Here is a 56,708-nt window from a genome sequence, read left to right as displayed (position 1 = left end):
GGCGGCTTGCCGCCAGTGGGCGCAGGCGCATGCCGGCCCGCCGGCGCCGATGCCTGTCGCGGCGCCGCCGGCTGCCGCCGCGCCCGTCCCGCTCGCCACGGTGCCGCCACTCCCGGCACCACCACCAGTCAACCCACCGCCCGCAACGTCAACGAAGGTCGATCGCGTGACGCAAGACAATACCGCTCCTCCCGCTTCCAGCCCGCCTCCCGCGGCTGGCGCCTCGCTGCCCGCGCGCGGCGCACCCCGCGTCAATCCATGGTGGTTGCTGCTGTTCCTGCTGATCCTGGCCATCGGCGGCGGTTTCTGGTGGCTGCAGCAGCGCGTGGACCACCTGACCCAGGAACTGGCGCGGCGCCAGCAGAGCAACGATGCGCTGGTGCAGGAAACCCGGGTGCTCTCGCGCAACGCGCAGGACACCGTCAAGGAACTGCAGGCCAAGGTTGGCGCGCTGGACGGCCAGGTGGGCGAGGCCCGCGACAAGCAATCCGCGCTGGAGCAGGTCTACCAGGACCTGATGCGCAACCGCGACGACTGGGAGATTGCCGAGATCCAGCAACTGCTCACCAACGCCGGCCAGCAACTCCAGCTGACGGGCAATGTGCAGGTAGCACTGGCCGCGCTGCAAAGCGCCGACACGCGCCTTGCACGGACCGACAAGCCGCAGTACAACCTGCTGCGCCGTGCCATCGCCCGCGACGTGGCGCGCATGAAGGCCGTGCCGGATACGGACCTGACCGGTGCCGCCATCAAGCTCGATGAAGCCATCAACCAGATCGATACGCTGCCCTTGCTGTCGAGCGAGCGCATGCTCGAGCGCAGTGAAGCGGATGCGCGCAAGACGGACGGGAAGGTGGAGGCTGTCGACAAGCCCGCCAAGCCCACCGGCGCCAAGGCTGGCAAGAATGCCGCCAAGGACGAGGCCGCGCCGGCCGGCAACGCGATCGGCAACTGGTTTGGCCGCCTGTGGGGCAATGTGCGCGACGAGCTGATGCAGGTCATCCGCATCCGCCGCGTGGATGATGCCCAGGCACTGCTGCTGACCGGCGACCAGGGCTGGTTCCTGCGCGAGAACGTCAAGCTGCGGCTGCTCAATGCGCGCCTGGCGCTGCTGTCGCGCAACGAGCCGGTGTTCCGCAATGACCTGGCGGCCGCGCAAGCCATGATCGGACGCTATTGCGACACCAAGTCGCGCCGCGTGCAGGCCGTGCTGACCCTGCTCAAGCAGGCCCAGGCCGGCGCCGTGACGGTGCAGTTGCCCACCATGGCGGAAAGCCTCGGCGCGCTGCAAGCGCTCAAGAAGGAGTAGCGCATGCGGCTTCTTTTCTGGGTAGCTATCCTGTTCGGCGGCGCGGTCGGGCTCGCGCTGTTCACGCAATTCAACCAGAGCAACCTGGTTCTGTTCTACCCGCCTTACCGGGTTGAGCTGTCGCTGAACCTGGCGCTGGCCCTGCTGTTGCTGGCGTTCTTCGTGGTCTGGACCATCCTCAGCACTGCGCGCCATCTGTCCGAGATGCCGGCGCGTGCCGCGGCCTACCGCGAGCGCAGCCGCATGAACCGCGCGCAGGCGGCCTTGCGCGAGTCCATCGAGAACCTGTTCGCCGGCCGCTTTGCCCGTGCCGAGCGTACCGCGCGCGAGGCCCAGGCCTGGCCTGAGCAGGCCCAGACGGCAGCGCTGATCGGCGCCCGCGCGGCGCACCGCATGCAGGAAACCGAGCGGCGCGACGCCTGGATGGCGCAGGTGACCGACCCCGAGCGCGAGCAGGCCCGGCTGGTGTCGATGGCCGAGTTGCTGGTCGACGCGCGCGATGCCGAAGGCGCGCTGGAAACCATCGCGCAGCTGCAGGCCCAGGGCGCGCGCCAGATCCATGTGCAGCGCATCGCGCTGCGTGCCCACCAGCACCTGAAGAACTGGACCGAAGTCCTGCGCCTGGCGCGCTCGCTGGAAAAGCGCAACGCCCTGCATCCTGTGCTGGCGTTGCGCCTCAAGCAACTGGCCTGCGAGGCCCTGCTGGAGGAGCGCCGCCACGACGTGCAGGGCCTGCAGGATTTCTGGCGTTCGTTGTCCACCGACGAGCGCCGCGCGGCCCGCATCGCCGAGCCCGCAGCGCGCTATTTCGCGGCGCTGGGCCGTCAGGATGAAGCGCGCAAGATCGTGGAGGACGCGCTCAAGGTCAACTGGGATAGCCGGCTGGTCTTGCGCTATGCCGAATGCGCGGAGCCAGGACGTGCGCTGCCGCAGATTCAGCAGGCGGAGAAATGGCTGACGCAGCATCCTGTGGACGCGGATCTCTACTTCACGCTAGGCGTGCTGTGCCTGGGCGAGAAACTATGGGGCAAGGCGCAGTCCAGCTTTGAGCGGGCGTTGAAATATGCGGATGCTGACCTGCAGCGCAGGTTGCGGGTTCGGGCGCATCTGGCGTTGGCTAAGATGTTTGAGGAGACCGAGCGGCCTGAGGAGGCGCAGCGGCATTATCGGGAGAGTGCGATTTTGGCGGCTTGAGGGGTTGGGTTGGGGTTGATGTCAACTGCAAAATCGGCTTAAGTTCCAAGGGCTTAGCGTCAAAGTCAAAGGCAGTTTCACCACCCCTGTGGGGCGGCGACCTACTTTCTTGTCTTGCCAAGAAAGTAGGCAAAGAAGGCACGCCGGATGGGGCGACTACCCCTCGGGCTTCGACGAAAAGAGCGGCCGGGACCCAAACTCGCATCGCCTTAGGGCGATACTCAGACATGGGTCCCTCTTTTCCGCTCTTTTCGCCGAATCCCGAGGCGCCCCATACGGCCTCTGAACACCTCCACGGCTCGCTTCGCATCGCGCGCGGGTTTTTCCCGCCCTCCGGGCGGGAAAAACCCGGCTGCAATGATTCGTTGCTTACGGCTCTTTGGCTCTCAGTCGCCGTGGGGCTGTGCAGAGTCGATTCCTGCCTTCTCCTTCGCTACTGAATACCGCGCCAGGGTTTCCTTACGGGCCACGTCGTGTTGCACGATCGGCCGCGGGTAGTTTTCCCCTAGCTTGACTCCGGCTGCGAGCAACACATCCTCCGAGGCTGTCCAGGGTGCATGTATGTACTTGTCCGGCAGGCGCGCGAGTTGCGGCAGGTATTTCCTGATAAATCGTCCCTGCGGGTCGAATTTCTCAGACTGGGTGGTGGGGTTGAAGATGCGGAAGTAGGGCTGGGCATCGCAGCCGGTGGAGGCGGCCCACTGCCAGCCGCCGTTGTTGGCGGAGAAGTCAAAGTCGCTGAGCTGGTCGGCGAAGTACTGTTCGCCGCGCCGCCAGTCCACGCCGAGGTCCTTCACCAGGAAGCTCGCTACCACCATGCGCAGCCGGTTGTGCATGTAGCCGCTTTGCCGGATCTGCAGCATGGCGGCGTCCACCAGCGGGTAGCCGGTCCTGGCGTTGCACCAGGCCTGGAAGTAGCGCTCGCCGGTGTCGCCATTGACCCAGCGGATGGCATCGTAGGCGGGGTGGAAGGCATGCCCCGCGGCGACCCGGGGGTGGTGGTGCAGGATCATGAAGTAGAAATCGCGCCAGATCAGCTCCGACAGCCAGGTGGCGGCGCCGTCGCTCTCGGCGCCGCCGCGCAACGTGGCGGCGTGGGCGGTGCGGGCGAGCGTGCGGATCGACAGCGTGCCAAAGCGCAGGTGCACCGACAGGTAGCTCGGGCCGCGCAGGGCGGGGAAGTCGCGCCGGCGCGCGTAGTCGCCCATGCGCTCGCAGAACTCGTCGAACAGCGCATGGGCGCCGACGCTGCCGGTGGGCATGGCGATCTCGGCCAGGTTGGTGGGGGCGAAGCCCAGTGCCTCCAGCGTGGGCAGCGGCCGCACGTAAGTCTTCGGCGGAGCGGCCAGTGACTTCAGATATGGCTCGACCGGGTAGGGCTTGAGGTCGAACGGAAGCAAGGCCTTGAGCCAGGCGTTCTTGTAAGGCGTGAAAACCGAGAAGGGCTTGCCCTGGCCGGTCAGGATCTCATCCCGCTCAAAGATCACCTGGTCCTTGAAGCTGAAGCAGGCGCAGGACTGGCTGGCCAGCGCTTGCCTGACTTCGGCATCGCGGGCCAGCGAGGCGGGCTCATAGTCGTGGTTGGCGAACACGGCGGTGACGCCGAGCTCGGCGGCCAGCTCGGGAATGGCTGTGCGCGCGTGGCCGTGCAGCACGATCAGGCCGCCGCCGGCCGCGCGCAGCGCTTCGTCCAGCGGGGCCAGCGAGGCCAGGATGAACGCCACCCGGCGGTCGGCCGCCAGGCCGCGCGCCAGCAGCGGATCCAGTATCTCGCGGTCGAAGACGAAGACGCACCATACCTGGCGGCAGTGCTTGAGGGCATAATGCAGCGCCGTGTGATCGTCGGCGCGCAGGTCGCGCCGGAACCAGACCAGGCCGCGCTCGAACAGCCGGTCGATCCGATAGGGTTGGCGGGCGTCGGCGGGGGATGGGGGCAAGATCGGGCGCTCCGGAAGTTGGGCTGGCGAAGCCTGTTACCCTACCATAGCGTCGGGCATGCGCTGCGCGCTCAGGCTGGCCCGGCATGCCGGCCAGCGTTGTCCGCAGCGCCGAACAGCCGGCCCGTATTTCAGTAATCCAGTAATCCAGATATCAAGAAGCAAGCCATGGCCATGACACTCGACCGCATCCTCCAATCCCAAGGCTTCGGCACCCGCCGCTATTGCGGCGACCTGATCGGGGCCGGCCTGGTGGAGGTCGACGGCACCCTGTGCGAGGATCCGGGCGCCAAGTTCGAGGTCGATGGCCTGCGCCTGACCGTGGACGGCGAGGAATGGATCGGCCACACCAAGGCCTACATCTTGCTGAACAAGCCGGTGGGCTACGAATGCTCGCAGCGCCCGCGCCACCATCCCAGCGTGTACAACCTGCTGCCGGTGCCGCTGCGCCAGCGCGAGGTGCAGGCGGTCGGGCGGCTGGACCAGGACACCACCGGCCTGCTGCTGCTCTCGGACGATGGCCAGTTCATCCACGCCCAGACCTCGCCCAAGAAGAAGGTGCCCAAGGTCTACGAAGTGACGACCGCCGAGCCGGTCACCCAAGAGCAGGTCGATGCGCTGGTGGCGGGCGTGCAGCTGGAGGACGAGCCGGCCCCGATCGCGGCGGCTGCCTGCGAAGCTACCGGCGAGCGCAGCCTGCGCCTTAGCCTGACCGAGGGCAAGTACCACCAGGTCAAGCGTATGGTGGCCGCGGCTGGCAACCATGTGGAAGCCCTGCACCGCAGCGCCATCGGCGGGCTGGTGCTGGAGCCCACCCTGGCGCTGGGAGACTGGCGCTGGCTGACGCCGGAAGACCTGGCCGCCCTGACGCGCAAGGAATAGGCAGGCGGCAGCAAGCGAGCAACGACGCTGGCACAGAGGCCAGCAAGCAAGCGCACCGGATAAGCATCGGAATGTTGCGTTGCGGCATTCCGCGAATCTTTTCCGGACGGATGGCAACGATTTGATAAAATGCAGGAATGGCGACGCTGGAAGCCCCAATCAACCTCACCAATCAGTTCCTGATTGCCATGCCCGGCATGGCAGACCCGACTTTTTCGGGTTCCGTCGTCTACTTGTGCGAGCACAACGACCGCGGCGCGCTGGGCCTGGTGATCAATCGGCCTATCGATATCGATATGGCCACCCTGTTCGACAAGATCGACCTCAAGCTGGAGATCCAGCCGGTGGCGCAGCAGCCTGTCTATTTCGGCGGGCCGGTGCAGACCGAGCGCGGCTTCGTGCTGCATGATCCGGTTGGCATCTATGTCTCGTCGCTGGCCGTACCCGGCGGACTCGAGATGACCACCTCCAAGGACGTGCTGGAGGCCGTGGCCAACGGCAGCGGCCCGCAACGCTTCCTGCTCACGCTCGGCTATGCCGGTTGGGGCGCGGGGCAGCTGGAGGAAGAACTCAGCCGCAATGGCTGGCTGACTGTCCAGGCCGATCCCGAAATCATCTTCAGCGTGCCCCCCGAGGAACGCTTCGCCGCCGCCATACGCCTGTTGGGCATCGACTTCACCATGCTCTCGGGCGAGGCTGGGCATGCCTGAGGACGGAGCGACGCCAGCGCCGCGCCAGTTGCCCTCCGACGGCACCGTCCTGGCCTTCGATTATGGCGAAAAGAAGATCGGCGTTGCGCTTGGCAACTTTGTCACGCGCGAGGCCCGTGCGCTCGTCATCATCCCCAATATCACCGTGGAAGGCCGCTTCGAGGCGGTAACCGCGCTGATCGACGAGTGGGCGCCGGTGCAACTGGTGGTGGGCATGCCCACCAATCCGGACGGCAGCCAGCAGCCTTCGATGCGGCTCGCACGCCGCTTCGGCAACCAGTTGAACGGCCGCTTCGGCCTGCCGGTGGCCTGGGTGGACGAAAGCTACACGTCGATCGCCGCCGAGATGGCCGGCGCCCGCAAGGGCGCGCTCGATGCCGAGGCCGCCAGCATCATCCTGCAACAGTACTTCGACCAGCATCCGCTATGACCCAGACTTCCTCTCTCGACGCCGAGGCGCTCTACCGTACGCTGCGTGACCAGGTGCAGGCCGCGCTGCCTGAGGCTGAACGCGCGCAATGGTCGGTCGCCGGGATCTATTCCGGCGGCGCCTGGATTGCCGAACGGCTGGCCGCCGACCTGCAACTGGCGGCCCACGGGGTCATCAACGTTGCCTTCCACCGCGACGACTATGCCAAGAAGGGCCTGCATAGCCAGGCCCAGCCGACCACGCTGCCCTTTGACGTGCAAGACCGCAAGATCCTGTTGATCGACGACGTGCTGGCCACCGGGCGCACTATCCGCGCAGCCGTCAACGAGCTGTTCGACTACGGCCGCCCGGCCCGCGTCGCGCTGGCCGTGCTGGTCGATCGCGGCGGCCGCGAACTGCCGGCGGCTGCGGACTTTGCCGCCGCGCACGTCGCGTTGCCGCCCGGGACCACGCTGGTGCTGTCGCATGAGGGCACCGGCTCCGACATGCGCTTTGCCTTCGCCGACGAGGCCACCGGCAACTAAGCCTGCCCAGCCCACCGGCCGGCGCGCCCGCAACGGCACGCCGGCAAGCCAGACCCAGACCTGCCCAGACCAGTCAACGCCACCGCCCGGCCCTTTCTACCTGCCATGATCAAGACGTTCCGCAACCCGCAACTGACCAAGAACGGCGAGCTCAAGCATCTGCTTTCGATCGAGGGCTTGTCGCGCGAGATGGTCGCGCACATCCTCGACACCGCCAGCCAGTTCGTCTCGCTGTCCGACTCGGACCGCGAAGTGAAGAAGGTGCCGCTGTTGCGCGGCAAAAGCGTGTTTAACCTGTTCTTCGAGAACTCCACGCGCACCCGCACCACCTTCGAGATTGCCGCCAAGCGGCTCTCCGCGGACGTGCTCAACCTGAACATCAACGCTTCGTCCACCAGTAAGGGCGAGTCGCTGCTCGACACCATCAACAACCTGTCGGCGATGTCGGCCGACATGTTCGTGGTGCGCCACGCCAGTTCCGGCGCGCCCTACCTGATCGCCGAGCATGTCGCACCCCATGTGCATGTCATCAACGCCGGTGACGGACGCCATGCGCACCCCACGCAGGGGCTGCTCGACATGTACACGATCCGCCACTACAAAAAGGATTTCACCAATCTCACGGTCGCCATCGTGGGTGACATCCTGCACTCCCGCGTGGCGCGCTCCGACATCCACGCGCTGACCACACTGGGCGTGCCCGAAGTGCGCGCCATCGGCCCGCGCACGTTGCTGCCTTCGGGGCTGGAGCAGATGGGCGTGCGTGTCTTCCACAATATGGAAGAGGGGATGAGGGGCGTGGACGTGGTGATCATGCTGCGCCTGCAGAACGAGCGCATGAGCGGCGCGCTGCTGCCCTCGGCGCAGGAGTACTTCAAGGCCTATGGCCTCACGCCCGATCGCCTGGCGCTGGCCAAGCCCGATGCCATCGTGATGCACCCGGGCCCGATGAACCGTGGCGTGGAGATCGACTCCGCCGTGGCCGACGGGCCGCAGTCCGTGATCCTCAACCAGGTGACCTTCGGCATTGCGGTACGCATGGCCGTGATGGGCATCGTGGCCGGAAACCACGACTGATCTCATGATGGATAGCGCCCGACCGACAAGGTCCAGGCAAGCCAGAACAACCGAATACAAGCCAAGCGACACGATATGAAGATCCACATCAAGGGCGGCCGCCTGATCGACCCGGCCGCGAACGTCGATGCGCAGCAAGACCTCTACATTGCCGCCGGCAAGATCGTCGGCGTGGGCAGCGCGCCGGCGGACTTCCACGCCAACAAGACGATCGATGCCAGCGGGCTGATCGTCTGCCCCGGCCTGGTCGACCTGTCCGCGCGGCTGCGCGAGCCGGGCTATGAATACAAGGCCACGCTCGAATCCGAAGTGGCGGCGGCCACCGCCGGCGGCGTGACCAGCCTGGTTTGCCCTCCCGACACCGACCCCGTGCTCGACGAGCCCGGCCTGGTCGAGATGCTCAAGTACCGCGCCCGCACGCTCAACCAGACCCACGTGTATCCGCTAGGTGCGCTCACGCTGGGCCTCAAGGGCGAGACGCTGACCGAGATGTCGCAGCTCACCGAGGCCGGCTGCATCGGCTTCTCGCAGGCCGAAGCGCCGATCCGCAACACCCAGGTGCTGCTGCGCGCCCTGCAGTACGCGCAGACCTTCGGCTTCACGGTCTGGCTGCGCCCGGAAGACCCGTACCTCGGTGGCGGCGTGGCCGCCAGCGGTGCCGTGGCGTCGCGCCTGGGCCTGTCCGGTATGTCGGTGATTGCCGAGACCGTGCGCCTGCACACCATCTTCGAGCTGATGCGCGCCAGCGGCGCACGCGTGCACCTGTGCCGCCTGTCGTCGGCCGCGGGCATCGAGCTGGTGCGCCAGGCCAAGCGCGAAGGCCTCAAGGTGACCTGTGACGTCAATATCCATCATGTGTCGCTGACCGACATGGACATCGGCTACTTCAACTCGCAGATGCGCTTCTCGCCGCCGCTGCGCAGCGCGCGCGACCGCGACGCCATCGTGGCCGGGCTGGCCGACGGCACCATCGACGCACTGTGCTCGGACCACACCCCCGTGGACGACGACGAAAAGCTGCTGCCCTTCGCCGAAGCCTCGCCAGGCGCCACCGGGCTGGAACTGCTGCTGCCGCTGACGTTGCGCTGGGCCGAGGAGCACAAGGTGCCGCTGGGCAAGGCGCTAGCCCGCATCACGGCCGAGCCGGCCCGCGTGCTCGGCCTGGCTGCCGGCACGCTGGCCACAGGCAGCGCCGCCGATATCTGCATCTTCCATCCCGAGCAGGAATGGAAGGTCGAGCGCCGCGCGCTCAAGAGCCAGGGCAAGAATTCGCCGTGGCTCGGCTACGAGATGCGTGGGCGTGTGCGCACCACGCTGGTCGGCGGCCACGTCGTCTACGAACTGCACTGAAACTATGCCGGCCCGAGGGAAGTCGGACAAGATGGTACAAGCGAGTTCGCCAGTGGGGCCGGCATGATCTGGCTGCGCAAGATCGCCCTGATCCTCCACCTGCTGCGCGGCCTCCTGACCTGCGCGGTGCTGTTCCCCTGGCTCGGCGTAGAGTCGCGGCAATCGCATATCCGGCGCTGGTCGCGCCGGTTGCTGCGGATCTGTGGGGTGACGCTCGAGGTGCAAGGCCTGCAGCCGGGGCAGGCCATGCCGCATGGCGCGATGGTGGTGTCCAACCATATTTCATGGCTGGATATCTACGTCATCAATAGCTGGCAGCCCGTGCGCTTCGTCGCCAAATCCGAGATCCGCGACTGGCCGGTGATCGGCTGGCTGTGCGGGCAGACCGGCACCATCTTCATCGAACGCGCGCGCAAGCGCGACGCGCATCGCGTGCTGCACGCCATTACCGACGTGATGCTGCAGGGCGACCTGGTCTGCGTGTTCCCGGAAGGCACAACCACGGATGGCAGCAGCGTGCTGCCGTTCCACGCCAACCTGATGCAAGCGCCGATATCGGGCGGGCTGCCGGTGCAGCCGGTCGGGCTGGCTTACCTGGATGCCGCGACGGGCCAGCCGACGCTGGCGCCAGCCTATATTGGCGACCTGAGCCTGCTGGAAACGCTCGATGCGATCCTGCGGGCGCCGCCGATCACCGCCAGGCTATGCTTTGCGCCAGCCCTCACCGCCACCAGCGCCAGCCGGCGCGACCTGGCCGAGGCGGCTCGCGCGGTAGTGAGCCATCTGAGCCAGGGCGCGCAACAGCACGCAGTGGAACTCGCGGCGCGCGTGAACGAAGGGCGCGAGAGCGAGCAATCCTTCAACGAAGGCGACGTGAGCGCGGATTCTCCCGCGCCGGCAGCCTGATCGGCTCAGGCCAGCGGATCGCAGTACTGCGGGCACTCCACCTGAATCAGTGTGCGATCAGCCAGATCCGCCGCCAAGCGCGCGGCGGTGAGCTTGCCACCCCAGACACATCCAGTATCCAGCGCCATCAGGTTGGGGCGCATCACCAATCCGAGCGTGGACCAATGCCCGCACACCACCGTGGTGTCTTCGGTGCGCCGTCCGGGCACATCGAACCAGGGCATGAAGCCGGCCGGCGTGCTGCCGGGGCCTTCCTTGGTCTTGAGGTCCATCACGCCGTCGGCGTTGCAAAAGCGCAGGCGGGTCAGGGCGTTGATCACGACACGGTGACGCTCGATGCCCCGCAAGGCCGGGTCCCACCGGTCCGCCGCATTACCGAAGATGTCGGCCAGGAACGCCTTCCAGCCCGGGCCGCGCAGTTCACGCTCGACTTCCGCCGCCAGCGCCATTGTCTGCTCTGTGGTCCATTGCGGAAGCACGCCCGCGTGCACGAGCAGGAAGCCGTCTTCGTGGATGGCCAGGGGGCGATGCCTTAGCCAAGTGAGTAATTCATCGCAATCTGGCGCTTCGAGGATATCGGCCAAAGTGTCGCTGCGGCCGCTTTTACGCACGCCGGCGGCCACAGCCAGCAGGTGGATGTCGTGGTTGCCGAGCACGGCTTCGGCGCGTTCGCCAAGCTGGCGGACGGTTCGCAGCGTGCGTGCGGAGGCAGGGCCGCGGTTGACTAGGTCACCTACGAAGCGAAGTTCGGCTTTCGACTGTAGCCGCTCGGTCAGAGCAAGGAGCGACTCGTTGCAACCCTGAAGGTCTCCGATCGCGTAATTTTCTCGTGTCGCCTTTCTATCGGCCATTGTTGAGAAGGAAGCCGTTTGTCGTTGAGCTCATGTTCAATCGAGTTTAGTTGGGATGATGGGCAAGCACCGAGCTGCAGTGCCGGGATCAGCCAGGAACGTAGATCGCTTCGGATAGAATACTGCCCCTTGGGGTAGGTAAACGATTCTGCCGTTTCACTGGCGGCTAGGCGAGGCCCCTTCAGAATATGAGTCAAATATTAAACGAGGCGCGGCGTTGTCGCATATTCACGTTATGGATGAGTGGCATTTTGGGCCGCATAGGGGATTTGCCTACGGATTCCAGATGCGCGAGGGCACGGCTGTGCTGTACAAGGCAACGGATCTCTACCGCCCCGAGATGTTGCATTCGCTGGGATGATGCAACGATCGGCGTGACATTGGTGTGCCGTTGATCACGACCCCGTCGAAGGTCGGGGTGCCATTGGCGATGGCTGAGGTGTTTTGAATTTGTGACGGAGGCGGCGCAACTCGACGTCGGCCTCCCCTGGTCTTGGTCGCGACGTTGATGCTGCAAAAGCGGCATGCGATGCCGTAAAGAGGAGCGACGTTTGAAGAAAATTGCCATCCTTCAGTCCAATTACATCCCTTGGAAGGGATACTTCGACATGATTGCCGCAGTGGATGAGTTCATCCTCTATGACGATATGCAGTACACCCGGCGTGACTGGCGTAATCGTAATCAGATCAAAACGCCGCAGGGTGTGCAGTGGCTCACGGTCCCGGTTCAAGTCAAGGGAAAGTACGATCAAAAAATCAGGGAAACCGAGATCGACGGCAACGGCTGGACTCTGGCTCATTGGAAAACACTGGAGCAAAACTACCGCCGTGCCCCGCACTTTGATGAAATCAAAGAATGGCTCGAACCGCTTTATTTGGCTGGGTCCTATACACATCTGTCGCAACTGAATCGTCTATTCATCGAAGCAGTATGCAACTACTTGGGAATCAGGACAGTTATAAAAAATTCGTGGGACTACGTAGTCCGTGACGGAAAAACGGAACGCTTGGCTGATCTTTGCGTTCAGGCCGGAGGTACTGAGTATATTTCAGGTCCTGCGGCTAAGGGTTACATTGAAGAGAACGTATTCTGCGAAATGGGTGTCAAGCTATCCTGGTTTGATTATTCCGGATATCAAGAGTATCCACAGCTTTGGGGTGAGTTTACCCATGGGGTGACGATTCTCGACTTGTTGTTCAACTGCGGCAATGAGGCACACCGCTACATGAGGTATGTTCGTTCATGAAGCTTTCTATTGTTGCCACGCTTTATCAGTCGGCTCCGTACATTAGCGAGTTCTATCAACGGACAAGTGCCGCCGCCAGGCAGTTTGCGGGCGACGATTACGAAATTATCTTGGTAAATGACGGATCGCCAGATAACAGCCTAGATCTTGCCGTTGGATTGAGCAAATCGGATCCGCATATTGTGGTCATTGACTTGTCGCGGAACTTTGGCCATCACAAAGCCATGATGACGGGCCTTGCGAGCACCAGAGGCCAAAGTATATTCCTGATCGACAGCGATCTGGAGGAGGAGCCGGAGTGGCTCGACAGCTTCCAGAGGCAAATGGATGCCGAGATGAGCGACGTGGTTTATGGTGTCCAGGGCAAGCGCAAAGGCGGGTTCTTCGAGCGTATAACTGGCGCGTTGTTTTATCGTACGTTTCGATTTCTTACTGGAATAAACCAACCCAATAACATAGTCACCGCGAGACTCATGTCGCGGCGATACGTCGACGCGCTGCTCCTGCATCGGGAACGCGAGCTAAATATTGGTGGCCTGTGGATTGTGACAGGTTTCAATCAGTGCCAGCAACTTGTTCGGAAACACTCGACTAGCCCAACGACCTACTCGCTCTCACGCAAATTTGGCCATCTCGTCAATGCTGTAACGTCCTTCAGTAGCCTGCCGTTGGTATTTACCTTCTACTCGGGTCTATTCATCTCGATTTCTGCACTGGGCTATATTTTTTATCTTGCGGTCAGATACTTCTTTGTTGCTTCGCCGCCAGGTGGTTACACTTCTATAATAGCATCAATATGGCTTTTTTCCGGGCTGATTATATTTTTTCTGGGTGTCCAGGGCATATATATATCAAAGGTGTTTTCCGAAGTGAAGCAGCGGCCGTATTCGATAGTTCGGCAGATCTATAGAGGTTCTCAAGAGGAGGATTTCCTGAAATGACGGTGATGAAATCTGTCCCAGAGGCGGCTTACGGAATCCTTCTGCGGAATCAGTGTGACTCCGCACTTGATGAGGCCGTCGAGCAAGTTCGGAATCTTGGCTACGCGGTGCTGAATTCGGGTTATTCAGACGTCGAATTGCAAGCTATATCTGATCAATTTGACAGTGCTAGGGAGCGCTACGTTGATGCCTACGGTGAAGCTAAGCTCAGAAGCATCGACGAGTATCACTCCGTCCGTTCGCCACTCACGCACGGCGGAGGAGTATTTTTGAATCTCGCGATGAATGGGAATTTGCTTTCTGTCCTCAAAAAGCTGATTCCCGGGAAATTCATCCTTAATCAGCAGAATTGCGTGATTAATCCGCCGCAAGAGAATTATAATCAAGGGGCGTGGCATCGGGATCTGCCTTATCAGCATTTTGTTTCCACTCAGCCAATTGCTATTAATGCCCTGTTTTGTGTCGATGATTTCACATCGGAGAATGGTGCGACATTTGTGCTTCCCGCGTCGCACAAAGCTGAGGCGTTTCCTTCTGCGGCTTATATCCGGAAAAATGCTGTTCAGGTTGAAGCAGAAGCAGGATCATTCCTGTTGCTCGATTGCATGCTATTTCATGCGGGTGGGTTCAACAGATCGCAGTCGGTGAGGCGGGCAGTGAATCACGTCTACAATATTCCATATTTCAAACAGCAGATCAATATTCCAAATAATATGCAGGGTGCGGATCTTTCGCCGGAAGTGAAGGAAATATTGGGGTTCGATTATATGGAGCCTGCTTCCATTGCTGACTACCTTTCGACGCGAGAGGCGAAAAAATATTGACGCTCGTGCATCAATCCAATCAATAGGTGTAAGGTGGTATGGTTTTGGGACTCAGTGCGCACTCCGTTCGGATTTTTAGGGAAGAAATAATATGAAAGTGTTGCCACCTGGTACTTTACTTCAACTAATGTATCTGCGGGAACGCTTGCGCCGGATTCCTCCAGGGAGATTTATCGAAATAGGACCTGGTAGCGGCGAAATAACGCGCCTGTTGTTGGATCATGGTTGGTCCGGGTGCTCATACGAGCTTGAGGCGAGAACGGTAGTATCATTAAAGCTCCGCTTTGAAAAGGAGATTTCTGAGCGGCGTTTCATGGCGATCAATGAGGATTATCTCTCATCTCAAGTTTCCGAAGAGGTCGATCTAGTGATTTCATGTATGGTCATGGAGCATCTAGAGAACGACAAGCAATCTGCCTTCATGAGAAAGTCCTCAACTCACCTGAAGCCGGACGGGATCATGATCGCACTGGTTCCCGCCTCGCCGGCGCACTGGGGTATTGAGGATGATATCGCGGGACACTGCAGGCGCTATACCCGGGCAACGGTTCGGGACTTGGTCGTTGCCAATGACTGGCGACTGCTGCACATTGCTGGTTTGACGTTTCCCATTTCAAACTTGTTGTTGCCAGTCTCCAATTTCCTGGTGAGCAGGGGTGAAAGACAGAAGCTCGCACTGTCGTCCCTGGAACGCACCAAGGAGTCGGGGAGGCGTTCGGTGAAATACAAAACGCACTTCCCGGTGATACTTGGGCTATTGCTTAACAAGTACACACTCTTACCGTGGCATATCCTCCAAAAGCTATGTGCACAGTCAGACCGTGCGCTGGTGCTTTTCTTCGAAGCCCGGCCCTGCGCCGCCGCTGAGAATGCATGACCGGCATTGCCGGTAACTCTTCTGAAAATGTGGCCATGAAAAAGCGTTTGGTTATCTTCGGCATTGGTGATGCAGCCCAGTTGGCACACTACTATTTCACCACGGATTCGCAATATGAAGTAGTTGCCTTCACGATTGATGCCGCCTATCTGACAGACAGCACCCTCTGTGGTCTTCCGGTCATTGCTTTCGAGGAAATTCTCAAGCAATACGGACCGGAGGAGCATGATTTGTTTGTGGCACTTGGTTATTCCAAGCTCAATGCGGTACGTAGAGGGAAATACGTAGAAGCCAAGGCACTAGGTTATCGGTTAGCCAGTTTCATTAGTTCCAGGGCAACGGTACTTAATGCGGGGAAAATTGGGGAGAACTGTTTTATCTTTGAGGATAATACTATTCAGCCATTTGTAACCATTGGGAATAACGTCACTTTGTGGAGTGGAAATCACATTGGTCATCACTCAGTCATCAAGGACCACTGCTTTATCGCTTCCCATGTGGTGATTTCCGGAAGGGTTGAGGTTGGAGAGCAGTGTTTCATCGGGGTCAATGCGACCTTGCGTGATCACATCAGGATCGGGGAAAGATGCGTGATTGGTGCCGGTGCTTTGATGCTGAGCGACGCAGAGTCAGAAGGGGTCTACATGGGTATGGCTACAGAACGTTCGAGAGTGCCTAGCACCAAGCTTCGAAAGATCTAGGAGAGCAGAATGCAATGGCAAAAATTGGGACTGCTGTATTGCCCGGAGGGAGTTCACCCTAAATTGTTGACGCACGCAGCGAACCCGTTGCCCATCTTGCTGGACGGCGATGTTTATCGTGTGTTCTATAGTGGGCGGGACGAAAAGAACCGTTCGTCGGTCGGTTTTGTTGACGTGGATATCCTGAAGAGGGAGATCGTGTACGTTCACGACCGGCCTGTCTTTGAGCATGGCGAGGAGAATTCGTTCTACTCCCATGGTGTGAGCATTGGGAATTGGTACGAATCGAATGGAGAGCGATATATCCTCTTCATGGGATGGCAGTGTCCCCCTGATGCGCACTGGGTGGGGGAAATAGGGCGTCTTGCGCTTGGCAGCGATTGGTCCTTGAGTCTTGATGGCAATTTGCCCTATATGGCTCTCGACAATGTTGACCCGGTCAGTTTGTCTTATCCTTGGGTATTACGGGAGAATGATGGTTCCTATCGGATGTGGTACGGCTCGACCGTGACCTGGGATGCTGGTAATGGCGAGATGCTTCATGTAATAAATCAGGCAAGGTCATCAGACGCCCAGTGCTGGGAGAAGGAAGGCCTGGCAGTTCCATATGAATTGAATCTGGCGCAAGCATTCTCGCGTCCAACTGTGGTTGGCAGTGCCAGCGAGGGTTACCACATGTGGTTTTCATATCGCAGTGGAGACAAGACGACCTATCGTATCGGATACGCGACAAGTAAAGATGGCGGCCAGTGGTTGCTGCGTCTGGAGGATGTGGGAATAGGTGTCTCGGCATCCGGCTGGGACTCCGAGATGATCGAGTACCCATTTGTTTTTGCCCACAAAGGGCAATGGTTTATGCTTTACAATGGAAACGGCTATGGAAGAACTGGCTTCGGACTTGCCGTCCGCAACTAAACATAAAAGAAAAATAGGTCTAGCTTTTTTCCGGTATATCCTCGTCGGCCTGTTTAGTAATGCATGCGGATACGGTTTATATTTGGCTGTCACATGGCTGGGGGTCCGGCCGATGGTGGCTATGTCAACTCTCTATTCCGTTGGGGCTGCACTGGGATTCCTAGGTAATCGCCGGTGGGCCTTTGCTCATGATGGAAAGGCATTGCCAAGCCTGATTCGCTATTGGCTGACTCACTCCATTGGCTATGGCCTTAATTTCTCTATGCTTTATTTTTTTGCTGGTCGGCTGGGCTATCCACATCAGTTGGTTCAGGCAGCAGCGGTCTTCATTGTTGCGGGTTTCCTCTTCTTGATGTTCAATTATTTTGTTTTTCCACAATCAAAGGCAACTTCTCTATCATGATTGCCTGCCCTCAATGCAATGGACTCTATCCATCCGAACATCAGGGTTGTCCGGCGTGTGGTTTTATCCCCGAAACGGTGAATGGATTTCCTGCTTGGGCTGCCGAGTTAAGTAGGGCAGGGGGCGGCTTCAAGGCGGAGTATTTTGGTCAGCTGGTGCGCCTCGAGGAAGGGAATTTCTGGTTTCGGTCGCGAAATGAACTGATAATTTGGGCGCTAAGAAAATATTTTCCTGGTCTTGAGTCTTTTCTAGAAGTGGGTTGCGGGACGGGATTCGTGCTTTCCGGCGTTTCACGGGCATTCCCCGACGCCCGCGTCGTTGGAAGCGAGATTTTCTCGGACGGCCTTGCTTTCGCAGCGGCTCGCGTCAATAGGGCGCAGTTTTTGCAGATGGACGCACGCCGTATTCCATACGTCGACGAATTCGATCTGGTCGCAGCCTTCGACGTCATCGAGCACATTGATGAGGATGAGGTTGTCTTGGAGAATCTTTGCCGGGCGATCAGGCCGGGTGGCGGGCTGTTGATCACTGTGCCACAGCATCAGTGGCTGTGGAGCGCGGCTGATACGTACGCTTGTCATGTCCGCCGTTACTCGGCTCAGGATATTCTTGAAAAACTTGTTCGCGCCGGATTTGAAATCATTCGCACGACTTCATTTATGTCGCTTTTGTTACCTGCGATGCTATTTTCCCGGCAACGTGCAGGATCCCCTGAGGATTTTGATCCGCTTGCCGAGTTCGAGATCAGTTCGACGCTCAATTGGACCTTGAAGGCGATCTTGAGCCTGGAACGTCAGCTTATCCGGCTGGGTGTGAATTACCCGGTTGGTGGTTCGCGTTTGGTGATAGCAAGGAAGGGAGGCGCATCCGTATGAGGATGAGGAATGCCGGATTGTGAACGAGAACGGCAATTGCCGACCGAGGGTCGGATTTTTCCCCCTATGCTTATGTATTCCCATTATTTATGGGTTCACTGCCGGGCATTCAGTTAGTTAGTGCTGTTCCTTGTTGGTAACGAGAGGTGATCTGTGCCGATTTTGTAGTCGGGTTTCGAAAAGGTGCGGTTTCGCTGATCATTTGGGCTGCTGCTTTCATTTTTTTAGGCTGCGAGCGGCGATGAAGGGTCAATATAAAAAGCAACTTCAGTCTTGAGATCATTACCGCCGGACAATCTTTAAAATCAGYCATCCTAGCCAATATCGTGGCAGTAGAACCCACCAAAATTCTCCTGATATGAAAAACCAGACTCACATTCCGTTCAACCGGCCCTATATGACGGGGAAAGAGTTGTATTACATCGCTGAGGCCCATTTCAATGGCTCTCTTGCGGGAGATGGGCCATTTACTAAGAGATGTCATTCGTGGATCGAAGAGAGGACTGGGTGTGCAAGAGCACTGCTGTCCCACTCATGTACGGCGGCATTGGAGATGGCGGCGATGCTTATGAACGTGCGGCCCGGTGACGAGATCATTATGCCTTCCCACACCTTTGTGTCGACAGCAAATGCTTTCGTGCTGAGGGGCGGCGTGCCAGTCTTTGTCGATGTCCGTGAAGACACACTGAACCTGGATGAACGTTTGATCGAGGCTGCCATCACACCTCGAACGCGGGGGATTGCTCCCGTCCACTACGCCGGCGTGGCCTGTGAAATGGACGCGATTATGGCTGTCGCCAAGCGTCATGGTCTTATGGTGGTGGAAGATGCTGCGCAGGGTGTCATGGCTAGCTACAAGGGGCGGGCTCTAGGTAGCATTGGGGATCTCGGAACCTACAGCTTCCATGAAACGAAGAATGTTATTTCGGGTGAAGGTGGTGCATTGCTGATTAATGATCCACAGTTGTCCGTCCGGGCCGAGATCATTCGGGAAAAAGGCACCGACCGCAGCCGTTTCTTTCGGGGGGAAGTGGATAAATATACGTGGCAGGAGGTCGGCTCGTCTTTTCTTCCGAGCGAACTGACAGCCGCGTTTCTATGGGCGCAACTCGAGGAGGCCGAGTCATTGACTGCGCGCCGGTTGAGACTTTGGGATGCCTACCATGAGCAACTGGCCCAGCTTGAGGCCACTGGTTGTCTGCGGCGGCCGATTATCCCTGCGGAGTGTGCTCACAACGCACACATGTACTACGTCCTACTCGAGCCAGGAATTGACCGTCAAAAGGTGCTGGAGCGGCTGAAAGCACGCGGCATTAACGCTGTATTTCATTACGTGCCGCTGCACTCAGCTCCCGGTGGCATGCAGTATGGACGTCAGCATGGCTCGCTGAGTGTCACAGACAGCATCGCGAGCCGCTTGATCCGCTTGCCGCTGTGGATCGGGCTTACGCTGGAGCAACAGAGCTTTATCGTCTCCGTTATCTCGGAGGCACTCGACCAAGGCTGAACGGCGCGCGTGTCCCGAGCCAAGCCTTTGGTTGCCCGGTGCCGGAACGCCTCCCATTGTTCTGGCGTGTCACCCGGGTGCCATTTGTGGTTGCGAGGATCGATGCGCGCAACACTGCTGTGCGGTGAAACGTGTTCCGACTCGCGCCCAGCCGCTCCTTGAGCGCGGAGCTTCTCCTGCACGTAGCCCAGTTGTCACAGCAATTGCCTTGACGGCATGGCGCGGCGGGTCAATGCTGCCGCCAGCAATGAGCGAGCCTTCGGCGAGGTGAGAGGGTACAGATTCGCCGGCGGTGGCTGCCACGCCGTATGCCTGCCTTTGCACGGCAACTGTCTCAGGCAAGAGGGGTGCAGTATTGTGGGCAGTCCATCCGGATCAGCGAGCGCTGCGCCGAATTCGGCACCGGCCGCGCCACCGTGAGCTTGCCGCCCCAGACGCATCCCGTGTCCAGCGCCATGAGGTTGGGGTGTATCACCAGTCCAAGCGTGGACCGGTGCTAGCAAACCACGGTGGTGCCCTCGACCCACTGGCAGAGGACGGCGAACCAGGGCATTTAGTCCGTCGACGTGCTGCCGGGACTTTCCTTGCTCTTCAGGTCCATCACCCCGTCCGTGCTGTAAAGGCGCAGGCGGGTGATGGCGTTCAGCACGACGCAGTGGTGTTCGATGCCGTGCAAGGCCGGGTCCCATTTGTCCGCCGCGTTGCCAAGATGTCTGCCAGGAACGCGCTCCAGCCCCGGCCGGCAGTTCACGCTCGACTTCCGCTGCCAGCGCCATTGGCTGCTCCGCGGTCCATTGCGGCAGTACACCGGCGTGCGTGAGCAACAAGCCGTTTTCATGGATAGTCAGGGCCCGGTACCGCATTTAAGTGCTCAAAAGAGCATAAATATAGGCTTCCAGGACATTCTCTAGGGTTTCACCACGCCTACGGGCACCAGGTGGATGTCGTGGTTGCACAGCCCCCGCTTCGGCGCGCGCACCAAACTGGCGGACGGTTCGCGGCGTGTGTGCGGAAGCTGGACCCCGCTTCACCATGTCGCCGACGAGCATGATTGGCAGTCTGCGGGTAGGCGCCGCGAGATGAGATCGTCACGAGAGCCGGCGCAACCGTGGAGGCTGCCAATGGTAAAATGATGCTTATGGGGCACATAATGGCGCGTGTAAATGTCGTGACAGTGCGGTCAGTTTCCGATTTTGGAAGAGCGCTGACATTGCAATGCACGGTATTGGAACGTTACAACAGGCTACAAAAAGATGGGCGTTCAGGTTAAACGGGTGCCTCCTGTCGGATAGAATACCGCCACTTCTGCAGGCACTTAACATCGCCGTCCATTTTGGACCAGGCGGAGGCTTGGCACTGGCCAGGTTCTCAAAGATCTATTAGATAGGCAGGGAGCACTGGTCTTGTCCCACATACTTGTCACTGGTGGCGCCGGTTTCATTGGCGCCAATTTCGTTCTTGACTGGCTGCGCGAGGACGGATCGGACGCGGTCGTCAACGTCGACAAGCTGACTTATGCCGGCAACCTGGAATCTCTCGCCTCGTTGAAGGGGAGCAAACGTCATATATTTTCGCGTACCGACGTATGCGATCGTGTGGCGCTGGATCGTCTTTTTTCGGAATACAGGCCGCGCGCGGTGATCCACTTTGCGGCTGAAAGCCATGTCGATCGCTCGATTGAGGGGCCGGGCGGGTTTATTCAGACCAATGTCGTTGGCACCTTCACATTGCTCGAGGCCGCTCGCACCTACTGGAGCGGTCTGGAAGCCTCAGGGCGCGAAGCCTTCCGCTTCCTGCATATCTCCACAGACGAGGTATTCGGTTCCCTGCAGCCCAGTGACCCGGCATTCACCGAATGCACCGCCTATGCGCCCAACAGCCCGTATTCGGCAACCAAGGCAGCGGCAGACCATCTGGTCCGCGCTTACCATCATACCTACGGCCTGCCGGTCCTCACCACCAACTGCTCGAACAATTACGGCCCCTATCATTTTCCCGAGAAGCTGATCCCGCTCGTTTTGACAAAGGCGCTGGCCGGCGAGCCGCTGCCCGTGTATGGCGACGGTCTGAATGTGCGGGATTGGCTCTATGTTGGCGATCACTGTGCGGCCGTTCGGGCTGTGCTCGCCAAGGGCCGGGTGGGGGAAACCTATAACGTCGGCGGCAGTAACACCAGGACGAATCTTGACGTCGTGCACACGCTATGCGATCTGCTCGACGAGCTTCGCCCGAAGGCGACGGGCTCGTATCGGCAGCAGATTACCTTCGTCGCCGATCGTCCCGGCCATGACCGGCGCTATGCGGTCGATTCACGAAAGCTCCAGACGGAACTGGGCTGGACATGCAAGGAAACCTTCGAGACAGGACTGCGCAAGACAGTCCAGTGGTATCTCGATAACCAGGCGTGGGTTGCAAATGTGATGTCTGGTGAGTACCGAAAGGGGCGGGATGAGTGAAATGCCGGATCAGGCGCGTCGCATTCCCATCCTTCTTGTAACAGGAAGCAACGGCCAGGTCGGTTTCGAACTGCGGCGCTCTCTGAGCCCTCTTGGGCACGTCATTGCGACGGACCGGGCTGCATGCGATCTGTCGTGCCCCGATGAAATTCGTCGCGTCATGCGGGAATACTGCCCCGATGTGATCGTTAATGCTGCAGCCTATACCGGAATGGACAAGGCGGAAAGCGACATTGAAAGCGCTTACGCCGTAAATGCCGCTGCGGTGGGTGTCCTTGCCGAGGAGGCGCGGGCTTTCGGTAGCCTGCTGGTGCATTATTCGACTGACTGTGTTTTTGATGGTCGTCAGGCGACACCGTATGTGGAAACCGATGCGGTCAATCCCATATCCGTCTACGGTAAGAGCAAGCTGGCTGGCGAGCAAGCCATAGCCCATGTGAGCCCCGCGGCACTGATACTTCGGACGTCCTGGGTGGCGGGGGGGCATGGCAACAATTTTGCCAAAACGATGCTGCGGCTTGGCGACACGCAAGCGATGCTGCGCGTGGTTGCAGATCGCTTTGGCGCGCCCACCGGCGCCGCGCTAATCGCCGACGTGACGGCGCAGATTGTCGCGCGAGCGTGGCTCCATGGCGACCGCGGTGTTTTTTCACCTGGCATCTATCACCTCGCAGCCGCTGGTGAGACCAGTTGGCATGGCTACGCCAGTGAAGTTCTGCGTTACGCCGCGGCGCATGGCGTGGCGCTCAAGACGGACCCGGACCGGATCCAGGCGATCGCCGCAAGTGAATTCCCGTCGGTCGCGCCGCGCCCGGCCAGTGCGCGACTGGATACGACCAAGCTACGCCAGACGTTTGGTATCTACCTGCCGGACTGGCGGCAGGGGGTGCATCACTTGCTGGATCAGATAATTGCCTAAGCAGGCCATCATGCGCAATGAATTCTCCTCTGACCCCGATTCAAGCGTGCTGCCTGGCGTCGCGAGAAACCTTGGCGAGCAACGGCGGCGCATGCCGCTAGCGGCAAAGGAGGGTGACCAGCCATGCGTTTGAAGGCGACGCCGACCGCATTGCCGGAGGTCCTGGTCCTCGAGCCGGCAGTCTTCGAGGACGAGCGTGGATTTCTTTTTGAGAGCTTTAGTGCTCGGAATTTCGAACTCGCCACAGGCTTTAGCGGCACATTTGTTCAAGAAAACCACAGTCGGTCCGTTAAGGGGGTGCTTCGCGGGCTGCATTACCAGTTGAAAAGCCCACAGGGAAAACTGATTCGGGTTGTGTCGGGCGAAGTTTTTGATGTGGCGGTGGATTTGCGCCGACAATCGCCTCGTTTCGGCCAGTGGGCAGGTATCCGGCTGTCAGGCGAGAGCCATCGCCAACTCTGGATACCGCCGGGATTTGCCCACGGGTTTCTTGTGCTGTCGGAACAGGCGGAAGTGCTTTATAGGTTATCTGAGTATTGGAGCCAGCAGGACGAGCGTACCATTGCCTGGAACGACCCGCAGCTTGGTATTGCGTGGCCGCTCCAGGGCCAGTTGATCCAGTCGGACAAAGATCGGAACGGCGCTTCTCTTGTCGAGGCGGAAACCTTCCCTTAGTTCACGAACGGTCCGTGCGCTTCGTGCACTGGCTGGTTTCCTGCCAACCAAGTGACGGTCCAACGTGACAACTAAACAATAACTCAATGATGCTGCTTAAGAAAATTTCCGAGATGTCGCGCCAGAAGAAGATTCTTCTGATGTTGGTGCTCGACTTCTTCCTGCTGCCGCTTTCCCTCTGGTCGGCGGTCGGCTTGCGGACGGATCATTGGGCTGTCAGTTCACAGTACCCGATCAGTCTGTATTTCGTCACCTCCTTGGTGGCCATCCCGGTTTTTATCAAATTGGGCTTGTACCGCTCGGTAGTGCGTTACATGGAGGACCGGGCCATCCTGACCATTGTTATCGCGGTCACCATTTCGATCGGGATGTTCGGTTCGCTGATCTTCTTCCTGGGCCTGTCCAACGTCCCGCGTGGTGCGCTCCTGATCTACTGGCTGCTGGCCATCGTCTATATCGTGTGCAGCAGGTTCTTTGTGCGGGCAGCATTCAGGATGTTGCCGTCCTTTGGCCGCCACGGCCAGAAGGTCATCATCTATGGCGCGGGCGATGCCGGGCGGCAGCTCGCTGTTGCCCTGGGCGTGGGCTCGGACTACGAGCCAATGGCATTCGTGGATGACGACATAAAGAAGCGCGGGCTCAGCATCGCGGGCATCAAGGTTCACGGCGCCGATGAACTGCCCGAACTGGTAAGGCGCCTTGCGATCCACCAGGTGCTGATCGCAATTCCGTCCGCTTCGCGCAGCCGTCGCATCGAAATCGTGAATGCGCTAGAGCCGCTCGCGGTCGAGGTGCGGGCCGTGCCCGGCATGGCGGAAATGGTTTCCGGCGAGGTGCGCCTGGATGACGTGCGCGAGGTGGAGATCGACGAACTGCTGGGGCGTGACGTGGTTGCCCCGAACATGAAGCTGTTGATGGAGAACATTGCTGGCAAGAGCGTCATGGTCACTGGTGCCGGTGGTTCCATCGGCTCCGAGCTGTGCCGGCAAATCATCAAGAACAAGCCCGCGCGTCTTGTCTTGTATGAGCAGTCCGAATTTGCCTTGTACGCCCTTGAGTACGAACTGCAGCAGACTGTCGCAGAGAAAGAGCTCCAGATAGAACTGGTGCCGGTACTTGGCTCGGTGCAGAACGGCGAGCGGGTCTTCGGCATCATGTCGCGCTACGGGGTGCAGACCATCTACCATGCGGCTGCCTACAAGCACGTGCCCATCGTCGAGTTCAATATGACCGAGGGCATATTGAACAACACGGTCGGTACCCGGATCACTGCGGAGGCAGCGATCCGTGCCAACGTCGAAGCGTTCGTGTTGATCTCCACCGACAAGGCTGTGCGGCCGACCAATGTCATGGGGGCGAGCAAGCGGATGGCGGAATTGTGCCTGCAGGCGTTCGCGCAGGATCCGAGCGTGCGCACCCGTTTCAGCATTGTCCGCTTTGGCAATGTGCTCGGTTCGAGCGGCTCGGTGGTGCCACTGTTCAGGACCCAGATTGCCGCGGGGGGGCCCGTGACGGTGACGCACCCGGATATCATCCGGTACTTCATGACCATTCCCGAGGCCGCCCAGCTTGTCATCCAGGCGGGGGCGATGGGCGGCGAAGGCGAAGTCTTTGTGCTCGATATGGGCCAGCCTGTCAAGATTGTCGATCTGGCCCGGCGCATGATCCACCTGAGCGGCTTCCAGGTAAAGGACGAGGCGAATCCTGACGGCGACATCGAGATCCAGTTCACCGGGCTGCGCCCCGGGGAGAAGCTGTACGAGGAGTTGTTGATCGGGGATGCCGTGAGCGGCACTGGCCACCCGCGCATCATGAAGGCAGACGAGTCCTTCCTGAGCCGTGAGCAGCTCGATGAAAAGATGAAGTGCCTCATCCAGGCTTCTGACTCCAACGACTGCGAAACCATCCGGACGATTCTTCTCGAATGCGTTTCAGGGTTTCGCCCGGACCGCGATATCAAGGACCACTTGCATGAAGAACCGGCTCCGCGTATTCGTCTCCTGCGCTGAGTACGCCCTCATGTCTGCATCGAAAACATCTCGGTTTGGTTTGCGACGGAGCCGGAGTGAACCAAGAGTGCAATGTACGATGAGGGTGGGCTACGTCCTCGCGCGGGGGCGACGACATGCGGATCACTGTGCGAGCTTTCTCAGCCTGCCTGCCAGTCAGGCTCTGGCGGCGGCTCAAGCCCGGGAAAATATGGCAAAATGTTGTCGTTTTGTATCCTGGGTCAACAAGTTTAAAAGTGATGGAGGCGTAACTCAGCTTTGCGCTCCGGCGCGGCTGCTCTTCCGGAGTGCCGATCTTGTCGGTGCGGCCCCCAGGCAGCAATGGATTCGCTCTGATCGAATGATCCCGGTCAGGCGGTATCGGCGAGGGGATTCAGGCTGTACCGGGGTTGCCCGCCAACTCCTGCGGGCTGGGCGGACGCACTGTAGTCTCCTTCCTTCCCATCCTCCCTATCCGGCGTGTAGCTCGCGTGCACGTCCGGGTGTATACATTCCGATCGATTCATGAGGTGTCGATACCCGATTGAGCATCGGAAGGTGTCTGTATTTTGCGATGAGTAGTTTTGTGCCGCTACCGACAATTTCTGGGACGTAGGGTTATGGCGCCGGAGGCCGGTGTGCTCTCCAACAATCGCTTGAATATGCAAATATTGGCTTGAGAAATGAGAATTACTATTATCGGTACCGGCTATGTCGGGCTTGTGACGGGCACCTGCCTTGCTGAGCTGGGCAACAACGTCTTCTGCGTAGATGTCGATGCTAAGAAAATCGATTTGCTGAACAACGGCGGCGTGCCTATCTATGAACCCGGCCTCAAGGCGCTGATTGACCGGAATCGTGCCGCGGGCCGGCTGAAGTTTTCGACGGATATTGCCGCCAGCGTTGCGCACGGCGATATCCAGTTTATCGCCGTCGGCACGCCGCCGGACGAAGACGGCTCCGCCGACCTGAAGTACGTGATCGAGGCCGCCCGGAACATCGGTCGTTACATGGATTCGTTCAAGGTTATCGTCGACAAATCCACCGTTCCGGTCGGAACGGCGGATAAGGTGAAGGCGGCGGTGGCGGAGGAGCTGAGCCAGCGTGGCTCCGCCCATCTTGACTGCGCGGTGGTCTCCAATCCCGAGTTCCTCAAGGAGGGTGCGGCGGTTGAGGATTTTATGCGTCCTGACCGGATAGTAGTCGGTGTCGCATCGGACGAAGCCGGGGAAAAGGCCAGGGCGATGATGCGGACACTGTATGCGCCGTTCAACCGCAACCATGAGCGCATGTACTTCATGGATGTGCGCTCGGCAGAGTTCACGAAGTATGCCGCCAACGCCATGCTTGCCACGCGTATCAGCTTCATGAACGAGTTGGCGAACCTGGCCGACCGGGTGGGCGCCGATATCGAGCTGGTGCGCCAGGGAATTGGCTCCGATCCCCGAATTGGCTATAGCTTTCTCTATGCGGGGATTGGCTATGGCGGCTCCTGCTTCCCGAAGGACGTGCAGGCGCTGGCGAAGACCGCGGCACAATTCGGCCAGTCGACGTATGTGCTGGATGCAGTCGAGAAGGTCAACCAGGCGCAAAAACGCGTGCTGGTCGACAAGGTGCTCGCTCGCTTCGGCAATGACATTGCCGGTAAGCGCTTTGCGGTCTGGGGGCTGGCATTCAAGCCGGAAACCGACGACATGCGTGAAGCGCCGAGCCGCATCATCATTCAGGAACTCCTGGGCCGCGGGGCGATCGTGCAGGCGCATGATCCCGTTGCAATGGAAGAGGCCCGCCGCGTGCTGGCCCAGGATCTCGCCGATCGTGACGGCGCTTTGGAGCATTTGCATTTCGTCGATCAGCCGGAGGGTGCGCTGGTGGGCGTGGATGCTTTGATTATCGTGACGGAGTGGAAGGCTTTCCGGAGTCCGGACTTCGACGCGATGCGTCGCGACATGAAGAATCCGCTCATTTTTGACGGCCGGAATCTCTTTGACCCCTCGTCGATGAAGAAACAAGGCTTCGAGTATTTCGGTATCGGCCGCTCATAAAATTTTGAACATGCGAAATTACAATTCCCGCCAGCGAATCCTGGTGACCGGCGGAGCCGGCTTTCTCGGTTCCCATTTGTGCGATCGCCTCATCGAGCAGGGCAATGAAGTGCTGTGCGTCGACAATCTCTTCACGGGCGCCAAGCAGAATATCGAACATCTGCTCAGCCATCCTCGTTTCGAGTTCATCCGCCACGACGTGACCTTCCCGTTGTTCGTGGAGGTCGACCAGATCTATAACCTGGCCTGCCCGGCGTCGCCTGTCCACTATCAGCACGATCCGGTGCAAACCACGAAGACGTCGGTGCATGGCGCCATCAACATGCTTGGCCTCGCCAAGCGGGTCGGCGCCAAGATCTTCCAGGCCTCGACCAGCGAAGTCTACGGCGACCCGGTCGTGCACCCGCAGCCCGAAGCCTATTGGGGAAACGTGAATCCCATTGGCATCCGCTCGTGCTACGACGAAGGCAAGCGATGCGCGGAAACCCTGTTTTTCGACTACCACCGCCAGCATGGGCTGGAGATCAAGGTTGCCCGGATCTTCAATACCTATGGTCCGCGGATGCACCAGAACGATGGCCGCGTGGTATCGAACTTCATCATGCAGGCGCTGCGCGGTGAGCCGATCACCGTGTTCGGGGAAGGCAAGCAGACGCGCTCGTTCTGCTTTGTCGATGACCTGATCGACGGCATTGTCGCCCTGATGAGCACGCCCAAGGACTTTACCGGCCCCATGAATCTGGGCAACCCGCACGAGATGACGATGCTCGAGCTGGCTAGCCACATCATCGAGCTGACAGGTTCACGTTCCACGATCGAGTTCAAGCCCTTGCCGTCCGACGATCCCACGCAGCGCCGTCCTGATACCCGTCTGGCCGAGGAAATGATCGGCTGGAACCCGTCGGTGCATTTCCGCGACGGCCTGAGCAAGACGGTCGATTACTTCAAGCGCTTTGTATAAGCAGCCCAGCTCATTTTTCAGAAGAGATTCGCAATGTTCAATAACAAGTCTATTTTGATCACGGGCGGTACGGGCTCGTTTGGCAGGAAGTACGCACGAACGATTCTGGCCCGCTACAAGCCGAAGCGTCTCGTGATCTACTCGCGCGACGAACTCAAGCAGTTCGAAATGCAGCAGGACATCGATGCGCCGCCGATGCGCTATTTCATCGGTGACGTTCGCGATGGCGACCGCCTGTCCCAGGCCATGCGTGGCATTGACTATGTCATCCACGCTGCCGCGCTCAAGCAAGTTCCCGCAGCGGAGTACAACCCGTTGGAGTGCATCAAGACCAACATTCATGGCGCCGAGAACGTCATCAATGCGGCGATCGCCAACAATGTCCACAAGGTGATCGCGCTGTCGACCGACAAGGCTGCCAATCCGATCAACCTCTATGGCGCGACCAAGCTGGCGTCCGACAAGTTGTTTGTCGCGGCCAACAACATGGTAGGCGCCAACCAGACCTCGTTCGCCGTGGTTCGCTACGGAAATGTGGTCGGCTCCCGCGGCTCGGTTGTGCCTTTCTTCGAGCAGCTGCTGGCGAGGGGCGAGAAGGAGCTGCCGATTACGCACGCCGAGATGACTCGCTTTTGGATCAGCCTGCAAGATGGGGTGGATTTCGTGCTGAAGAACTTCGAGCGGATGCATGGCGGCGAAATCTTCGTGCCCAAGATCCCGTCGATCCGCATCACGGACCTGGCCGAGGCAGTCGCGCCTGGCGTCGCGACCCGTGTGATCGGCATTCGTCCGGGCGAGAAGCTCCACGAGATCATGTGTCCGTCCGACGATTCCCATCTCACGTTGGAATTCTCGGATCACTACGTTCTGCGCCCGACGATCAAGTTCCACCACTCGGACATCGACTATACGGTCAATGCGCTGGGTGAGCAGGGCGATCAGGTTAGCCAGGGTTTCGAATATAACTCCGGCAACAATCCGCATTTCCTGAGCCCTCAGGAAATCCGTGAATTCAACGCCAAGGCAATGGCATGATTCCTTACGGCCGGCAAGATATTTCGGCGGAAGATATCCAGGCGGTAGTGGCGGTCCTGGAGTCCGACTTCCTGACGCAGGGGCCGGCCGTGCCGGCATTCGAATCGGCGATAGCGACTTATGTCGGGGCCGAGCACGCAGTTGCCGTCAATAGTGCAACTTCAGCGCTTCACATCGCGTGCATGGCGCTTGGCGTGGGACCCGGGGACACCGTCTGGACTACCCCGAACACCTTTGTCGCGTCGGCCAATTGCGCACGCTATTGCGGGGCCGATGTTGGTTTCGTCGATATCGACCAGCGCACGTACAACATGTGCGCCGTTGCCCTGGCAAGCAAGCTCAAGCTCGCAGCCCAGCGCAATGCGCTGCCCAAGGTCGTCATTCCGGTAGCGTTTGCCGGGCAGTCATGCGATATGCAGGCGATTCGCGCACTGGGCGATGAGTACGGCTTTGCCATCATCGAGGATGCGTCGCATGCGATTGGAGGCCGCTACCTGGGCAAGCCAATCGGTTGTGGCGACTTTGCCGATATCACCGTCTTCAGCTTCCATCCGGTCAAGGTAATCACGACCGCCGAGGGTGGCATGTGTGTCACGCGCTGCAGCGATCTGGCGGAGGCAATGCGCAAGGCGCGTTCGCACGGAATCACGCGCGACCAAGCCGAGATGACGGGCCCTTCGGACGGCGCCTGGTACTACCAGCAAGTTGTGCTTGGGTACAACTACCGCATGACTGACATGCAGGCGGCCCTCGGGGTCAGCCAGATGACGCGCCTGGATGGGTTTGTTGCGCGGCGCCACCAACTGGCGCGCCGCTATGACGAGTTGCTGGCGGGAGCCGCGCTGACCGTGCCCTTCCAGCATCCCGACGGGCTGTCCGGTCTGCACCTGTATCCGGTGGTGCTGCACGACAGCGCGCGCCGCAAAGCGGTATTCGACGGTATGCGTGCCGCCGGCGTGCACGTCAATGTGCATTACATCCCGGTGCACACCCAGCCGTACTACCAAGACCTCGGTTTCCGGGCGGGCGAATACCCGAATGCAGAAGACTACTATGCGAGGGCGATCAGCCTGCCGATGTATCCTGGCCTGTCCGAGCAGCAACAGGACTTCGTGACATCCACGTTGCGCGGGTTGCTTGCATGAAGCTGGCGCTGGGAACGGTGCAGTTTGGTCTGCCCTATGGCATCACCAATACCGCAGGCCAGGTTGCCGCGGATGAGGTGACACGTATCCTGYGCCGGGCCCGCGAGCTTGGCCTCGAGGTGCTGGATACCGCGGCAGCGTATGGCGAGAGCGAGCGCGTGCTGGGCCGTTGCGGCCCGGACGCGCACGCCTTTCGGATCTATACCAAAACCTTGCCGGCCGGCGGCGCGGGCATGGATGCCGACGCCGTCCGGCGCGTGGTGCAGGGCGTCCGCGATTCCTTGCGCAACCTGGGCGTCGAGCGTCTGGACGGCCTGCTGGTGCATCATGCCGGCGATCTGCTTGGCGCAGGCGGGCGGGACTTGCATGCCGCGCTGCTGGAGCTGAAAGCCGAAGGCGTGATTGAGCGGCTCGGTGTGTCAGTCTACAGTGTCGACGAGGCGCGCGAAGCAACGAAGCGCTACCACGTCGACGCCATGCAGTTGCCGCTCAACGTTCTCGATCAGTCCTTTGTCAGCAGCGGGGAACTCGCCAGGCTGAAGCAAGCGGGTGTGGAAATCCACACCCGCTCGGCCTTTCTGCAAGGCGTGCTGCTGGCCGAGCAATTGCCCCCCTTTCTGCACACGCTTGCGCCGGGCTTTGCCCGCTTCAAGGCGGTTTGCGCGCAGGCAGGCATGAGCCAGCTCGAAGGCAGTCTGGCCTTCCTGCGCCAGCAAGGCGTGATCGACCATGTCGTGGTCGGGGTAGTCGATGCAGAGCAACTAGAACAGATCGCAACCGCCTGGCACCGCAGCGCCGCGCACCTCGCTTTCGATTTCGCCGCCTGCAATATGGAGTCGTTGCCGGCAATCACGCCATCCAAGTGGCCCGCATTGCAGAAGGAGTTTCAATGACCGTGATGGCGCTGCTGCAAGCACGTTCAAGTTCGACCCGACTGCCAGGCAAGGTATTGAAGCCCTTGCTCGGCGAGCCGATGATCCTGCGCCAGATAGAGCGCCTGCGGCGAGCCCGCAATATCGATCGGCTGATGGTGGTGACCAGCGACAGCTCCTCCGACGATGAACTCGCGGCGTGCTGTGTGGCGGCGGGCGTGGAAGTGTTCCGCGGTAGTCTCGACGACGTGCTGGATCGCTTCTATTCGGCGGTGAAGGATATCCGGCCGCAGCACGTCGTGCGGCTGACAGCTGACTGCCCCCTGGCCGACCCCGAAGTGATCGACGCCGTGATCGATTTCTATCGCGACGGCGACTTCGACTACGCCAGCAACGTGCTGGAGCCTACCTATCCGGATGGCCTGGATGCCGAAGTGTTCCGGTTCAGCGTATTGGAGACGATCTGGCAGGAAGCCAGCCTTGCGTCACAGCGCGAGCATGTGACCTCTTTCATCTACCAGCATCCGGAGCGCTTCCGGTTGGGGTGCCTCAAGCGCGAGAGCGATCTCTCGGCGCTGCGGTGGACAGTCGATGAACCGTCCGACCTCGAGTTTGTCACGGCCGTGTATGGGGCCCTGTATCGCGATAACCCTGCTTTCCTGATGGCTGACGTGCTGCGGCTGCTAGCGCAGCGGCCCGAGTTGATCGAGATCAACGCCGGGCAACTCCGGAACGCAGGCTATGTGAAATCTCTTGTACAAGACGAACTATTACCTCGAAGGGTGTGAACATCATGTCGCAACGATATCAACAGTCTGAAGCCCTGCTTGAACGCGCCCTGCGCACCATCCCGCTTGGTTCGCAAACATTCAGCAAGAGCCGTACGCAGTACCCGTTCGGCGTGTCGCCGTATTTCATCGAGCGCGGGCGCGGCAGTCACGTGTGGGACGTCGATGGCAACGAGTACCTCGACATGATTGGCGCTCTTGCCGCGCTGACGCTTGGGTATTGCGACCCCGACGTGGATGCTGCGGTCAAGGCCCAGCTGGAGGACGGCATCATCTTCTCGCTGCCGCACCGGCTCGAAATGGAGGTGGCAGAGCAGTTGGTGTCGATGGTGCCTTGCGCCGAGAAAGTCCGCTTTGGCAAGAACGGTTCCGACGCAACCGCCGGTGCCGTGCGCGTTGCCCGCGCTTTCACCGGCCGCGATCATGTCGCGGTCTGCGGCTATCACGGCTGGCAGGACTGGTACATTGGCACCACCGCGCGTAACCGCGGCGTGCCGCAGGCAACACGCGATCTGTCCCATGCATGGGCATACAACGATATCGAAAGCCTCGACGCCATTTTCAGGGCGCACCCCGATCAGGTGGCCGCCGTGATCCTCGAGCCAATGAACGTGGTCGAGCCGGCACCGGGCTTCCTGCAGGCCGTCAAGGAGCTGGCGCACAAGCATGGCGCGCTGCTGGTGTTTGACGAGACCATCACGGGATTCCGCTACGCGAATGGTGGCGCCCAGCAACTCTTCGGCGTGACGCCGGACCTGGCTACCTTCGGCAAGGGCCTCGCCAACGGCTATCCGGTGTCTGCCGTTGCGGGCCGGGCTGACGTCATGCAACTGATGGAGGAGATTTTCTTCTCCTTCACCTTTGGCGGAGAAACGCTATCGCTCGCAGCGGCGCTCGCCACCATGAAGAAGCTGGAACGGGAGCCCGTCACCGCAACCCTGGCTCGCCAGGGGCAAGTGGTGATTGACGGCCTGCGCGCACGTATTTCGGCGCTGGGTGCGGAAGACTTTCTCTCTGTATCTGGCCATCCGAGCTGGAGCTTCCTGCTGATCAAGGACACGGCGCGCTACCCCATGTGGCACCTCAAGACGCTGTTCATGCAGGAGATGCTGGCGCAGGGGGTCCTGACGTTCGGTACTCACAACATGGGGTACAGCCATTCGGACGCCGATATCAGCCGGCTGTTCGCGGCCTACGACCACACGCTGCCAATGATGGTCGAAGCCGTGCGCGATGGCGGTCTCGAGCAGAAGTTGAAGTGCGCTCCGCTTGAGCCTTTGTTCAAGGTGCGCTGAGCATCATGAAGGTCGCGATTCGCGCCGATGCGTCCGTGCAGATCGGGTCGGGCCACGTCATGCGTTGCCTGACGCTGGCGGATGTCTTGCGCGAGCGCGGGGCTGAGGTACGCTTCATCACCCGCGCGCATCCAGGTGGCGCGCAAGCGCTGATTGCTAAGCGCGGGTACGCATGCCACCTGCTGCCTGCGCCGCAGCTTGCCGGTTCTGTGACGGGGGACCTTGCCCACAGTGCCTGGCTGGGCGTGCCGTGGGAGGACGACCTGGCGCGAAGCGCAGCGGTGCTGGCGGACTGGTCGCCACAATGGCTGGTTGTGGATCACTATGGTCTCGACTGGCGATGGGAGCAGCCCCTGCGTGGGCAGGTACCTCGCATCCTGGCTATCGACGACCTGGCTGATCGCCGGCACGACTGTGATCTGCTGCTCGACCAGAACTACTATAGCGATCTCGACCAGCGCTACGCCGCCTTGGTTCCTCCGCACTGCACGTGCTTGCTGGGCCCTGGCTATGCCCTGCTGCGCCCCGAGTTCACGGTGGCTGGGCAGGCCTTGCACCGGGGCACGGGCCCGGTTCGGCGCATCCTGCTGTTCATGGGTGGCATGGACCAGGACAACGCAACCAGCATTGCGCTTCGTGGATTGCAGGATTTCGCGAAAGCTGGCATTGCGATCGACGTCGTGCTCGGCGCTGGCGCACCTCACCGCGACCAGGTAAGGGCCTTGTGCGAGAGCACACCAAATACGCGTCTGCACGTGCAGGTCGACAATATGGCCGAGTTGATGGCGAGCGCTGATCTGGCCATCGGCGCTTGTGGGTCCGCGACCTGGGAGCGCTGCTTCCTCGGGTTGCCGACTATTGCCATCGTGCTGGCGGACAACCAGCGCAGATCGGCCCACGACCTGGCCGCCGCGGGATATATCGTCAACCTGGGCGAAGTCGCTCAGGTGACGCCGGAGAAGGTGGCGCAAGCGGTGGTTGCCTTGACGGCGGACGATGCGGGGCGCGTGGCAATGTCGCGCCGCGCCCTGGGGCTGGCTCGGCGTGAGCCAAGGACTGTGGCCGACCTGATTTACGAAGGGACGCGGTGATGCATAGATTCGACGACTGCGAGTTGCGGCCGATCCGCCCCGGCGACAAGGACATTCTGCTGGCCTGGCGCAACAGCGACCACGTGCGCAGCAATATGTACACGGACCACTTGATTACACCTGAGGAGCATGAACGCTGGTTCGCTTCGGCGTTGCAGCATCCAAGCGCGCAGTTTGCGGTGTTCGCACTGCGCGGGGTGCCAGTTGGTTTCAGCTCGCTCACCGGCATTAGCCGCGAGCACCAGCGTTGCACTTGGGGTTTCTATCTCGGCGAGCAAGGCCTGCCCAAGGGTACTGGCTCGGCACTGGGCTATCTGGCGCTGGCCCATGCCTTTGACACGCTTGGAATGTATAAGCTGAGCTCGGAGGCATTTGCTTTCAATCACGCCTCGCTGGCCTTGCACCGCAAGCTTGGCTTTCGCGAAGAGGGCCGGCTGGTCGAGCATTACCTGAAACAAGGTCAGCGCCAGGACATTGTCTGCCTGGCCAAATTCAGCAATCAATGGGGGAGTGACCGGCAGGCGCTGCGCGACCTGTGTTTCTCGCCCGAAGGAGTATAGAAATGACGATCAATATTGGCGGTCGCCTGGTCGGCCGCGAACACGAGCCATTCCTGATCGCGGAGATGTCCGGAAATCACAACCAGTCGCTCGATCGCGCACTGGAAATCGTCGATGCCGCGGCAGCGTCGGGCGCGCACGCACTGAAGATCCAGACCTATACCGCGGACACCATGACGCTCGATATTCGCGAGCGGGAGTTCTTCATTTCCGATCCGAAGAGCTTGTGGAAGGGCAAGTCGCTGTACGAGTTGTACGATGAAGCGCATACCCCCTGGGATTGGCATGCAGCCATCTTCGAGCGTGCGCGCGGGCACGGCATGATCCCCTTTAGCACCCCCTTCGACGACAGCGCTGTCGATTTCCTGGAAGGGCTCGACGTAGCTGTCTACAAGATCGCATCGTTTGAGAACACAGATATTCCTCTGATCCGGAAGGTCGCGCGTACCGGCAAGCCGATGATCATCTCGATCGGCATGGCCAGCATCGCGGAGCTCGATCAGAGCGTGCGTGCCGCGCGCGAGGCCGGGTGCAAAGACCTGATCCTTCTGAAGTGCACCAGTACCTACCCAGCCTCTCCCGAAAACACCAATGTCCGCACGATTCCCCACATGCGTGACCTGTTCGGCTGCGAAGTGGGCTTGTCCGACCATACGATGGGCCTTGGCGTATCGGTAGCGAGCGTCGCTATGGGCGCAACCGTGATCGAAAAGCACTTCACGCTGGACCGCGCCGACGGTGGCGTGGATTCGTCCTTCTCGCTCGAGCCCGCCGAATTCCAGGCGCTTGTCGTGGAAACCCGCCGCGCCTGGCAGGGGTTGGGCGGCGTGAGCTATGGCCCGACCGACGCCGAGAAGAAGTCCCTGGTGTTCCGCCGGTCGCTCTACATCACGCGCGACCTCAAGGCTGGCGAGGTGCTGGACGCCTCCAGCGTACGGGCGATTCGCCCGGGCTTTGGCCTGGCGCCCAAGCACCTCGACCAGGTGCTCGGCCGGGCAGTGAAGCAGGACGTGAGCCGCGGTACGCCACTTGAGTGGGATCTGCTCGCCTGAGTCCCTTTGCCCCGTTTGCCCCCATAACTATTACTATATGCGTCTCGGTTTCGCCAGCATCTACGCCTATCGCCCACACGTGGAACACGTCTACTTCCTCTCGACGATGATGAAGTCCCGTGGGCACGAGGTGTTCTTTCTAAGCTGCGACAGCGCGCTGTCGGAGTGCTACACCCGCGAATTGCGTGATAACTCGAGTTCGGCCAAGGAGTGCATGAAATGCACGATGGGCGGCATGCGGTCGTTCGCCTCCGGCTCGGTTGACTCCATGCGTCGCTATCGCGATCCCGCTGGCGCTGCGCAAGCGGGTGATGCCGCGCAGCAGTGGGGCTTCTCCGGTGCCTGCACCATATTGCGCACGGAGAGTCAGGTCGACAAGCAGACCGAGGAGTTCCGCGGGCTACATCAGAGGCTTGCCACGGGTGCTGCTGAGGCGTTCGCCGCTGCCTGCCGCTGGATCGAGGATCGCCAGCTGGACGGCATTGTCTGCTTCAACGGTCGCATGGAGGGTCCGCGCGCGTTGCTGGAGGCAGCCAAGGCCAAGGGCATTCCTTTTATTTCGGTGGAACGTACCTGGTTTGGCGATGGCCTGTTGCTGATCCCTGATCAGAATTGCCTGGCGCTTGGCGAAGTTGGGCGCGTGGTCGGAGAGTACAGGGACAAGCCGCTCACCGAGGCCCAGGCGCGGTCCGTTGCCTCGCTGCTGGCTGCTCGGTTCTTGCGCACGAACACGCTCGAGTGGCGAGCCTACAATCGCAATGCGGAGGACCTGGAATGGCCGGCGCAGAGCAATGGCCTGAAGTTGCTGATCACCCCCAGCAGCCTCAACGAGTTCGATGGCCATCCCGACTGGCGGACCAACTGGCCCAACCAGATCGCCGCCCTGGACTTCCTCTTCGATCATCTCGATGTCGACCCGGCGAGCAGCATCCTGCGCTGTCACCCGAACTGGGGTGAGACGATCGGTCTCAGGGATGGCAGTCTCGCCGAGCGCATGTACACGGAGTGGGCGCGCCGTCGCGGCGTGCATATCATCGGGAGCGGGGAGCGTGCCAATACCCTGGGGCTGATCGCGCAGGCAGACGCCGTGGTGGTCAACGGCGGCAGTGCCGCCTTCGAGGCTGGCGCCCTGGGCAAGCAGGTGATTGCACTAGGCACGTCGATCTACCAGACTGCTGGCTTCCAGATCCGGCTGTATGGCCCCGAGGATGTTGACAACCTGTCCATGGTCGGCAAGCAGAACCCGGACGAGATCGCACGGCAGGTCTTGCGCTTTGCCTACACGTTCAATTTCCGCTTCAACCAGTATGTGAGCGATATTCGCGCCAGGACGACCACGCAGTATGTTTACAATCCCACGCCTGATGCCTCCCGGCTCGAGCGGTTGCTCCTTACCCGCAGTGTGGAAGCGGACGATGCCGAGGTGGCATCCGACGCCGCTGGCGAAGATCGGGTACTGACACTGCTGCGCGAGAGGCGCTGGGAAGAGTTGCGGGAGGCGCAGAAGCCGATCCCGGAAGAGTACCGCCCGTTGCAACGGCGCGGCGTGTTCCGCTACCTGGACGCGATCCGAGAGCGTATGCCGATTGGCGACAGATAATGCAAGGCCAGAAGAGTCCGAGAGGTGGAGGCACCATGAGTCGAATTCGAATCTTGACCAAGAGCTTGATGAGCCAGCCTGGCTACACGTTGATGCGTGTGCCGGCCCGGTTCGGTTTCGCTCGCGATACAGTCAGCCGTACCCGCGGACTGTTGCAAGGCCCGGGCCTGCGGCGCTTTCTTGCCGAGCGTGAGGCGCGCCTGGAGCAGAGCGTCTTCAAGGGCATCGATAAAGAGCAGTTTGTGCGGACCCTGGATGCCGATGGCCTTGCATTCGGGTTGAAGATTCCAGGCGAGATGGTGGCGCAGATTCGGCAGTTTGCCGACAGTTCTGCTTGTTTTGCCGACCGGGATCCGGCTCGCGGTTTTCGTGCCGAGCAGCGCGCGGCAGCGGAATCTGTCTTGGGCAAACCGATCCTGGTTGCGCAGTACTTCAATACGCAGCAACGGTGCGCCGCGATCGATGCGCTGCGCCACGATCCTCTGTTGGAATGGATTGCCGCGCGTTATATCGGTTCGGTGCCGGCATTTGTCGGCTCCAACCTGTGGTGGACGTTCCCCGTGAAGGCGCGCGAGGAGKATCGATTCAAGCATGCCCATCTCTATCACCGGGACGTCGATTGCTTCCGTTTCTTTAAGTTCTTCTTCTACCTGACGGACGTAGAGCCGGGCGACGGCGCGCACGTCGCCGTGGCGGGCTCGCATCGCCGGCCACCGGTGACGCAGCGCTTCGATGAGTTCAAGGTACGCCGCTACACGGATGCGGAAATCGACCAGACCTACGACCGTACCGTGATCAAGGAAATTTGCGGGGAGGCGGGGACTGGCTTTGCCGAGAATACCCTGTGCATCCACAAGGGGCGCACCCCGGTTCACCAGGCGAGATTGCTCCTGCAACTGCAGTTTGCCATGTTCGATTACGGCGTGATGCACGACCAGCGCCGTGAGCAGGACCTGAGCTTGATGGTTTAACCAATCTGCATTTCAGGCGACATCTCCCATCCGATCTGAGCAAGGCCATGGTCACTCGCGGAGGGAAGCACAACCGCGATCATCCATGAGCTACAAGAGAAACCTCGGGACAACTTGCTTGAACGGCTTTGCGGCCATCTTGATGATGGGCCGCATGCTTGCCTACGCCAAGCTGCTGACAGTCCCCGAATTCGGGACGTTGAGCATCGGGCTGCTGATCTCGGCTTCGCTTGCCATGGTCAATGCCTTCGGGCTGTATCTGCTGATGCAGCGCGATCTCCCATACCTGTTCGCAGCTGGGCGAGTGACGCGTGGGATGATCATGATGTGCGAGGTGACGCTGGTCACTGTGCTCTGTGCGGTGCCGCTGCTCGGGCTCAGCGCGACCGGCATGTCGCTTGCCGGTGGAGCGGGCGTATTGCTTGCGCTGGCCGCGGTGCACGGGCTGACCAATCAGCTGTTTGGCATTGTCTCGACAGAAAGCAAGAGCCGGTTGCTGCAGAGCGAGTTCTCGGTGACGCTGTTCTCGCGCAGTTGTGTGGTCTCGGTGACGGGGCTTCTGACCGCAGTCAAGATTGGCAGTGCCGAGGCGATCCTCGTCGCGGAAATCCTGGCTACGGCCGTCATGATCGGTATCGTGACAATGCGCGCTGGCGTTCGTTACGGGAGGGCATCTCTCCGTTTGCCGGTGTTGGCACTGCGCCATTTTCGCCACTCCGAATGGCGGGCGGCGGGAGCGCTGTTCGTCAGCGTCATCCTGGCGTTCCTGATGCAGAATTCCGATCGCTGGCTTGCCGCGGGCGCGTTGGATAAGCCCGCGTTTGCTGAATTTGCTTTCGCCTGGACGCTGCTATCGATGGCCTCTACCTTTCAGGTCACGGTCAATGCGAATCTGTTCCCGAGCCTGGCGGCGCAAATCTACCATCAGGGGGCGCAGGCAGTGCGGGAGCGCACCGGCAAGACCTCGCTGGGCTTCTTGCTCGTGCTGGGCGTACTTGCCGTGCCGGGATACTTGATGATCCGTTGGGGCATCGGGGCCTATTTCCCTCAGTATCTGGGTGTGTTGGCCTACATTCCGCTATTCCTGGCGGCGGCGGCATTCCGCGCTTCTGATTTCTGGGCCAACTACTTTGTGATTTCGGGGAAGACGAGGATTCTGTTCGCCTGTCAGATCGCAGTCCTGCTGGGTTCCTTGCTGGTGTGGGCCGTGACATTCTGCTATCCGGCGATGCCGCCGCTGATGCGCTTGTCGATTCTCACCTTGACACTTGCTGTCCTCTCATTCTGCTTCGGTTTTGTCGCGGCGCGGGTAGGAGGGAAAATGAAATGATGATCAGATTATTGAGAAGATCCTTCCTGTGGCGCTGGTGGGCAGCAATCCACTTTCTGCGCGATGGCGTGCGGGTCGATCCGCGCGCGACGTTCTTGTCGTCGCTGTCCCAGGTCAAGCTCGGGCGTGGCACAAGGATCTCCAGGGATGTCATCGTCAATCTTGGGGGCGGGGGGCGACTCGATATGGCGCAGGGCACCTGGCTATCGCACGGCGTTGAAATCGAGTCGGAGGGCCGTGTCCTCATCGGTGAGGGCACCACCATTCAGCGGCGCTGCTCGCTGAATGGAACGATAACGATCGGCCGCGGGTGCATTTTCGCCCCGAATGTTTTTGTTTCCTCGGGGGCACATATCTTTGCCGCATGGCCCGAGCTGCCAATTCGCGAGCAGGAAGCGAGGTATGCGGCACTGCCGCCACATGAGCGTCCCGCCGGTTTTGAAGATAAACCGGTTGAAATCGGTGATGACTGCTGGATTGGGGTGAATGTTGCGATCATGCCCGGAGTGAGGGTTGGACGTGGATGCGTGATTGGGGCCAACTCCGTGGTGACCAGGTCATTACCGGAATATTCAATCGCAGTCGGGGCACCGGCAGTCGTGAAGTCCAAGAGGCTGGCATGAACACGTCACGCGAACCCCGATTCCAGCAGTGGGTCCAGGCCGCCGCGATCGTAGGCATCTTCTCGATCTACTACCTGTATTACTTTACCAACTTCAAGGATGGCGACGTAGATGACGTCCCCGCGTTTATTGCCATCGCCAAACTGTGCGCGTTCAGCCTGTTCACGCTGTGCCTATTGCCGTTCCGCGTCTCCGACCGCTATCAGGATGACCTTCTGCTAGTGCCGGTGCTGGCCCTGTGCGGCATCAGCTATGGCTTGGCGGTGGCTGCTGGCTATGACCAGCCAACCGCGCTGTTCCTCAATGCGCTGATTTTCCTGCCAGTGCTGTTCTCGGCAAGGGTGAGCGAGCAGGGGATTCTGTCGGCGCTTAAGCTGATCAAGAATATTATCCTGGTGCAATGCCTTGTCGGTTTCGTGCTGCGCTATCTCGGCATCGACCTGTGGACGGGAGGGGCTGTTTCCGGCGGTGTCGGCAATCCGAGCTCATTTGGTTTGCTTTGCTGCATTTCCTATCTTTACGTCGATACTTTTGCACGCCGGTGGCCGGCCGAGATCGCCGAGAAACTGGTGTTGGCACTTGGCGCAGTAGCCACCAATTCCGTCTTTTCGCTGATGACGATGGCCTGCATTGTTCTGCTGGTGGAGATAAAGAACAAGAGACTCGGCTTCCTGCTCATGTGCTTCGTGCCGGCACTGGCCGCAGCAGGCTTCTTCGTGCTGCAAGCGGAAGCCGAGGGAAAGCCTTCCTTCCTGATTCACAAGATTCTCGCCGTGCTTAACTTCGTTGGCCTGGTGGACTATGACGTGACGGCTGGGATCACGGGCGGGCGGATCGCCGATCATCTGAATCTCCTGGCCGGATACGTCGAGGAACCCGCTTCCATGTTGTGGGGGCATATGGGTTCAACGGTATACCGGGCTGCCGACAGCCAGTACGTTAGTTACCTGGCTTCCTTCGGCATACCGCTTACCCTGCTTTTCGTGCTCGTCAACCTGAAGATCTATGCTTCCTCGAAAAGCCAGCGGACGCCGGAAGCTGTGTTCTTGCGGGGATGCCTGCTGATTTTCCTGTTCAATTTTTTTGTCAATAGAATATTGGATTATTTTCCGATGACCTTTATCTATCTGATAGTGGTAATCGGTCTCTCCCGCGGTGCGGCGTCGGTGTCGACGTCGACTAAACACGTTCAATCATGAAAGTATGGATCGTTAATCCCTATGGCAGCCTGCCGGGCGAAGCGTGGCGGGAATACCGCAGCTCAATGCTCGCCGAGGCTTTCGCCCGCGCCGGTCACGAGGTGACCTGGTGGCTCTCGAATTTCGAGCACCGCTCCAAGAAGTTCCGCAGCGAGGGATATAGCGAGCAGCGCCTGGACACGGGTGTCAACGTACGGATCGTGCCCACCACGCCGTACAGCAGCCACGTCTCGGTGGCGCGAATCCGCAGCGAACGCACCTTTGCAAGGAATCTCGCGCAACGCGTGCGAGCCAATCCCCAGGACAAGGCCGATATGATCGTTTTGGCCGAGCCCTCGATCTTCTACGGGAAGTACATCGTAGAGACGGCGCGCAGCATTGGGGCCAAGTTGGTCGCCGACATTATCGACATCTGGCCAGAGGTCTTTGCCATGATCCTGCCGAAGCCGCTCAGAGCGTTCGACCGAGTGCTGCTGGCGCCGTTGTACCTCAGGCGGGCGGCTATTCTTCGCGCATGCGACGGAATCGTAGGCGTGTCAGAGGACTACCGCGACATCGGTGTGCGCTCGGCGCCCGCAGTGCCGTCCGCCGTTTCGTACTGGGGCGTGGATGTTGCCGCCATGCGGGCGGCAATGGCGAACGAGAACGGCGGCGTGCTCCGCAAGCTAGGGCTGGACGACAAGAAGCCTGGCGAAGTCTGGGTGATTTATGCAGGCACCCTCGGCGCCGGCTATGACATGGAGTCGATTCTCAAGGCTGCGCGCTCGGAGCGGCTGCGCGGCAAGCCGGTGAAGTTCCTGTTCGCCGGCGACGGGCCGCAACGCCCCTTGCTCGAATCCGCCTGCGCCGAGCCAGGTGGTAATGTGGTCTACCTGGGGCGACTGGACCCGGACGATCTCAACCTGATGTACAAGTACTGCGATATCGGGCTGAGCACGTACCTCGCGCATTCGACGGTGTCGATGCCTATCAAGTTCTATGATTATCTGGCGGCCGGCGTTGCCACCGTTAATTCGCTGGAGCGTGAGATCCAGCGTCTGATCGCCAGCCATCAGCTCGGCCGGCAGTACGTGCCGGGCGACGCGGATTCGCTCGCCGCTGCGATCGAAGCGCTTGCCGGTGATCGCGCGCTGCTCGAAACCTGCAAGGCGAATTCCGCCTCGCTCGCGCCGCGCTTCGACCAGTACGTGCAGCACGACGCATTCGTACGCTTTGCCGAAACGCTGCGCTGAGGACAGGCTATGTTCCGTAGACTCTACCTTTCTCCCGCCGGCTACGTGATCTCGGCCGTGCTGAACCTGCTGGGCATGCTGTTGCGCCCGTTCATGGTCTATGGCTACTTTTCACGTCGCGAAGGGCGGTTCCTGCGTTTCACGCGTGTGAGTTCCAGCGCCAAGATCCTGAGCGAGCGAGATCTGGTCATTGGGGACCATTGCTGGATCGGCCCGCATTGCCTGATCGATGCCAGCGGCGGCGTGGAGATTGGCGAGGGAGTACAGATCAGCTCGCTGAACGCCGTGCTGTCCCATAGCAGCCACGTCTCGATACGCCTGCTAGGAAGGCATTTCATCTCCACTCCGACGCCTCAGCGTACTGGATTCATCCAGGCGCCGGTCGTGATCGGAGACTTTACTTTTGTAGGGAGCGGCGCGATCATTCTGCCGGGCACGCGAATAGGCAAGGGCTGTGTGATCGGCGCCGGCAGCGTTGTCCGTGGCGAGATCCCGGATCATTCCGTCATCGTGGGCAATCCGGGACGGATCGTTGGCACGACCGAGAAATACGATCTCGAATTTGTTCAGAGCAGCGGCCTCGATAACACCTTTTTTGACCCCGACCGGCTCGCGGAACTGCGCCGGGTAGCGCAGTCTGGCGCCACACAATAGATCGTCGGCATTGGACGGGCGCTGGCACCTGAGATGCGAGACGCATCTTGCCATGCGGACTTGCTTGCCGCCCCATAATTGATGCATCTAAGCCAAAGGATGGCTTCACTATGAATAGTAGTTTTCTTCCCTTTGCACAGCCGGAAATCGGCGAAGAAGAGATCGCCGAAGTCGTGGCGACGCTGCGTTCCGGCTGGGTTACCACCGGCCCGAAGACCAAGCAGTTCGAAGCCGACTTCGCGGCGTTCCTGGGCGGTGGCGTAGAAGCCATCGCCGTGAATTCTGCCACCGCAGGCCTGCACCTCGCGCTGGAAGCGGTGGGGGTCGGCCCCGGTGATGAGGTGATTACCACCACCCACACATTCACGGCAACGGCGGAGGTGATCCGCTACCTGGGCGCGGATCCCGTATTTGTCGACGTCAGCGCGGAAACGCTCTGCATTGATGTGGATGCCATCGAAAAGGCCATCACGCCGCGCACGCGCGCGATCATGCCTGTGCATTTCGGCGGCCGCGCCGCAGATATGGGACGAATTATTGCCATTGCCAAGAAGCACGGCCTGCGTGTTGTCGAGGACGCCGCGCACGCTCTGCCCGCCACTAGCGACGGCCAGTTGGTAGGAACGCTGGACACCGATGCCACTGTGTTCAGCTTTTATGCCAACAAGACGATCACGACCGGCGAAGGCGGGATGGTGGTGACGCGCGACCCGGAGATTGCAAAGCGCGCCAAGATCATGCGGCTGCACGGTATCAGCCGGGATGCTTTCGACCGTTTCGTGTCGACTGCGCCAAGCTGGTACTACGAAATCGTCGCGCCGGGGTTCAAGTACAATATGACGGACGTCGCCTCTGCCATCGGTATCCATCAGTTGAAGAAGGCAAACGCTTTCCATCAGCGCCGCGCCGCCATCGCCGCCCGCTATGACGAGGCGCTGGCCGATCTGCCGCTGATTCTGCCGCCGCACGCGCAAACTGGTGATATTCATTCCTGGCATTTGTACGTGATTCAGTTGGCCGAAGGTGCGCCGTGTAGCCGGGATGCTCTGATTGACCATCTCTTCAAGCAGGGCATTGGCTGTAGCGTCCACTACATTCCGCTTCATCTTCAGCCGTACTGGCGGGACCAGTATCACCTGACGCCGGAAATGTTCCCCGTCAGCCAGCGCGTCTATGAGCGCACGCTCACTTTGCCGCTGTACACGCGTATGCATGACGAAGATGTGGAGCGGGTGATCAAGTCGGTACGGGACGCGTTTAACTGATGCTTATCAAAAGGCTCTTTGACCTCGTCGCCAGCGCGGTGGGGTTGCTTCTGCTGGCGCCGGTATTCGCCGTGATCGCCATCGTCATCAAGCGCGAATCGGCTGGCCCGGTTTTTTTCCGGCAGGAGCGAGTGGGCTTGAACGGTCGCGCGTTCCGCATTCATAAGTTCCGGACCATGGTGACCTCGGGTGAGGGCAGGGGACCCTTGATCACCGTGGGTGCGGACCGGCGTATCACGAAAAGTGGTGCCTTCTTGCGCAAGTACAAACTGGACGAACTGGCGCAACTGATCGATGTGTTTATCGGCAGCATGAGCCTGGTGGGACCGCGGCCCGAAGTGCCCAAGTATGTGGCGCTCTATCCTGCGGGTATTCGCGAGACTGTCTTGAGCGTGAGGCCGGGGATTACCGATCTTGCTTCGATTGAGTACAGGGACGAGAACACGCTGCTGGGCAAGAGCGCGGACCCGGAGCGGACCTACGTCGAAGAGGTAATGCCTGCCAAACTGCGGTACTGCGTTGAGTATGTCCAGAAGCGATCGCTCTGGCTGGATTTGCGCATCATCTACAGGACCGTGGTCGCCATCCTCTCGTGATCAGTGCGAAGTGCGATGGCACTGCCAGGCGTTGCTTATGGCAAGGGCTTGCTTCATCGCAGGCGCAACTGGACTATCGTCGAACACGGTGTGCCGACGATAGTCGGAGTCAGGGACTTCAATCATGAAAGCTATCATTCTTGCCGGCGGCACCGGCTCTCGCCTCTACCCGCTTACGCAGATCTCCAGCAAGCAATTGCAGGCGGTTTTCGACAAGCCCATGATCTACTATTCGCTGACTGTCCTGATGGCGGCGGGGATACGCGAGTTCTGCCTGATTTCCACCCCGAAGGACCTGCCGCGGTTCCAGGATTTGCTCAAGGACGGGCGGCAATGGGGCGTTAGCATCGAATATCGGGCACAGACGAAGCCAGAGGGAATCGCACAGGCCTTCCTGATCGCGGAGGACTTCGTTGCGGGTGGCGATGTGGTGCTGATGCTGGGTGATAATATTTTCTCCGGCGGAGACGACTTTCCCCGAGCGATGGCAGCGTTCCGGGGTGGCGCGACTATCTTTGCCTATCATGTCAAGGATCCGCAGCGCTATGGCGTAGTCGAGTTCGATGCCAACGGCAATGCGCTTTCCATCGAAGAGAAGCCGGCCCAGCCTCGCAGCGCCTATGCGGTCCCAGGAATCTATATCTATGACCATCAAGTGGTCGAGATCGCGCGCTCGATTCGTCCCTCGCCACGGGGTGAGTTGGAGATCACCGACGTTAATCTTGAATATCTGAGGCGTGGAATGCTGCGAGTGCATCGCTTGAGCCGAGGCTTTGCCTGGCTGGATGCGGGCACCAGCACGGCCCTGCAGGAAGCTTCCGCCTATATCGAAGCGATTGAACGGCGTCAGGGCGTCAAGATTGGGTGCCCCGAGGAGGCAGCGCTGGTACGGGGTTTCCTGAGCCTGAAGGAGTTCGAGGATCTGCTGACTCTGATGCCCGTCTGCGAATACCGCGACTATCTTGCCGGGGTGGCTGCGGAAATGATCAGGCTTGACCATATAAAGTAATTACCGACAATCATTGCTCATCGCGAGCGCCACGCACGGTGCATCGGAGGTCGAGCTGAGCTGAGGGCATTCATGCAAAAAAGGTTGACCCAAAAGGGCGACAATCTGAAGGTTTGGGGCATTGTCCAGTTGTATCTTCTGGGCTCGATACTTTTCGTGGCGGCGGCGGCGGGGCTTGCCTTTAACGCGGTTACCTGGCAAATAGTCGCACGCGTCGTCCTGAACTGCGCGGCGCTGGTCGGGCTGTATTTCCTGCTTATCCTTGCAGTGCGGCAGGCAGGCGCGGCCGCGCTGGCAATTGTCGTGTTGCTGATTGCACTGCCTTTCATGCCGCTAGTCCGCTATCCACTCTATTTGCTGGGAGCTATAGGGTGCGTGATCCTGTTCCGCAGGGGATGGCTGGTTGGTGCGCGCGACTTGCTCGCGCTGCCCGTGTTGCTGGTGACCGTGCTTGGCTCCGGTGTATATATCGACTATCAGTACAAGAGCGCATTGCTGTCAGGTGGGCTGACGCTGGATTCCTATTTTCATGCAGCGATTGCGGCGATGTACGGTCACTATGGCACGGCGTCGCTCGGCCTGAATGGCTTGGTGCCGATCGGATATCACACGCTTTCTCATAAGATTTTCGCGGGACTTGCCACACTCAGCGGATTCGAGGCACTGGCCAGCTACGCCTATTTCTTTATCGTAATGGGACCCCTCTTGCTGGCTTTCGCGTTGGCGGGGCTAGCTTGCCAGCTGAACAGGGACTTGCCATTCAGCCGTGCCCTGCTGACCATTGCGCTTCTGTTCCTTGCCAGCATCACCGTACCGGTCTTCAGTCTGTCGGCTATGTGGGACAGCTATCTGGCGTCCGAGTCCTATCTCATCGCAATGGTATTGCTGACGGCGTCGGTATCTACCTTCCTGCTCTGCTTTGTGGAAGGCCCTGGCCAGCGGTTCAAGCTCGTAGTGGCACTGCTGTTGCTTGTTTCGGCTGGACTCGCGAAAGGCAGCGTGGGCATCATAGGGCTCTGCGTGTTCGGATTGCTGGGGTTGACCAGATTCCGTTCGTTATTCTACTGGGCGACGCTGGCGCTTGCTTCCGCGCTCATGTACTTCCTCGTTGTGGGCGCGGCCACCAGTGCGGGTAGAATTTTGTTTATCAAGCCGCTCGATTTTGTCGAGACCTACGTCAGGGGGCCATCGCTAGATGATCCTTCGGTCAAGCTGTGGTTCTTCCTGGCCATGCATTTTCTGCCGGTCTGGTTGTGTTTTGGTGCCGGTCTTCGCAAGCTGGGCCTGGCCTACTGCAAGAGCATCGAATTCCAGATGCTGTTCGCATTGCTTGTTCCAGCACTGGCTTTGTCGCTCGCGCTTTTTGTGCCGGGCGGCTCCGCGTATTACTTTTCAAGCATTCCAGTTGTTGTGGCGCTGCCTTTTCTCGCTGCCAAGCTTGCGCCGCGGCCGGATACGCAACTGAACTATGGCCATGTTGCGCTGGTGACTATAGTTGGATTGCTACTATCATGTTTTTTCCTGCAAATCGGATGGATCGGATCGGATGCCATTGGCGCCGCTCTGGTATTGATTCTTCCCCTTTTGTTGGTTGGCATGCTGCCGGGTGCGCTCGCTCTTACTGGGTACTCTTACGTCACTCTGCTGGTATCGATATCGGTGTTTGCTTTGCAGGGCCCGATTATCAAGAGGAGTTTTCTAGCTCAAGGCGAGCGTGGGCCGGCGAGCTTGTCGGCTACGCTGGAGAAGCTTGAAGGCGTACGTGATAGGGCGCCCTCCGACGTGTTGATAAAGGTTGAAAATCCGGAGGTCCTGGTTGGGAAAATCGGGTGCAAGGCGTATTGGTTCCTTCCTGCAATCATGGAGCGGCCACTGGTCGATGGTCTCCCGGATGTTGGTCTTTGCCCAGATTTCAAGGGTACCTACGGCTTGCTCGACTATGACGGAAAGCGCATGGTTCCTGCTGGCGCCAAGGTGATGACGGTGCGGTTGGACCAATAAGCCGAGCAAAGCAGTCAAGTGTCAATTCATCAAGATTGGCGTCCGTTTCCCGTTTGGTGGGTCGCTGCTCGTTGTGGCGACGAAGTCCTAGTCTTCAATATTCCTATGGCCGTGTGCTGAGATAGGGTGGATGCATAGGCTGTAGACTGGGAAGACGAAGCTGGGTGAGGTGCTCAGGAGGCATGCAGGCCCGGTGCGTCAAGGTTTGGTGACTGCTATGGTGGGCATGGTCCGAGGCAACTCCTTCCTTGGGAAATGATCACTAGCAGTGTCATTGAGCAAGTTGCGGTATGTATTTTGTTTGATACAAAGCGCGAGGCTGCCCTCGAGCAACCTTCCTCTTGTCCTTAGCACGACCAAATTGGAGACATCCCCTATGGCCGCAAGACAAAGAGACATCTTTTCAAGAGGCGGAGAAGGTGACCRCTACTTCCAACGCAACCGCGCGTTCTATTCGGACAAGCGGTCAGCCGACGAACTTAGTTCGGCTGCCGCGCTGTACAGCAAGTACATCCGGCCGGGCGACACCGTGCTGGAGGTCGGTAGTTCATCCGGTGTCAATCTCGCATCCATTTGTCGCGCTACGAAATGCCGTGGCCTGGGCATTGACCCGTCAGGCGAGGCGGTTTCGAAGGGCCAGCAGCTATTTCCCGAACTGGAGCTCCGGGTGGGAACGGCTGACAATCTCGAGTTTCCGGATCATTCCCTCGATTTCATCCTGTTCGGGTTTTGCCTCTACCTGGTGGATCGGGAGCACATTTCACGCGTAGTGGCGGAGGCCGACCGCTGCCTTCGCGATGGTGGCTGGGTCGGAATAACGGATTTCATGCCAGATGTGCCCACAGCCCGGCCCTATGTCCATTGCGCTGCCGTGACGTCATACAAGCTTGACTACAGTCGGCTGTTCACAGCGTTCCCGCACTTTCAGCTGGTCGAGTCGGCATGCTTTAACCATACTGACGATCGTTTCTCCACGGATCCGCAAGAGCGACTGTGCGCGCAGGTGATACACAAACAGTTGAGTGAGGGTTATCAGCGGATCTAGATACGGCGGCCAGCCGATCTGCCAGACGTTCGCGCATTCCGGGTGAATGCGAACAGGCCGAGGAGCCTCGGCCTGTGTCTGTCAACGACGGCGCAGGTTCAAGAACAGCGCGATCAAAATACCGGCGATCAGGCCGATGAATGCACCGCCGGCCGAGTACAGCAGCTTGCCCGGTGTGCTGGGGCGATCGGCGACATAGACGTCGCCCAGGACTCGAGTCGGATAAGTCCGCAGCGAGGCCAATGCTTCTTCCAGTTGCGCCTTACGGAGGTTTAGGGCTCGCGATTCAACACTGATAGTTGCTACCACGTTAGCCAGGAAGACGTCGTGCGGGGCCGCTTGACCTTTTGCTTGATCACTGGTCCGCTTGAGCGAGCCATAGACGGAATCGTATTCCTTTTCCATCGCGACGAGCTTGTCGGAGGTGTCCTTCAGCTCTGCCTTCATGCGATCAATTGTCGGATTGAACGCTTTATCATGTTCCCTGCGCAGCTCGTTGAAGGCCACGCGCAGTGTCTGCGTTGCCATCTCGGGAGAGTACCCAGACGCCTGCACATTGATGAGATCCAGGCTTTTCGACGGGGCCGCACGCAGCGAGTCGAAAATCAGATCGGAATCCGGATTCTGCCTGTTAGGCAGGGGCAGTCCCATTACCTTAAGTACGTCGAACTTAAAACTTGACAGGCCATACCGTTCAACCGTGGTCATCTGGGATTCGATCAAATTGGTCGGCGCGGCACCTACACCAGGCACCACCGAGCCGGAACTAGCAACCTGGCCGATCTGCACCGTCATCTTCGCCGTCCAGCGCGGATGTTGTACGAACGAAAAACCGACAGCAACCAATGCGCCGACTATGGCGCTGACCAGCAGAAGCTTGAAATACTTCGCAACAAAACTCGTTAACGAGAGGTACTGGGTGTCTGACGTTGTGGGGGAAGTGACCGGCATCTGCGCAGCGAGAATGATAGGGGTGAAGCACACTATTATGTATACAGATTGTACCATGAACGGTTTCTTGCCCCGTCCCGGTAGGCTGTATGCCACCGCCGAACCATGTCGTTCGCCGAGCGGTGAGTCGCCGAACACCGCGGCCGCGCCGGGAAATGGCCGACCTTTTGTCGGTAGATTCCGATTTGGACTATCGGAGCAGGCGTTGCCAGCGCTCGGTGACTGGTGCGATGGCCATGCCGCTGGCCGAGTTTCTGGCTTCGTTGGCTAGTTCCGCACACAGGGGGTGGTCGGCGAGTAGGCGGAGCAGTCCAGTGGCCAGGGCTGCCGGATCCTCCTTGGGTACAAGCAACCCGTTACTGCCGTTTCGCACGAGCTCTCGAGGACCGGTTTCGCAATCCGAGGACACGATCGGCAGGCCGAAAGCCATTGCCTCGATAAGCGTAAGCGCGAACCCTTCATAGCGCGAGCTTAAGCAAAAGAGCGCGGCTTGCCGGTAGGCTTCTTCTATGTTCCGGTGCAAGCCCGGCATATCCACGGAATTGGAGATGCCCAGATCGCGGATCAGCGCCTCAAGCGCACTGCGCTCTTCTCCCTCTCCCGCGATGACGAGGCGCCAGTCCGGCTGGAGTGCGGTCACCTTTTCCCAGGCGCGCAGCAGTATGTCGAAGCCCTTTGCATGGGTGAGCCTGCCGACGGCAAGAACTGTCTTGCTCACCCTCTCGGATGCCTTCGGCGGGAATGCGAAGGGCAATGGGTTGGGAATCATGATCACGGGCTGCCGCGGCGCCAGCGCCTCCATCCACCGCTGCCGGTCGCGCTCCGTCAGCACCACCACGGCTTCATTGAATCTTGCCGCCAGCCGCCGGGCGAAACGTCGTGCCGGCTTGCCCAAGTCTTCGTCGAAGTGGCAATGCTCCCACGCGATTCTGCGCACCTTGAGGCCTAGGGTCGCGGGCAACGTGAACAAGGTGAGCATGGTGTCGACTTCAATCAGCACATCGACATGGCGTTGCCTCACAAAGCGCCTGATTCCATTGACTGTGGCGAGATAGGCTCGCTTGAACGACGGCCGTTGCACAAACAGCGCCTCATGCACGACGTCGGGGTGGAGCGTAAAGCAACTGCGCTCATCCCACAGGCTGAGGATCAGCACCGGATAGCCGCGCTCCGCGAGTGCATTGGCGATGACAGCCGTCATCCGCTCGGCGCCAGCGAAGGCGTTCAGTGTGCCGGTCAGGAAGCAGATCGTGGGTAGTGGTTTCATGCAGTCGCCCGGGAGAGTGCTGTCTTGTTGCGCCACCACAGGCAGACGCCAAACGCTACGGCAACGGCATTGCCCAATGTATAGCCTCCGACAGCCCCCCATGCGCCGTACTTGGGCACCACCGCCAGGTCGAACGCGAGCGTGACCGCCAGGACAGCTCCCCACTTGATGGCGATCCAGTCGGGGCGGCGCAGGTAGACCGGAAGCAAGGTCAGGCCGACGTCGGCAAAGATCAATGTCGAAGACAGTGCCGCGGTCTGCAGCAGGGCTGCGGTCGATGCAAAGGCGTGGCCATACAGCAACTGCACGATCCATGGCGCGCCAACGGCGATCAAGGCTGCCCCGCATAGGCCGATTGCGGTCATGCCGATTGCGATGCGCGCGATGTTTGCGTGCGCTGTCGCAAAAATGGGCTTGCCATAGACATAGATAGGCGCAATCCCTGCGGCCAGGATGGTAGCCACAACCGTGTAGTTGTCGAGTATCTGCATGCACGCTGCATAAGCGCCAAACTCGGCAAGCGGCACCGAGGGCTGCAGTACCAACTGGTCTATCCGGCGCGCGCCCATCATCAGCATGAAGCTCACCCAGAACAGCGCGCCGTTCGTCATCAGTTCACGCGTGAACCGGATGTCGTATTGCACGTGGCAGCGTTCTACCCTGGTGAAGTAGTAAGCGGCCAGCAGGCCGGCAAGGATGATCGCCTCGATGGCAAATGCGCTGGCGAAGGATGGGACACTGTGCACGCCTGCGGCAAAGAGGATGGCCACCAGGCCACCCTTGGCGCAGAGCGATATCAGGCTGAAGAGCGTATTGGGGCGATTGTTGGTATGCGCCTGCAGCCAGGCAACCACTACGCCGAAGGGTTCCCTGAGCAGGATCGCGATGCCAAGCAACAAGGCTGCTGCCCAGGTGTCCGGCGCGGGCCGGCGCAGCAGCAGGAAGCCGCACATTAGCAAATAGCCGAGGATGGCACCGCCGACACGCAACGAAAACACATGCGCGAGCAGCCTGTGTTGCTCAGGCTGCGATGGCGTCGCCACCAGCCGTGGCACAACCACCTCGCCACCGCAGATCAGCGCTACTGACGCGGCAATCAGGACCACGGCCTGGGCGTACTGGAAGTGGGCAAATCCTTCAGGTCCCAGTGCGCGCGCCAGCATGGCGACAATGCCAATCCCAGCCGCTACCTGTATGCCGCGCTCGGCCAGCATCCACACGAGGTTTCCGGCAACTCGACGCCGCATCAGGCGAGCTCCACGTGCGCGGCGGTGGCTCGCTTGGCCAGCCGCGCATAGCAGGCTAGCCATTGCCCGGCCACGGCCTCAATGCTGAATCGCGAGGCGATGCGATCCCGGCGCGCAGTCCGCTCCGAGGGGGAGCCGGGCCCGGCGCGCAGCGCCGCGCGCATCGCGGCGGCCAGTGCGGCCGCATTGTTTCTTGGCACGATCTGTCCCGCGTCGCCCAGCAGGCTGGCGACGCCAGGGGCATCGGTGGAGACGACCGGGCATCCGCAAGCCAGGGCTTCTGCGATAACCAGCGGCATCCCTTCAATTTCTGAAGAGAGCACAAACAAATCGGCGGCATTGAGCAAGGCGGCAACATCGCGCCGCATGCCCAGCAGCGTGGCGCTCCCGGCCAGCCCGAGCCGGTCGATCGTGGCGGTGAGCGCGTCGCGCTCGGAGCCTTCGCCGGCAATCAGTAACCGGGCTTCGAGCCCTTCTTCGGATTGCAGGCGGCTGAATGCGTCAAGCAGCAGGTTTTGCGCTTTTTCGGGCACAAGCCTGCCGACATTGAGGATGAGGATGGAAGCCTCGGTGGCACCGAAGCTTTGCCTGGTAGCCAGCCGGAACTCGGGCGAGGGGCGGAAGCGATCGATTTCGATGCCGTTTGGCATCACGACGATGCGATCAGGCGGCGCTGCACCGGCATCGATCATGCCTTGGCGGCCGTCCGCGCTGACATGGGTGGTGAGACTTGCCCAGCGGTCGGTCAGCCGGTACGCGAGCATGCGCAGCCTGCCACCTTCCCGGTAGCTGTGGGCGGTGCAAATCACCGGTGGCGTGCGCGTTATCCGGGTCAGTGCGCGGGCGAAGAGATTAGCGTGGACCATGTGTGCATGGAGGACGTCGGGCCGCCAGGCGCGCAGGAAATCGCGCACTTGCCATAGGGTGCTCGCCATCGACCACGGCGTCTTGCGCATGTTCAGGCGCAGCACGGTTGCCTTGGCAGGCAGTTCGACTTCGCAATCCGGCGTCAGGCTGACGACGGCTACGGTATGTCCGAGCGCGATGAAATGCCGGGCCAGTGCGGCGACCTGTTGCTCGGCGCCGCCAAGGCGCAGGCCTGTGCTGAGCAGCATGATCCGCATCGGCTGCGGCAGCATTTCCTCCGGCGTTCGGCTCATCACCTCGCCCCATACCCCGTCAGCAACGTCCGCAACGTCTTCACCCCGATCAGCAGGTCCAGCGCAAACGAACAATGCTTGACGTAGTACAGGTCATAGCTGAGCTTGGTCACGGTTTCTTCATGCGTGCCCACGTAGCCCTGCTGGACCTGGGCCCATCCAGACAGGCCGGGCCGCACCAGGTGCCGGTACGGGTAGTACGGAATCGTATGGGCGAATTCGTCGACCATCGGCACCTGCTCGGGACGCGGGCCGATCAGGCTCATGTCGCCTACCAGCACGTTCCACAACTGGGGGATTTCATCGAGCCGGTATTTGCGGATGACGCGGCCCACGCGGGTGACGCGGGGATCGCGGCGGGCGGCGAATTGCGCCGGTGCGCCGGCGTCGAACGCCATGCTGCGGAACTTGAACATGGTGAAGGGCTTGCCGAACAGTCCTACCCGCCCCTGGCGGAACAAAGCGGGGCCGGTGGATTCGAGGCGGATTGCGACTGCTACAACTACACCCAGCGGTAACGCGAGCGGCGCCATGCAGAGTACGGCGGCGAGGTCTATCAGGCGTTTGGCGAAGCTGTAGAAGTAGTGCGCGGCGTAGTCGTCGAGAAAGTTCTCGTCGATGTGCGCCAGCCCCACGCGGCCGGTCAGCATCTCGCCGATCCGCTCGACCGAATACATGCGTACGTGGCTGAGCTTGAACTGGGCGAGCACGCGGGTGCGCTCGGGGTCGGCGGTGGCGTTGCGGTCCAGCATCAGGCCGTCGCAATGCACGGCTTCGTCGAGCGAGCTGATGGCCTGGAAGCGGGTGGTGCTGGCCGGCGCTGCGCCGGGCATGGCGAGGATCTGCTCCAGCTGCGCCAGCGTGGCGGCATCGGTATAGCCGAACACGGGCACGTAGTTGCGCACGAAGCGCCGGTAGCCGAACCAGATCCAGCCTAGCGTGGTGACATAGCTGAGCAGCAGCGCGCCGCGCGAATACTCGAGGTGGAAGGCGGCGAAGACAAAGAGCAGCGCGGCAAAGGGCAAGGTGGTGGCCAACCCGACAAGGCTGTTGCCTTCCATGGCGGGCAGGTGCAGGGAGCGGTGCAGCAGCACGAAGGCGAACAGGTAGGGCAGTACCGACCACAGCAGGGTGCGGGTGAAGACGTAAGTGACCAGCGCGGCGTGATGGGCTAACTCGGCGAGCACGATATTCAGGCCGAACAGCAACAGGCCGAGCAGCGCCCAGGCCAGCATGCGGCTGGCGCGGCGGACGGTTTCCGAGCCCTGCGGGCGGGTCAGCTGGGCAGGGCGGCCGACGCTGTGGGTCTTGTTCATTGTCCGCCTGCTCCGGTGCTGGCCGCCGCGCGTGCCGTGCCTGGCTTGCCCGCCAGCGCTTGCTGGTAGATCGTCCAGGTGGCGTCGGCCATCGGCGCCAGGCCAAACTCCCTTGCCCAACGCGTCCGGGCATGACCGCCCAGTGTCTCACGCAGGGTGGGGTCGTCTGCCAGCCGTGCCAGCGCGGCGGCCCAGGCGTGTTCGTCATCGCCGGCGACCAGCAGGCCGCTGGCGCCGCTGTCCAGTTGCTCCCGGATGCCCGGGAGGTCGCTGGCGACGACGGGCAAGCCGGCGCGCATGGCTTCCAGTACCGAAAGCGGGAAGCCTTCATGGTCGGATGCCAGCGCGAAAGCCTGGGCCGAAGCCAGCAAGGCGGGGACGTCGGTGACCGGGCCAGCAAACCTTACCTGGCCCGGTGCCACGTCATCGGCCAAGGACTGCAGGCTGGTCATCTGGGGGCCAACGCCTGCCAGCACCAGCTCGCAATCGGGAAGGGCGGCGCGGGCGAAGGCGCGAATCAGCAGGTCGGCGCGCTTCGGGGCGGCCAGGCGCGCCACCATGACAATGCGCCGCAGCGGTGCGCCGGGCGTCGCCCGCGCGCTGCTGTCGGCGATGCCGTTGCGGATCACGCTGACCCGCGCGGCAGGGATCGGCAGCGACGCGGCCAGCGCGCGTTCGCCCTGCGCCACGCAGATCAGGCGGGCGGCCAGCGGTGCCAGCAGCCATTCCATGCAGCGCGAGATGAGGCGCTGGCGAGCCGGGGCGGCGGCCTTGAAGGCAAAGCCATGCACCGTATAGACCACAGGGATGCCGAGCAGCCAGCCGGCCACCCGCCCTAGCGCGCCGGCCTTCGCGCTATGCGCATGGATCAGGTCAGGCGCGGTCTCCCGGAGGGCCTTG

Annotated in this window: 54 protein-coding genes (2 of these 54 only partly in view); 44 read left to right on the top strand and 10 right to left on the bottom strand. The window is 60.5% G+C overall.

The window, feature by feature from the left end:
• On the top strand, positions 1–1,309 hold the 3' portion of the coding sequence (gene hemDX, locus AC1DQR_RS03820) for a fused uroporphyrinogen-III synthase HemD/membrane protein HemX (protein ID WP_416049439.1). It extends 851 nt beyond the left edge of the window; only the last 1,309 of its 2,160 coding nucleotides appear in the window; its start codon lies beyond the left edge, outside the window; its stop codon occupies positions 1,307–1,309.
• A gap of 3 nt (positions 1,310–1,312) precedes the next feature.
• On the top strand, positions 1,313–2,503 hold the full coding sequence (locus tag AC1DQR_RS03815; protein WP_174422644.1) for a heme biosynthesis protein HemY: 1,191 nt from the start codon (positions 1,313–1,315) through the stop codon (positions 2,501–2,503).
• A gap of 386 nt (positions 2,504–2,889) precedes the next feature.
• On the opposite strand, the gene AC1DQR_RS03810 is transcribed toward AC1DQR_RS03815, so the two are convergent.
• Positions 2,890–4,440 (bottom strand): cryptochrome/photolyase family protein, encoded by a 1,551-nt coding sequence (locus AC1DQR_RS03810; RefSeq protein WP_477132551.1) that lies wholly within the window; start codon positions 4,438–4,440, stop codon positions 2,890–2,892.
• Between the two features lie 174 nt (positions 4,441–4,614).
• Between AC1DQR_RS03810 and AC1DQR_RS03805 the strand changes: the two genes are divergently transcribed.
• The 7 genes from AC1DQR_RS03805 to AC1DQR_RS03775 all read left to right on the top strand — a co-directional run bounded on the left by AC1DQR_RS03805 (position 4,615) and on the right by AC1DQR_RS03775 (position 10,319).
• Entirely contained in the window at positions 4,615–5,322 is a 708-nt protein-coding gene (locus tag AC1DQR_RS03805; RefSeq protein ID WP_174422693.1) for a pseudouridine synthase, read from the top strand.
• Between the two features lie 137 nt (positions 5,323–5,459).
• Complete coding sequence (locus AC1DQR_RS03800; RefSeq protein ID WP_043348720.1) at positions 5,460–6,032, top strand: YqgE/AlgH family protein; 573 nt, start codon at positions 5,460–5,462, stop codon at positions 6,030–6,032.
• Complete coding sequence (gene ruvX, locus AC1DQR_RS03795; protein WP_416049437.1) at positions 6,025–6,462, top strand: Holliday junction resolvase RuvX; 438 nt, start codon at positions 6,025–6,027, stop codon at positions 6,460–6,462. Before AC1DQR_RS03800 ends, ruvX begins: the two co-directional genes overlap by 8 nt.
• Entirely contained in the window at positions 6,459–6,986 is a 528-nt protein-coding gene (gene pyrR, locus AC1DQR_RS03790) for a bifunctional pyr operon transcriptional regulator/uracil phosphoribosyltransferase PyrR (RefSeq protein WP_253931518.1), read from the top strand. The genes ruvX and pyrR overlap by 4 nt, the downstream gene beginning before the upstream one ends.
• A 105-nt stretch (positions 6,987–7,091) precedes the next feature.
• Entirely contained in the window at positions 7,092–8,063 is a 972-nt protein-coding gene (locus AC1DQR_RS03785) for an aspartate carbamoyltransferase catalytic subunit (protein ID WP_416049436.1), read from the top strand.
• 75 nt (positions 8,064–8,138) lie between these two features.
• Positions 8,139–9,413 carry a dihydroorotase gene (locus AC1DQR_RS03780; protein ID WP_183036601.1) on the top strand — a complete coding sequence of 425 codons (1,275 nt, stop codon included), beginning with the start codon at positions 8,139–8,141 and terminating at the stop codon, positions 9,411–9,413.
• Between the two features lie 63 nt (positions 9,414–9,476).
• Positions 9,477–10,319 (top strand): lysophospholipid acyltransferase family protein, encoded by an 843-nt coding sequence (locus AC1DQR_RS03775; protein ID WP_477132550.1) that lies wholly within the window; start codon positions 9,477–9,479, stop codon positions 10,317–10,319.
• A 5-nt stretch (positions 10,320–10,324) separates the two neighbouring features.
• Here the strand turns inward: AC1DQR_RS03775 and AC1DQR_RS03770 are convergent, their stop codons facing one another.
• On the bottom strand, positions 10,325–11,170 hold the full coding sequence (locus AC1DQR_RS03770) for a symmetrical bis(5'-nucleosyl)-tetraphosphatase (RefSeq protein WP_477132549.1): 846 nt from the start codon (positions 11,168–11,170) through the stop codon (positions 10,325–10,327).
• Positions 11,171–11,694: 524 nt separating this feature from the next.
• Between AC1DQR_RS03770 and AC1DQR_RS03765 the strand changes: the two genes are divergently transcribed.
• The 8 genes from AC1DQR_RS03765 (at position 11,695) to AC1DQR_RS03730 (ending at position 17,953) form a co-directional block, all read left to right on the top strand.
• Entirely contained in the window at positions 11,695–12,417 is a 723-nt protein-coding gene (locus AC1DQR_RS03765; RefSeq protein WP_477132548.1) for a WbqC family protein, read from the top strand.
• On the top strand, positions 12,414–13,358 hold the full coding sequence (locus AC1DQR_RS03760; RefSeq protein WP_416049432.1) for a glycosyltransferase family 2 protein: 945 nt from the start codon (positions 12,414–12,416) through the stop codon (positions 13,356–13,358). Before AC1DQR_RS03765 ends, AC1DQR_RS03760 begins: the two co-directional genes overlap by 4 nt.
• On the top strand, positions 13,355–14,182 hold the full coding sequence (locus AC1DQR_RS03755; protein WP_477132547.1) for a phytanoyl-CoA dioxygenase family protein: 828 nt from the start codon (positions 13,355–13,357) through the stop codon (positions 14,180–14,182). The genes AC1DQR_RS03760 and AC1DQR_RS03755 overlap by 4 nt, the downstream gene beginning before the upstream one ends.
• A gap of 91 nt (positions 14,183–14,273) precedes the next feature.
• On the top strand, positions 14,274–15,059 hold the full coding sequence (locus tag AC1DQR_RS03750; RefSeq protein WP_477132546.1) for a methyltransferase domain-containing protein: 786 nt from the start codon (positions 14,274–14,276) through the stop codon (positions 15,057–15,059).
• On the top strand, positions 15,056–15,760 hold the full coding sequence (locus AC1DQR_RS03745; RefSeq protein WP_416049429.1) for an acetyltransferase: 705 nt from the start codon (positions 15,056–15,058) through the stop codon (positions 15,758–15,760). The genes AC1DQR_RS03750 and AC1DQR_RS03745 overlap by 4 nt, the downstream gene beginning before the upstream one ends.
• Positions 15,761–15,769: 9 nt before the next feature.
• Positions 15,770–16,675, top strand: coding sequence for a glycoside hydrolase family protein (locus AC1DQR_RS03740; protein ID WP_416049428.1), 906 nt, complete (start codon positions 15,770–15,772; stop codon positions 16,673–16,675).
• Complete coding sequence (locus AC1DQR_RS03735; RefSeq protein ID WP_477132545.1) at positions 16,638–17,078, top strand: GtrA family protein; 441 nt, start codon at positions 16,638–16,640, stop codon at positions 17,076–17,078. Before AC1DQR_RS03740 ends, AC1DQR_RS03735 begins: the two co-directional genes overlap by 38 nt.
• A complete protein-coding gene (locus tag AC1DQR_RS03730) occupies positions 17,075–17,953 on the top strand; it encodes a class I SAM-dependent methyltransferase (protein ID WP_416049426.1) in 879 nt (292 codons plus the stop codon). The genes AC1DQR_RS03735 and AC1DQR_RS03730 overlap by 4 nt, the downstream gene beginning before the upstream one ends.
• Positions 17,954–18,062: 109 nt before the next feature.
• On the opposite strand, the gene AC1DQR_RS03725 is transcribed toward AC1DQR_RS03730, so the two are convergent.
• Complete coding sequence (locus AC1DQR_RS03725; RefSeq protein WP_477132544.1) at positions 18,063–18,296, bottom strand: hypothetical protein; 234 nt, start codon at positions 18,294–18,296, stop codon at positions 18,063–18,065.
• Between the two features lie 15 nt (positions 18,297–18,311).
• On the opposite strand from AC1DQR_RS03725, the gene rffA reads away from it, so the two are divergent.
• Positions 18,312–19,460, top strand: coding sequence for a dTDP-4-amino-4,6-dideoxygalactose transaminase (rffA, locus tag AC1DQR_RS03720; RefSeq protein ID WP_477132543.1), 1,149 nt, complete (start codon positions 18,312–18,314; stop codon positions 19,458–19,460).
• A gap of 553 nt (positions 19,461–20,013) precedes the next feature.
• On the opposite strand, the gene AC1DQR_RS03715 is transcribed toward rffA, so the two are convergent.
• On the bottom strand, positions 20,014–20,211 hold the full coding sequence (locus AC1DQR_RS03715; RefSeq protein WP_477132542.1) for a hypothetical protein: 198 nt from the start codon (positions 20,209–20,211) through the stop codon (positions 20,014–20,016).
• Between the two features lie 652 nt (positions 20,212–20,863).
• Between AC1DQR_RS03715 and rfbB the strand changes: the two genes are divergently transcribed.
• From rfbB to AC1DQR_RS03585, 26 genes are all read left to right on the top strand, one after another.
• Positions 20,864–21,916, top strand: a complete 1,053-nt coding sequence (rfbB, locus tag AC1DQR_RS03710; RefSeq protein ID WP_477132541.1) for a dTDP-glucose 4,6-dehydratase — start codon at positions 20,864–20,866, stop codon at positions 21,914–21,916.
• Between the two features lies 1 nt (position 21,917).
• Entirely contained in the window at positions 21,918–22,835 is a 918-nt protein-coding gene (rfbD, locus tag AC1DQR_RS03705) for a dTDP-4-dehydrorhamnose reductase (protein ID WP_477132563.1), read from the top strand.
• Positions 22,836–22,958: 123 nt separating this feature from the next.
• Positions 22,959–23,510 carry a dTDP-4-dehydrorhamnose 3,5-epimerase gene (gene rfbC / locus AC1DQR_RS03700; RefSeq protein ID WP_416049422.1) on the top strand — a complete coding sequence of 184 codons (552 nt, stop codon included), beginning with the start codon at positions 22,959–22,961 and terminating at the stop codon, positions 23,508–23,510.
• A gap of 86 nt (positions 23,511–23,596) precedes the next feature.
• Positions 23,597–25,519: a polysaccharide biosynthesis protein gene (locus tag AC1DQR_RS03695; protein WP_477132540.1), complete on the top strand. Its 1,923-nt coding sequence runs from the start codon at positions 23,597–23,599 to the stop codon at positions 25,517–25,519.
• Positions 25,520–26,181: 662 nt separating this feature from the next.
• Positions 26,182–27,543, top strand: coding sequence for a UDP-glucose dehydrogenase family protein (locus tag AC1DQR_RS03690; RefSeq protein WP_416049420.1), 1,362 nt, complete (start codon positions 26,182–26,184; stop codon positions 27,541–27,543).
• 10 nt (positions 27,544–27,553) lie between these two features.
• Entirely contained in the window at positions 27,554–28,504 is a 951-nt protein-coding gene (locus AC1DQR_RS03685; protein WP_416049419.1) for a UDP-glucuronic acid decarboxylase family protein, read from the top strand.
• Between the two features lie 33 nt (positions 28,505–28,537).
• On the top strand, positions 28,538–29,539 hold the full coding sequence (pseB, locus tag AC1DQR_RS03680; protein WP_416049418.1) for a UDP-N-acetylglucosamine 4,6-dehydratase (inverting): 1,002 nt from the start codon (positions 28,538–28,540) through the stop codon (positions 29,537–29,539).
• Entirely contained in the window at positions 29,536–30,684 is a 1,149-nt protein-coding gene (gene pseC, locus AC1DQR_RS03675) for a UDP-4-amino-4,6-dideoxy-N-acetyl-beta-L-altrosamine transaminase (RefSeq protein WP_477132539.1), read from the top strand. The genes pseB and pseC overlap by 4 nt, the downstream gene beginning before the upstream one ends.
• The gene (locus AC1DQR_RS03670; RefSeq protein ID WP_477132538.1) at positions 30,681–31,577 is read left to right on the top strand and encodes an aldo/keto reductase; all 897 of its coding nucleotides are present in this window, start codon (positions 30,681–30,683) and stop codon (positions 31,575–31,577) included. The genes pseC and AC1DQR_RS03670 overlap by 4 nt, the downstream gene beginning before the upstream one ends.
• A complete protein-coding gene (locus AC1DQR_RS03665; RefSeq protein WP_477132537.1) occupies positions 31,574–32,344 on the top strand; it encodes a cytidylyltransferase domain-containing protein in 771 nt (256 codons plus the stop codon). The genes AC1DQR_RS03670 and AC1DQR_RS03665 overlap by 4 nt, the downstream gene beginning before the upstream one ends.
• 5 nt (positions 32,345–32,349) lie before the next feature.
• Entirely contained in the window at positions 32,350–33,639 is a 1,290-nt protein-coding gene (locus tag AC1DQR_RS03660; protein ID WP_043352207.1) for an aminotransferase class III-fold pyridoxal phosphate-dependent enzyme, read from the top strand.
• A gap of 5 nt (positions 33,640–33,644) precedes the next feature.
• Positions 33,645–34,730: a UDP-2,4-diacetamido-2,4,6-trideoxy-beta-L-altropyranose hydrolase gene (gene pseG, locus AC1DQR_RS03655; RefSeq protein WP_416049414.1), complete on the top strand. Its 1,086-nt coding sequence runs from the start codon at positions 33,645–33,647 to the stop codon at positions 34,728–34,730.
• Positions 34,730–35,290 carry a UDP-4-amino-4,6-dideoxy-N-acetyl-beta-L-altrosamine N-acetyltransferase gene (pseH, locus tag AC1DQR_RS03650; RefSeq protein WP_416049413.1) on the top strand — a complete coding sequence of 187 codons (561 nt, stop codon included), beginning with the start codon at positions 34,730–34,732 and terminating at the stop codon, positions 35,288–35,290. The genes pseG and pseH overlap by 1 nt, the downstream gene beginning before the upstream one ends.
• Positions 35,291–35,292: 2 nt before the next feature.
• Positions 35,293–36,342, top strand: a complete 1,050-nt coding sequence (gene pseI / locus AC1DQR_RS03645; RefSeq protein ID WP_043348680.1) for a pseudaminic acid synthase — start codon at positions 35,293–35,295, stop codon at positions 36,340–36,342.
• Positions 36,343–36,379: 37 nt separating this feature from the next.
• Positions 36,380–37,942 carry a hypothetical protein gene (locus AC1DQR_RS03640; RefSeq protein WP_477132536.1) on the top strand — a complete coding sequence of 521 codons (1,563 nt, stop codon included), beginning with the start codon at positions 36,380–36,382 and terminating at the stop codon, positions 37,940–37,942.
• Between the two features lie 53 nt (positions 37,943–37,995).
• Positions 37,996–38,913 (top strand): phytanoyl-CoA dioxygenase family protein, encoded by a 918-nt coding sequence (locus AC1DQR_RS03635; protein ID WP_477132535.1) that lies wholly within the window; start codon positions 37,996–37,998, stop codon positions 38,911–38,913.
• An 85-nt stretch (positions 38,914–38,998) separates the two neighbouring features.
• A complete protein-coding gene (locus AC1DQR_RS03630; protein WP_416049410.1) occupies positions 38,999–40,243 on the top strand; it encodes a polysaccharide biosynthesis protein in 1,245 nt (414 codons plus the stop codon).
• Positions 40,240–40,866: an acyltransferase gene (locus tag AC1DQR_RS03625; RefSeq protein WP_416049409.1), complete on the top strand. Its 627-nt coding sequence runs from the start codon at positions 40,240–40,242 to the stop codon at positions 40,864–40,866. The genes AC1DQR_RS03630 and AC1DQR_RS03625 overlap by 4 nt, the downstream gene beginning before the upstream one ends.
• The gene (locus AC1DQR_RS03620; RefSeq protein ID WP_416049408.1) at positions 40,863–42,065 is read left to right on the top strand and encodes a hypothetical protein; all 1,203 of its coding nucleotides are present in this window, start codon (positions 40,863–40,865) and stop codon (positions 42,063–42,065) included. The genes AC1DQR_RS03625 and AC1DQR_RS03620 overlap by 4 nt, the downstream gene beginning before the upstream one ends.
• Positions 42,062–43,297, top strand: coding sequence for a glycosyltransferase family 4 protein (locus tag AC1DQR_RS03615; protein ID WP_416049407.1), 1,236 nt, complete (start codon positions 42,062–42,064; stop codon positions 43,295–43,297). Before AC1DQR_RS03620 ends, AC1DQR_RS03615 begins: the two co-directional genes overlap by 4 nt.
• 9 nt (positions 43,298–43,306) lie before the next feature.
• Positions 43,307–43,951, top strand: a complete 645-nt coding sequence (locus AC1DQR_RS03610) for an acyltransferase (protein ID WP_416049406.1) — start codon at positions 43,307–43,309, stop codon at positions 43,949–43,951.
• 110 nt (positions 43,952–44,061) lie between these two features.
• Positions 44,062–45,216, top strand: coding sequence for a DegT/DnrJ/EryC1/StrS family aminotransferase (locus AC1DQR_RS03605; protein WP_416049405.1), 1,155 nt, complete (start codon positions 44,062–44,064; stop codon positions 45,214–45,216).
• Positions 45,216–45,812 carry a sugar transferase gene (locus tag AC1DQR_RS03600; protein WP_416049404.1) on the top strand — a complete coding sequence of 199 codons (597 nt, stop codon included), beginning with the start codon at positions 45,216–45,218 and terminating at the stop codon, positions 45,810–45,812. Before AC1DQR_RS03605 ends, AC1DQR_RS03600 begins: the two co-directional genes overlap by 1 nt.
• Positions 45,813–45,936: 124 nt before the next feature.
• A complete protein-coding gene (rfbA, locus tag AC1DQR_RS03595; RefSeq protein ID WP_416049403.1) occupies positions 45,937–46,821 on the top strand; it encodes a glucose-1-phosphate thymidylyltransferase RfbA in 885 nt (294 codons plus the stop codon).
• A 72-nt stretch (positions 46,822–46,893) separates the two neighbouring features.
• Positions 46,894–48,822 (top strand): hypothetical protein, encoded by a 1,929-nt coding sequence (locus AC1DQR_RS03590; RefSeq protein ID WP_416049402.1) that lies wholly within the window; start codon positions 46,894–46,896, stop codon positions 48,820–48,822.
• 376 nt (positions 48,823–49,198) lie between these two features.
• Entirely contained in the window at positions 49,199–49,867 is a 669-nt protein-coding gene (locus AC1DQR_RS03585) for a class I SAM-dependent methyltransferase (RefSeq protein WP_477132534.1), read from the top strand.
• A gap of 81 nt (positions 49,868–49,948) precedes the next feature.
• Here AC1DQR_RS03585 and AC1DQR_RS03580 read toward each other — a convergent pair whose 3' ends face one another.
• The 6 genes from AC1DQR_RS03580 to AC1DQR_RS03555 all read right to left on the bottom strand — a co-directional run.
• Positions 49,949–50,818, bottom strand: a complete 870-nt coding sequence (locus AC1DQR_RS03580; protein ID WP_416049400.1) for a GumC domain-containing protein — start codon at positions 50,816–50,818, stop codon at positions 49,949–49,951.
• A gap of 190 nt (positions 50,819–51,008) precedes the next feature.
• Positions 51,009–52,085, bottom strand: coding sequence for a glycosyltransferase family 4 protein (locus AC1DQR_RS03575; RefSeq protein WP_416049399.1), 1,077 nt, complete (start codon positions 52,083–52,085; stop codon positions 51,009–51,011).
• Complete coding sequence (locus tag AC1DQR_RS03570) at positions 52,082–53,332, bottom strand: lipopolysaccharide biosynthesis protein (protein ID WP_477132533.1); 1,251 nt, start codon at positions 53,330–53,332, stop codon at positions 52,082–52,084. Before AC1DQR_RS03570 ends, AC1DQR_RS03575 begins: the two co-directional genes overlap by 4 nt.
• Positions 53,332–54,456, bottom strand: a complete 1,125-nt coding sequence (locus AC1DQR_RS03565; RefSeq protein WP_477132532.1) for a glycosyltransferase — start codon at positions 54,454–54,456, stop codon at positions 53,332–53,334. Before AC1DQR_RS03565 ends, AC1DQR_RS03570 begins: the two co-directional genes overlap by 1 nt.
• 35 nt (positions 54,457–54,491) lie before the next feature.
• Positions 54,492–55,808, bottom strand: a complete 1,317-nt coding sequence (locus tag AC1DQR_RS03560) for a sugar transferase (protein ID WP_416049396.1) — start codon at positions 55,806–55,808, stop codon at positions 54,492–54,494.
• Positions 55,805–56,708: the 3' portion of a glycosyltransferase family 4 protein gene (locus AC1DQR_RS03555; protein ID WP_416049395.1), read on the bottom strand. It continues 254 nt past the right edge of the window; 904 of the gene's 1,158 nt are visible here — the last part of the coding sequence; its start codon lies off the right edge, out of view — the gene reads right to left on this strand; the stop codon is at positions 55,805–55,807. Before AC1DQR_RS03555 ends, AC1DQR_RS03560 begins: the two co-directional genes overlap by 4 nt.

The sequence above is a fragment of the Cupriavidus sp. 05L411 genome, from assembly GCF_056398045.1.
This window is presented reverse-complemented; position numbering and strand designations above follow the sequence as displayed.

What these genes read in the sequence shown, in the direction of transcription:
- AC1DQR_RS03815 (WP_174422644.1), top strand. Translation starts at nt 1,313, where the DNA reads ATGCGGCTTCTTTTCTGGGTAGCTATCCTGTTCGGCGGCGCGGTCGGG.
- AC1DQR_RS03805 (WP_174422693.1), top strand. Translation starts at nt 4,615, where the DNA reads ATGACACTCGACCGCATCCTCCAATCCCAAGGCTTCGGCACCCGCCGC.
- AC1DQR_RS03800 (WP_043348720.1), top strand. Translation starts at nt 5,460, where the DNA reads ATGGCGACGCTGGAAGCCCCAATCAACCTCACCAATCAGTTCCTGATT.
- ruvX (WP_416049437.1), top strand. Translation starts at nt 6,025, where the DNA reads ATGCCTGAGGACGGAGCGACGCCAGCGCCGCGCCAGTTGCCCTCCGAC.
- pyrR (WP_253931518.1), top strand. Translation starts at nt 6,459, where the DNA reads ATGACCCAGACTTCCTCTCTCGACGCCGAGGCGCTCTACCGTACGCTG.
- AC1DQR_RS03785 (WP_416049436.1), top strand. Translation starts at nt 7,092, where the DNA reads ATGATCAAGACGTTCCGCAACCCGCAACTGACCAAGAACGGCGAGCTC.
- AC1DQR_RS03780 (WP_183036601.1), top strand. Translation starts at nt 8,139, where the DNA reads ATGAAGATCCACATCAAGGGCGGCCGCCTGATCGACCCGGCCGCGAAC.
- AC1DQR_RS03775 (WP_477132550.1), top strand. Translation starts at nt 9,477, where the DNA reads ATGATCTGGCTGCGCAAGATCGCCCTGATCCTCCACCTGCTGCGCGGC.
- AC1DQR_RS03770 (WP_477132549.1), bottom strand. Translation starts at nt 11,170, where the DNA reads ATGGCCGATAGAAAGGCGACACGAGAAAATTACGCGATCGGAGACCTT.
- AC1DQR_RS03765 (WP_477132548.1), top strand. Translation starts at nt 11,695, where the DNA reads ATGCGATGCCGTAAAGAGGAGCGACGTTTGAAGAAAATTGCCATCCTT.
- AC1DQR_RS03760 (WP_416049432.1), top strand. Translation starts at nt 12,414, where the DNA reads ATGAAGCTTTCTATTGTTGCCACGCTTTATCAGTCGGCTCCGTACATT.
- AC1DQR_RS03755 (WP_477132547.1), top strand. Translation starts at nt 13,355, where the DNA reads ATGACGGTGATGAAATCTGTCCCAGAGGCGGCTTACGGAATCCTTCTG.
- AC1DQR_RS03750 (WP_477132546.1), top strand. Translation starts at nt 14,274, where the DNA reads ATGAAAGTGTTGCCACCTGGTACTTTACTTCAACTAATGTATCTGCGG.
- AC1DQR_RS03745 (WP_416049429.1), top strand. Translation starts at nt 15,056, where the DNA reads ATGACCGGCATTGCCGGTAACTCTTCTGAAAATGTGGCCATGAAAAAG.
- AC1DQR_RS03740 (WP_416049428.1), top strand. Translation starts at nt 15,770, where the DNA reads ATGCAATGGCAAAAATTGGGACTGCTGTATTGCCCGGAGGGAGTTCAC.
- AC1DQR_RS03735 (WP_477132545.1), top strand. Translation starts at nt 16,638, where the DNA reads ATGGAAGAACTGGCTTCGGACTTGCCGTCCGCAACTAAACATAAAAGA.
- AC1DQR_RS03730 (WP_416049426.1), top strand. Translation starts at nt 17,075, where the DNA reads ATGATTGCCTGCCCTCAATGCAATGGACTCTATCCATCCGAACATCAG.
- rffA (WP_477132543.1), top strand. Translation starts at nt 18,312, where the DNA reads ATGAAAAACCAGACTCACATTCCGTTCAACCGGCCCTATATGACGGGG.
- rfbD (WP_477132563.1), top strand. Translation starts at nt 21,918, where the DNA reads ATGCCGGATCAGGCGCGTCGCATTCCCATCCTTCTTGTAACAGGAAGC.
- rfbC (WP_416049422.1), top strand. Translation starts at nt 22,959, where the DNA reads ATGCGTTTGAAGGCGACGCCGACCGCATTGCCGGAGGTCCTGGTCCTC.
- AC1DQR_RS03695 (WP_477132540.1), top strand. Translation starts at nt 23,597, where the DNA reads ATGATGCTGCTTAAGAAAATTTCCGAGATGTCGCGCCAGAAGAAGATT.
- AC1DQR_RS03690 (WP_416049420.1), top strand. Translation starts at nt 26,182, where the DNA reads ATGAGAATTACTATTATCGGTACCGGCTATGTCGGGCTTGTGACGGGC.
- AC1DQR_RS03685 (WP_416049419.1), top strand. Translation starts at nt 27,554, where the DNA reads ATGCGAAATTACAATTCCCGCCAGCGAATCCTGGTGACCGGCGGAGCC.
- pseB (WP_416049418.1), top strand. Translation starts at nt 28,538, where the DNA reads ATGTTCAATAACAAGTCTATTTTGATCACGGGCGGTACGGGCTCGTTT.
- pseC (WP_477132539.1), top strand. Translation starts at nt 29,536, where the DNA reads ATGATTCCTTACGGCCGGCAAGATATTTCGGCGGAAGATATCCAGGCG.
- AC1DQR_RS03665 (WP_477132537.1), top strand. Translation starts at nt 31,574, where the DNA reads ATGACCGTGATGGCGCTGCTGCAAGCACGTTCAAGTTCGACCCGACTG.
- AC1DQR_RS03660 (WP_043352207.1), top strand. Translation starts at nt 32,350, where the DNA reads ATGTCGCAACGATATCAACAGTCTGAAGCCCTGCTTGAACGCGCCCTG.
- pseG (WP_416049414.1), top strand. Translation starts at nt 33,645, where the DNA reads ATGAAGGTCGCGATTCGCGCCGATGCGTCCGTGCAGATCGGGTCGGGC.
- pseH (WP_416049413.1), top strand. Translation starts at nt 34,730, where the DNA reads ATGCATAGATTCGACGACTGCGAGTTGCGGCCGATCCGCCCCGGCGAC.
- pseI (WP_043348680.1), top strand. Translation starts at nt 35,293, where the DNA reads ATGACGATCAATATTGGCGGTCGCCTGGTCGGCCGCGAACACGAGCCA.
- AC1DQR_RS03640 (WP_477132536.1), top strand. Translation starts at nt 36,380, where the DNA reads ATGCGTCTCGGTTTCGCCAGCATCTACGCCTATCGCCCACACGTGGAA.
- AC1DQR_RS03630 (WP_416049410.1), top strand. Translation starts at nt 38,999, where the DNA reads ATGAGCTACAAGAGAAACCTCGGGACAACTTGCTTGAACGGCTTTGCG.
- AC1DQR_RS03625 (WP_416049409.1), top strand. Translation starts at nt 40,240, where the DNA reads ATGATGATCAGATTATTGAGAAGATCCTTCCTGTGGCGCTGGTGGGCA.
- AC1DQR_RS03620 (WP_416049408.1), top strand. Translation starts at nt 40,863, where the DNA reads ATGAACACGTCACGCGAACCCCGATTCCAGCAGTGGGTCCAGGCCGCC.
- AC1DQR_RS03615 (WP_416049407.1), top strand. Translation starts at nt 42,062, where the DNA reads ATGAAAGTATGGATCGTTAATCCCTATGGCAGCCTGCCGGGCGAAGCG.
- AC1DQR_RS03610 (WP_416049406.1), top strand. Translation starts at nt 43,307, where the DNA reads ATGTTCCGTAGACTCTACCTTTCTCCCGCCGGCTACGTGATCTCGGCC.
- AC1DQR_RS03605 (WP_416049405.1), top strand. Translation starts at nt 44,062, where the DNA reads ATGAATAGTAGTTTTCTTCCCTTTGCACAGCCGGAAATCGGCGAAGAA.
- AC1DQR_RS03600 (WP_416049404.1), top strand. Translation starts at nt 45,216, where the DNA reads ATGCTTATCAAAAGGCTCTTTGACCTCGTCGCCAGCGCGGTGGGGTTG.
- rfbA (WP_416049403.1), top strand. Translation starts at nt 45,937, where the DNA reads ATGAAAGCTATCATTCTTGCCGGCGGCACCGGCTCTCGCCTCTACCCG.
- AC1DQR_RS03590 (WP_416049402.1), top strand. Translation starts at nt 46,894, where the DNA reads ATGCAAAAAAGGTTGACCCAAAAGGGCGACAATCTGAAGGTTTGGGGC.
- AC1DQR_RS03580 (WP_416049400.1), bottom strand. Translation starts at nt 50,818, where the DNA reads ATGCCGGTCACTTCCCCCACAACGTCAGACACCCAGTACCTCTCGTTA.
- AC1DQR_RS03575 (WP_416049399.1), bottom strand. Translation starts at nt 52,085, where the DNA reads ATGAAACCACTACCCACGATCTGCTTCCTGACCGGCACACTGAACGCC.
- AC1DQR_RS03570 (WP_477132533.1), bottom strand. Translation starts at nt 53,332, where the DNA reads ATGCGGCGTCGAGTTGCCGGAAACCTCGTGTGGATGCTGGCCGAGCGC.
- AC1DQR_RS03565 (WP_477132532.1), bottom strand. Translation starts at nt 54,456, where the DNA reads ATGCGGATCATGCTGCTCAGCACAGGCCTGCGCCTTGGCGGCGCCGAG.
- AC1DQR_RS03560 (WP_416049396.1), bottom strand. Translation starts at nt 55,808, where the DNA reads ATGAACAAGACCCACAGCGTCGGCCGCCCTGCCCAGCTGACCCGCCCG.